Raw genomic sequence first — 57,671 nt, forward strand, 5'->3', positions numbered from 1 at the left:
ACGCCGGATTCGAGGTCGTCTACCAGGGCATCCGGCTGACCGCAGGGCAGATCGTCGCCGCCGCCGTCGAGGAGGACGTCGACCTGGTCGGGCTGTCCGTGCTCTCCGGTTCACACCTGGCCGCCGTGCCGGCGGTGCTCGACGGGTTGCGCGCCGCAGGCAGGGCGGACCTACCGGTGGTCGTGGGCGGCATCATCCCCGCCGGTGACGCGGACACGCTCCGGGCGGCCGGGGTGGCTCGGGTCTTCACCCCGAAGGACTTCGCCCTCACCAGCATCATCGACGACCTGGTGACGGTCATCCGGAGCGCCAACGACCTGCCCTGACCCCCGCTGTCTGTCGCTGCGTCAGCTGTTTGTGTGTCAGCGGCCGGAGTAGGTCATGCAGTCGGCCAGATCGTTGTCCGGGCCGACCTTGATTGACGACGCGTGGCACTCCAACTGCTCGTTGTGCCGGCAGTCGGAGCGCTGGCAGGCGCCCACCTGGGCGACCAGTCCGTCCACGCCACCCCGGACGGGCGACTCGACAAAGGTGTGGCAGTGCGCGTGATCCATGCTGCCGATCGTGATCGCGAAGGCGTGGCAGTCACCCGACTGGTTGTACGCGCACGCGGCGACAACACATTCCTGGACTCGGGGCATCTCCAACGCTGCAGTCATGCCAACCTCCTCTAGGCTTTTGACCCGATCCTAGGCTTCCCCCGCCCCCCAAATCCCCGCAATCCGCCCCGCAATCCGCCCCGCAATCCGCCCCGCGCCCCGCGTCCCGCGTCCCGCGTCCCGCGTCCCGCGTCCCCGCCGGCGTCCGTGCCCGCGTGCGCGCCGGCGTCTCCACCCCACCCGCGCTCCAGTCCCCCCGCGATCTTGCAGTTTCGGTTGCCGATTTGCGGCTTCTTGGGTGGTATAGGGCAGCACAAACCGCTAGATCGGCGAAGTGCTGCATCAGGCCGACGCCGGGGGAGGGGGTGTGAGCCGCATCCGCGACTGATCGACACGACGTCGGCGATGTTGCGGCATCACGTCACCGGGATACCCCAATGTCGGCGATCTGGAGTGGATCTTTCGGTTGGCAGGCCATCTGAGGGCTACCCATGTCGGGCGCTGGGCGGTTTGTCCGGTCTGAGGTTTTCGGGCCTCGCCGACCCGCGTCGTGTGCGTGGGTGGTTTGTCCGGTCTCGGGTGCTCTGGGCTGTGAGCGGCGGCATCCGTGGCCCGGAATCATGGCCGGGTCGGGGTCGTTACATACCCTGACGATCGCAGCACCACGGCCCGACCGCCCCGCGACCCGGGGTTGGAATGCCAGCCCCCGCCCGGTCGTTGCAGTCCCCGCGAACGACCACCCGGCTACCGCCTCCACGAGGGTGCCGATGGATGGGCCACCCCCGGAATGACCCCGGTCCCCGGGTCGTTACATACAGACCTGGCGCCACGAGCCTTGCGCCCGAAGCCGCCACCGGGAATGGCCCCGGCCCCCCGGGTCGCTACACCTGGACCCGGCGCCACAAGCCCCCGCTTGCAGGCCGCCGCCCCGGCGCCACGAGCCCCGCGCTTGTAGGCCGCCGATCCCCGCAGACTTTCCCCCTTGTATGTGCAGCGCCGGACGAGGTGCTCACACCCTGAACCGGCCCCCGTCGGTGCGGGTGTTTCCTACCCCCGAAGGAGCTACCCCCATGAACACGATCATGCGTAAGAGTGTGCTGTCTGTTGCTGGTCTCGCGTTCGCCGGTGGTGTCTTCGCCGGTCCGATCGCCGCGCACGCCAACCCGGTCGACGCCAAGCCCGTCGCGGTCGCCGTGCAGGCCGACAAGCCCGACACGGCCAAGCTGATCCCGCACGGCACCCAGGGCGACCAGTCCCGCATCACCCTCGACGACGAGCAGATCGGTAACGCCAAGGCGATCATCGCCGCCACGAAGAAGGCCGGCCTGCCCGAGCGCGCCGCGGTCATCTCCATCGCCACGAGCCTGCAGGAGTCGAAGCTGGAGAACCTGGGCCACCTCGGCGACATGAACGACCACGACTCGCTCGGCCTGTTCCAGCAGCGCCCGTCCAGTGGTTGGGGTACTCCGGAGCAGATCACCAACCCTGAGTACTCGACCACCGCGTTCCTCACGGGCCTGAAGCAGGTCGACGGGTGGCAGGACATGCCGCTGACCCAGGCCGCGCAGACCGTGCAGGTCTCGGCCTACCCCGACGCGTACGCCCAGTGGGAACAGCAGGCCGCTGACCTGGTTGGCCAGTACTGGAACAGCTGACCACCGCACCACCGCACAACCCGAACGGCAAGACAACCGCTGGCCGGCACCCCGAGAACGGGGGTGCCGGCCAGCGGCATGTCCAGGTGAGCCAGTGTGCGAGGGCCGTACCGTGGCGAACCGTCAGACGCGGAAGCCTGCGGCGCGTGCCGCTTCGCGTTCCCGGCGACGTTCGGAGCGTCGGCGGATGAACCAGTAGATGAAGACCACCAGGCCGAGCAGGACAACGAGCACCAACACCGGCAGGATGATCGCCACCAGGGAGACCACCACGCTGGTGGCGTCCTCGGCGGTGCTGGCGACCGGGGCACCGAACCCGGCGGTGGTTGCGTTGATGACAGGGCGCGCGGCGGACTTGAGCAGGTGCACGCCCAACGCCAGCAGTACGCCGGTGACGACCGGCACCCACTGGTGGGACGAGAAGAAACTCCCCGGGTCGCTGACCGTCACCGTCTCCGACGAGGACCCGGCGCCGAAGGCCAGGCCGCCGGCGGTGGGCCGGACCACGGTCTGCACCACGTCGTTGATGTGGTCGACCACGGGCACCTTGTCGGCCACCACCTCCACGGCGAGCAGCACGGCCAGGATGACGATGACCCAGCCGTTGCCGAGCCAGGTCCAGCCGCTGGGGAGGTCGATCAGGTCGCTGTAGCGGCCGAGGAGACCCAGAATGAGCAGGGGTATGTAGGCGTTCAGCCCCGCTGAAGCGGCGAGACCGGTGCCGGTGAGGACTTCGAACACGGTCTCAGCATTGCATCGACGCGCCAGTGCCGCTCGCTGGCGACTGGTGGGTGCTCGGCTACCCTCGTCGGGTGCGGTTGGTCATTGCGAAGTGCTCGGTGGACTATGTCGGACGGCTCTCGGCGCACCTGCCGCTGGCCACCCGGTTGCTGATGGTGAAGGCGGACGGGTCGGTGTCGATTCACGCCGACGACCGTGCGTACAAGCCGTTGAACTGGATGAGCCCGCCGTGTCGGCTGGAGGAGGCCCCCGGTGTGTGGCGGGTGGTCAACAAGGCTGGCGAGGAGCTACGGATCACCCTGGAGGAGATCTTCCAGGACACCTCGTACGAGTTGGGCGTGGATCCGGGCCTGCGCAAGGACGGGGTTGAGGCGCATCTGCAGGAGTTGTTGGCCGCCAACCCTGGAACGTTGGGCGAGGGGTTCACGCTGGTCCGCCGCGAGTACATGACGGCGATCGGCCCGGTCGACCTGCTGTGCCGGGACGCCAACTCCGGTGCGGTCGCCGTGGAGGTGAAGCGGCGTGGCGACATCGACGGGGTGGAGCAGTTGACCCGCTATCTCGAGTTGATGAACCGTGACCCGCTACTCAGCCCGGTTGCCGGGGTCTTCGCCGCTCAGGAGATCAAGCCACAGGCCCGGGTGCTCGCCAGCGACCGGGGCATTCGGTGTGTGGTCTTGGACTACGACAGGCTGCGGGGCATCGAGAAGGACGAGCTGACGCTCTTCTGAGCTCACCTCCCGTACATCATCTTGATGGCCTTGACGAGCCGGGCCACGTCGGTCGGGGTCCGTTCGAAGGTCATCGACGGCAGTAGTGACCGGGCCCGACGGCGGGTGATCGCCTTGGCGCGGCCGAACTCGCGAAGCCCGTCCTCCCCGTGGATGCGCCCGAAGCCGGAGTCGCCGACCCCGCCGAACGGCAGGGTGGACATGCCAGCGAAGGTCAGGGTCGAGTTGATCGAGGCCATTCCGGAGTGCAGCCGCCGCGCGATGGCCACCGCCCGCCGTCGGCCGAAGACCGAACCGCCCAAGCCGTACGGCAGAGCGTTGGCGCGGGTGATGGCCTCGTCGGCGTCGCGGACCCGGCTGATGGTCAGCGTGGGGCCGAAGGTTTCCTCGCGGACGGCGGCCGACTCCTCTGGGACGTCCACGAGAACGGTCGGATGGACGTACGGCGGTTGCACCGCACTCGGACCGCCGAGCACGACACGCCCGCCCGAGGTGATGGCAGCGTCGATGTGGCGGCGGATCACGTCGAGCTGTCTCGGCATGGTGATCGGGCCGATGTCGCTGCCCTCCGCCCCGACGGTCAGCTGACCGGCGCGGGCCACCACCTTGTCGACGAAGGCGTCGAAGACCGAGTCGACGGCGTACACCCGCTCGATGCCGATGCAGGTCTGGCCGGCGTTGGTCATGCCGCCCCAGACGCACGCCTCGGCGGCGGCGTCCAGGTCGGCGTCGCTGTCGACGATCATGGCGTCCTTGCCGCCGCCCTCGATCAGCACCGGGGTCAGGGTCTCGGCGCAGGCGGCCATGACCTTCCTGGCGGTGGCGGTCGAGCCGGTGAACGCCAACTTGTCGACCCCGGAGCGGCACAGCATGGCGCCCACGTCGCCCAGCCCGTGCACGGCGGTGAACACCGGCTGCTCTGGCACCACCTCGGCGAAGGTGTCCACCAGCCACTGACCGGCGGCGGGCGTGTACTCGCTCGGCTTGAGCACCACGCCGTTACCGGCGGCCAGCGCGTACGCGGCGGAACCGATCGGCGTGAAGACCGGGTAGTTCCACGGCCCGATCACGCCGACCACGCCGTGCGGCTGGTATTCGAGGTGCCCGGAGAACTCGGCGAGGATGAGCCGGGACCGCACCCGCCGTGGGCCGAGCACGCGGCCGGCGTTGCGGGCGGCCCAGTCGATGTGCTCGATCGCGGTGACGATCTCGACGATGGCGTCGGCGACCGGCTTGCCACCCTCGACGTGCACCAGCTCGGCCAACTGCTCGATCCGCTTGGCGAGCAGGGCGCGCCACTGCAGCATGCGTTCGCGGCGGCCCGTGAAGCCGAGCCCGGCCCACCACTCTCCGGCGGCGCGGGCGCGGTCGACGGCTCGTCGCACGTCGGCGTCGGTGGCGACCGGAAAGCGGCCGGCCTCAGCGCCGGTGGCCGGGCTGGTGGAGATCAGCCGACCCGCCTCGATGACCGGGAGACCCGGAACATGCACAGCCGTCATGGCGGAAGTCTAGACCCGAGGATTACTCGCCGGTAGGTCTCCGCCTCGGGGCGGCGGGACCGGCGTCGCACAGGCTCGCCAGATCGTTGATCAGTGCAGCTCAGGGCGTCGGTGACAGATGCGGGCCGCCCGAATCGTCGAACCGTAGGTGGTCAGGAGGCCACGAGGAGCTGACCGGCCGGTTGGTGCTGATAACTACGGTCTGGTGGCAGGCTGACGCGCGGAGTAACGGTGTGGGGTGGAGGGCAGACTGTCCATGGAGGAAAATCCGGAACTTTTGCCGTTGTTGACCGTCGCAGGCGGGCCGATGCGTGGGGCGAGTTTTCGCCTCCGGTTCGAGCCGCAGGTGATCGGTAGGGCACCGACCGGCCACGTTGTCATCGGCGACCCGCATCTGAGCCGTCGTCACGCGGAGGTGTGGCTGGCCCGGGAGGGCCCGTCGCTGCGGGACCTCGGTTCGACAAACGGCACCTGGCTCAACGACCGCCGAATCGCCGAGGTGGAACGTCTCTCCGACGGCGACGTGATCCGGCTCGGCCGCACTGAACTGCGACTGTTCGACCCGGGGGTGGCGCACACCGATCCGGTGGGGCTCAGCTTCGGCCCGTCCCGGCGGGACGTTCGACCGACACTTCCGCTGCCGTTGGCCACGCCTTACCGCGTCCGCGGCTGAGTGTTCGGAACGGCTCTCGTTGTCGCCCCCGCGACAACGAGGGCGCCTGCTCTCACAGGAACGCACGCCGACCCGGGTGCGGCCCACATCTGGGCCGCACTCGGGGTGGCTGTCCGGCACCTGGACCGGCGGAGGCGGGCGTGGCAGCATGCCGCGGATGGAGACCGAGCAGCGGACCGTGACCGCGAACGGCATCACCCAGGCGGTACGGGTGGCCGGCCCGCCAGACGGCACCCCGGTGCTGCTGATCCACGGCAACTGCTCGTCCGCGCTGTTCTGGGAGCCGCTGGTCCGGCGCCTGCCGCCGACGCTGCGGGTGGTCGCCCCCGATCTGCGGGGGTACGGCGACTCCGCGACGGCCCCGGTGGACGCCACCCGGGGCCTGCGGGACTTCGCCGACGACGTGGCCGCCCTGCTGGACGACCCGACACTCTTCGGCGCTCACGACGCCCGCCCAGTGGTGGTCGGGCACTCCCTCGGTGGCGGAGTGGCGATGCAACTGCTGATCGACCATCCGCACCGGGTGGGCGCGTTGCTGCTCGCGGCGCCGGTTTCCCCGTACGGCTTCGGTGGCACCCGCGACCTGGCCGGCACGCCGACCACCACCGACTTCGCCGGCACCGGCGCTGGCACGGCGAACCCGGACTTCGTCGCCCGGCTCGCCGCCGGCGATCGGAGCGCGGACGCCCCGGCCAGCCCGCGCGCAGTCCTGCGAGCCACCTATGTGGCCGATCCTGCCTCGCTGGGCGCCGACGAGGACCTGCTGCTGGACACTGTGCTCTCCACCGCCACCGGGGACGACAACTATCCAGGCACGGCGGTGCCCTCGGAGAACTGGCCGGGCACCGCACCGGGAGATCGCGGGGTGCTCAACGCGCTCGCGCCGACGCACTTCCGGCTCGCCGACGAGTTGGTGGCCGTCGCCGACAAGCCCCCGGTCACCTGGGTACGCGGCGACGCCGACGTCATCGTCTCGGACACCTCGCTGTTCGACCTGGCGTACCTGGGTTCGCTGGATCTCGTGCCGGGCTGGCCCGGCGAGGAAGCCTGTCCGCCGCAGCCGATGATCGGCCAGACCCGCGCTGTGCTGGAGCGGTACGCGGCGGCGGGCGGCGCGTACCAGGAGGTGGTGCTGCCCGGCTGCGGTCACAGCCCGCACCTGGAACGCCCGGGGGAGTTCGTCTCGGAGTTGCTGGCACTGGCCACCGTGACCGCCGCCTAGAGGCCCCGCGCCGCGGTCGGTGAAATTAGCCACGGCGTCTCGACAACCGAGCGTCACGTGGCAGACTCGCGCGCATAACCTTAGCGGCCGTTCAGGGGCCGTGCGGAGTGTCTGGGGAGGCCGGTCGTGGCGCGCGAGTTCAGCACCGTGGGTGTGGTGGGGCTGGGCACCATGGGTGCCGGCATCGTCGAGGTCTTCGCCCGCAACGGCATCGACGTGGTGGCGGTCGAGATCTCCGAGCCGGCGCTGGAGCGCGGTCGGGCCACCCTCACCCGCTCCACCGACCGGGCGGTCGCCAAGGGCAAGCTTGCCGCGGCGGACCGCGACGCCCTGCACGAGCGGGTGCACTTCGCGGCCGGGCTGGACGCGCTGCACTCCGTCGACCTGGTCATCGAGGCGGTGCCCGAGCACCTGGACCTCAAGCAGCGGATCTTCGCCGAGCTGGACCGGGTCTGCCGGCCGGAGACCATCCTCGCCACCAACACCTCGTCGCTGAGCGTCACCGAGATCTCGGTGGCCACCACCCGGCCCAACCAGGTGATCGGCATCCACTTCTTCAACCCGGCTCCCGTGATGAAGCTGGTCGAGGTGGTCCGCACGGTCGTCACCTCACCCGAGGTGGTCGCCGACGTCGAGGCGCTCTGCGCCCGGCTCGGCAAGGTCGACGTCACCATCAACGACCGGGCCGGCTTCATCGCCAACGCGTTGCTCTTCGGCTACCTCAACCACGCGGTCGGCATGTTCGAGTCGCACTACGCGACCCGGGAGGACATCGACGCCGCGATGAAGCTCGGCTGCGGCCTGCCGATGGGCCCGCTGGCACTGATGGATCTGATCGGCCTGGACACCGCGTACGAGATTCTGGACACCATGTACCGGCGCGGCGGGCGGGACCGCCGGCACGCCCCGGTGCCGCTGCTCAAGCAGATGGTGACCGCAGGGCTGCTCGGTCGGAAATCCGGTCGGGGCTTCTACACCTACGAGCGCCCCGGCTCGCCGGTGGTCGTACCGGATGAGGTGACGCCGCCGGCGACGGAGGCTGGGGTCGCCGACGGCGCGCGGGCGATTGCCAAGGTTGGCGTGGTGGGCTCCGGGACGATGGCCACTGGGATCATCGAGGTCTTCGCGAGGGCCGGCTACGAGGTCGTCTCGGTGACCCGTGGCATGGAGAAGTCCGCGACGGTCTGCGAGGCGGTGAAGACCTCGCTGAACAAGGGCGTGGTGCGTGGCAAGCTCGCCGAGGCCGACCGGGACGCCGCGCTCGGCCGGATCAGCTGGTCGGCCACTCTCGACCACCTCGCCGACGTCGACCTGGTGGTCGAGGCCGTGGTCGAGGAGTTGAGCGTGAAGAAGGCGCTCTTCGCCAGCCTCGACGAGATCTGCAAGCCGGGCGTGGTGTTGGCCACCACGACCTCCTCGCTGCCGGTGATCGACGTGGCGATGGCCACCCACCGCCCGGCCGACGTGGTGGGGCTGCACTTCTTCAACCCGGCGCCGGTCATGCCGCTGGTCGAGGTGGTCCGCACCATCCGCACCTCCCCGGAGGCCACCGCCACCGTCCGCGCGGTCTGCGCCGCGCTCGGCAAGACCGCCGTGGTCTGCAGTGACCGGTCCGGGTTCATCGTCAACGCGTTGCTCTTCCCCTACCTGAACGACGCGGTGAAGATGCTGGAGGCCAGCTACTCGACGGCCGACGACATCGACCACGCGATGAAGCTGGGCTGCGGCTACCCGATGGGCCCCTTCGAGCTGCTCGACGTGGTCGGGCTGGACGTCGCGCTGGCGATTCAGCGCGAGCTGTACCTGGAGTTGCGTGAGCCGGGCTTCGCGCCCGCGCCGCTGCTGGAGCACCTGGTCACCGCCGGCTACCTGGGCCGCAAGACCCACCGCGGTTTCCGCGACCACTCGCACCGCTGATCGGGTCAACGCCGGAGGGTTCCGGCCGCGTCTGCATGGTGTGACCTTCGAGGAGTACGTCGCCAGCCGCGGCCCGGCCCTGGTCCGGCTGGCGCGACTGTTGACCGGCGACGAGCACCGGGCCGAGGACCTCACCCAGGACACGCTGTCCCGGGCGTACGTGCACTGGCGCCGGATCGCCCGCGCCGACCGACCCGACGTGTACGTGCGCCGGATGCTCGTCAACGCCAACAACTCCTGGTGGCGCCGCCGGTCAAGCCGTGAGCTGGCCGTCGACACCGTCGTCGACCGCCCGCAGCGCGGCGACCTCGGTGGCGAGGTGGCCGACCGGGACGAGATGTGGCGGCTGATCCTCGGCCTGCCCGACCGCCAGCGGGCGGTGCTGGTGCTGCGCTACTACGAGGACCTCGACGACGCGACCATCGCCCAGATCCTGGGCTGCTCGCCGGTCACCGTCCGCACTCACGCGATGCGGGCGTTCGCCAACCTGCGGGAGCGCTACGGTGCCCCGGCCACGAACGGGAGCCGGCCGTGATCGACCTCGACGACCAGATTGTCCAAACCCTGCGGGACCGCGCCGAGGGCGCCGTGGACGCCGATCGGCTGTTGCGGGCTTCACGCGCCCGGGGCCGCCGCCGCCAACTCCATCGCCGGGTCGCCGCGGGGACCGCGTTGTCTCTGATCGGGGCGCTCGGCGTCGTGGGAGTGACCGGGACGGGCCTCGACGGGTTGTCCGACCGCCTGCCCTGGACCGCCACCACGTCGACCGGGGCCACGCCGGTGCCGCCCCGCGTCGACGGGGTGCCCGGGGCCGCTACCGACCCGGCACTGGTCGGCAGCGATCCGAACGTGCTGCACTTCGGCCTCGACCCGGCCAGGGCCCGCTATCTGGGCTGGTCGGTTGTTCGGGGCCACACCGAGTCGGTACGGCTCAGTGTGCGGGATGACCAACCGGTTTATGTCGAGGCAAGCAGTACGCCGGAACTGTCGATTAGCGTCTCATTCGGCGGCGTCGAGGTTGACGCGACCGCACCGGGCCCCCAGACCTTCGACGGCACGATCCACCCGGCGAGCGGCGGCGGAAGTGCAATGGTCAAGTCGTGGCACCCCGCGCCAGGTCTGTACGCCCGTGCCGTCATCCTGGGGGGGGACCGTGCCGGGCTGGAGCGGGCGGTCGAGGCACTGCGCTGGAACGAGGCCCGCTCGTGCGCCGTGCCGCTGCGGCTCGACGCCCTGCCCGAAGGCGCGCCGATCAACAACTGCTCGGTCGACGTCAGCTCGTACCCGAGGCTGGTCACCTCGAACTTCATCCTCGGGCGGGCGACGACCCAGGTCATGTTCGTGGACTACCGCTACGCGATCGGGGCTGGTACCCGTACCGCGGGGAATCGGGCTGTCGCTGGCCGGCCCGCGTATCTCTCTCCGGACGGGACGACCCTGGATCTGCTCGGCATCCCCAAGACGATGGTGAGTGCCAACTTCGACTGGCAGTGGGAGGGCCGGCGGCCGATCGGCGTCGAGCCGGGCGCGTCCAGCGGCTTCACCGAGGCGGACGCGACGACCGTGCTGGCGGGGGCGCGGGTCGTCGAGGACCCGACCCGCCCGGAGAGCTGGGAGTGATCTCAGCCGTCGGGCGGGCTGGCCGCGAGGTTGTCCCGTCCGACGGACCGTACGCTTGGTGACTGTGAGCCCCCGTCGCAATCGCCCTCGCCGGGACGAGAACGCCAACCTGGACGCCGACCGGGTCCGGCAGGGTGTCGCCTCGGTGCAGCAGTGGACCGACGGCGCCTGGCAGGTACGCGGGATCGGCGCGGGCGCGTCGGTCAAGACGTACCGCTGCCCCGGCTGTGACCAGGAGATCCGACCCGGGGTGGCGCACCTGGTGGCCTGGCCGGCGGACGGCCTGGGTGACCTGACCGACCGGCGGCACTGGCACAGCGGCTGCTGGCGTGCCCGGGACCGGCGTGGCCCGGCGGTGCAGCGCGGTCGAGGCGCCCCGCGCTACTGAGCGACTGCCCGAGGCGCTCCGCGCCTCGGCCGGGCGACCTGCCGGGCGACTCGACCGGGGCGTCTCACGCCGCGCCTTAGCGACCTGGATCACCCTCTTCGTGCCTGGGCGGGCGGCGGTGGTGACTTCGCGACAGACTTGTGCGGTGAGCACAGCGATCCGCGCGTCGTCGATCCTGCCCGGCCGCCGGGAGGACATCGAGCTGCACACCGCCGATGGTCTGCGGCTGGTCGGCGAGCTGGCCCTGCCGGCCGACCGGCCGCCGGTGGCCACCCTGATCTGCCTGCACCCGCTGCCCACCCACGGCGGGATGATGGACAGCCACGTCTTCCGTAAGGCGGCCTGGCGGCTGCCGGCGCTGGCCGACCTGGCCGTGCTGCGGTTCAACACCCGGGGCACCAGCAGCCTGCGCGGCACCAGCGAGGGCGCGTTCGACGGCGCGGTGGGGGAGCGGTACGACGTGGCTGCCGCCATCGAGTACGCGGAGTTCGCCGAGCTGCCCAACATCTGGCTCGTCGGCTGGTCGTTCGGCACCGACCTGGCCCTGAAATACGGCTGCGACCCGGCGATCGCCGGGGCGATCCTGCTCTCCCCGCCGCTGCGTTTCTCGTCACCTGCGGACCTCACCACCTGGGCCGCCTCCGGTCGACCGCTGGTGGCGTTGGTGCCGGAGTTCGACGACTACCTGCGTCCGACCGAGGCGCGGGAGCGGTTCGCCGCGGTGCCGCAGGCCGAGGTGGTCGGGGTGCCGGGCGCCAAACACCTGTGGGTGGGCGACGCGGAGACGGTGCTCGACGAGATCGTCCGGCGGGTCAACCCGGCCGTCGAGGTGCCGCTGCCGACGACCTGGGACGGCCCGATGGAGGCCGGCGACGTCAGCGCGTACGCCGACCGGACGGTGGCCTCGTTCGCAGACACGCCCGTCCCCGGCCCGTCCGCAGGCAAGGCCGACTGACCCGCAAAGCGCGGGTCAGCGGATCTCCTGGCGCGGCAGCACCACCTCGCGCAGGATCAGTTGCAGTGCGGCCACGGTGGGGATGGCGATCAGCGCGCCCACCACGCCGAGCAGCGCCACGCCGAGCAGCGCGGCCAGCAGGGCGGCCACCTCGTTGACCTCCACCGATCGCCGCATCACCTTCGGGTAGATCAGGTAGTTCTCCACCTGCTGGTAGATGAGGAAGAAGACCGCGCAGGCGATGCCGGTGGGCAGGTTGTCGGCGAAGCCGACCAGGCTCACGACCACCGCGCCCAGGGTGGCGCCGATCTGCGGGATCAGATCGGTCACCGCGACAACCACGGCCAGCGCGAACGGGTACGGCAGCCCGACGATCAGCGCGAAGACGAAGGTCGACGCGCCGGCCAGCACCGCGATGCTCAGCGCACCGACCATGTACGCGCCCACCTTGGCCAGGATCTCGTCGCCGATCAGCTGCACCCGCTCCCGGCGCGACCGGGGCACGAGCGAGTAGCCCAGGGAGCGCAGCCGGTTGAAGTACGCCAGGAAGTAGATGGTCAGCACCAGCACGGTCAGCGCCCGGAACACCGTACCGAAGATCAATTGGGCGCCGCCCAGCACGCCACCGAGCGCCCGGCCGATGGTGTCCGCGTTTGCCGCGTTCTGCACCCGCTCCACCACGTCGTAGCGCTCCACCAGGTCATTGACCGTCGGATTGCGGCGCAGCTCCTCGACATAGCTGGGCAACTGGTCGATGAACTCCCCTGACTGGGTGACGATCGGCGGGACCAGCGCCACCACCCCACCGCAGAGCAGCAGCACCACGGTCAACGCGACCGCCGCCACCGCCAGGCCGTGCGGTACGCCCCAGCGACGGAGCCGGACCACTGCCGGGTTGAGGCCGACCGCGAGGAAGAGCGCGATCACCACCAGAACCAGGATGCCGCCGGCATTGCGAATCCCCAGATAGAGGGTGTACGCCAGCAGCACGCCCAGCGCACCGGTGAAGCCGATCAGGAAGCTGCTGCGACGCAGCGGCCGTCCTGGCGTGCCGAACTTGCCGGACGGGACCGCTGGCGGCTCGTCCGGGTCGATGCCGGGAGCGGGGACCGGCACCGGAGGCGGCACCTCGGCCGGTGGTGTTGCGGGCCGGGCTGCCTCGGTCGGTGGCGTCTCAGCCGGTGGGGGATTGCGAGTCACGTCCGGGTCGTCGCCCGACGGGCCGTGCTGCGGCACCAGAACCTCCCGGGTCTGCTTCGGGTCGACCCCCGACCCATCCCCCGAAACCGGTTATACCTGTGAGTCATATTGATGACTCACAGGTATAACACTCGTCCGGTCGAGGTCGAGTGGTCGAAGGCCCGGCGGTCAGTCCTTCTCGATGGTGACCTTGCTGGGCTTGGCACTGCGCTCGTCGGTGGTCGGCTTGGTGGGGCGCTTGCCGTTCTCGCCGGTGCTAGTGATCTTGGTTGGCTTGGCGCCCCGGCCACCTTCGCCCGGAACCGCGGCCACGGTCGGCTCGCCGTCCACCCCGGCGCTTGCCGCCCCGCCATCCACTGTGGTCACCGGCTCGGCAACCGGCCGGGTCGTGGACTGCCCAGCCTCCTCGGTGCTGGCGTTCACCGGCTGCTTGGCGTCGACGGGCTCGGCCTTGCTGGGCGTGCTCTTGCTCACGCCGTCGCCGGCGGCTGGCGCGGTCGGGCCGTCGATCGGGCCGGCGACGCTCTGCAACCGCAGCTCGGCCATCTGCCGCTGGAGCTCGTCGGACTCCTGCCGGGACTTCCAGGTCTCCTGCCGCAGGTCTGCGAGCTGCTGCTGGGCCTGGGCGATCTCCAGCATCACCTGGGCGAGCTGCTGTCGGCCCGCCGCCGACTCCTGCTGGGTGGCCGCCAGGTGCTGCTGAGTGGTGGCCAGGTGCTGCTGGGTGGTGGCCGCGTACTCCTCGAACTGCCGGCGGGAGGCCGCGACATGCTCGTCGGCCTCGCGGCGCTTGTCGCCGGCCTCGGTCTCGGCCCGGCGCAGCAGCTCGGCGGCCTCCGTCTCGGACCGCTGGCGCAGAGCCGTCGCGTCCTGCTCGGCTGCCTGGCGAACCCCGGCCGCGCCCTGCTCGATCTCGTTCTTGCGCGTGGAGTATTCGGTCTCCAGCTCGTTCTTGCGGCCCGTGTACTCGGTTTCCAACTCGTCGCGGCGGGTGGTGAAACCCGTCTCCAACTCCTGCTGACGGCTGGTGAACCCGGTCTCCAGCTCCTCCTGGCGGGACTTGTACTGCTTTTCCAGCTCGTCGCGGCGCTTGGCGAACTCCTGCTCGGCCGTGGACCGCCGCTGCGCCAGCTCCCGGTCGGCCGCCTCCCGACGGGAGTTGACCTCCTGCTCCACCCCGGCCCGCCACGCACCCAGCTCCTGCTGGGTCTGCGCCCGGGTGTGCTGCACGTAAGACTCGGTCTCGGCGCGCATCCGCTGCACATACGCCTCGGTCTCGGCGCGGCTACGCTTGGCCGCCTCGGTGGCCTGCGTGGTCAGCCGCTCCGCCTCCTGCTGCGCCTTTGCGCGGGTGGCCCGCCCGGCCATCGACGCATCGTCGATGATCTGCTTGGCCTCCTGCTGCACCTTGGCGTGGGTGGCGCGGCCAGCCTCGGTCGCGGAATCGGTGAGCCGCTTGGCCTCCTGGAGCGCCTTGGCGTGCACCTCCTTGGCGGCCTCGCGCAGGTCGCTGGCCTCCTGCCGGGCGTTGGCCAACGTCTCGCGGGCCGTCTCACGCAGCTTGGTCGACTCCTGCTGGGCCCGGGCGTGGATCTCCTTGGCGGTGTCCCGCAGCTGGGTGGCCTCCTGCTGGGCCTTCGCCAACGCGTCCTGCGCAGCCTTGCGCAGCTGCGCCGACTCGTCCTTGGCCGACCGCAGAGTGGCGTCCGCCTCGGCCCGCCGGGCGGCGCTGTGCCGCTCCTCCTCCGAGCGCCGCGCGGCGAGGGCGAGCTCAAAGTCCTTCAGTGCCCGCGCGGCCTGCTCGCGGGCCTCCTCGATGATGTGATCGGCCGCGGCACGGCGCGCCTCGATCTCCACATTCGCATCGGACACGATCTGCTCGGCCAGCTCTTCGGCCTGAGTGACGATCGAGTCGACCAGCGGGCCGAGGTGCCGGAACGAGGCCCGGTCAACCACGTTCATCTGCTTGCGCACCTGAGTCAGGTCACGCTGGAGCACCTCGACCTGACCGGCGAGCTTGTGGATCTGCGTATACGCCTGTTCCCGTTCGGAGGCGAGGGTCGCGATCTCGTGCTCGGCACGCGCGACATATCGGTCGACCTGTTTCTTCTCGTACCCCCGCAGAGCGGACTCGAAGCTTGGCTCCGTCGTCACGTCCCCGCCGAGAGCGAACAGTTCCTCGCCGTGCGACATGCCCCCATCCTCACACGCAACAGGCCCTGCTGGGGCGATACGGACGGGCCTTGTGCGAGCTACTTCACTCGGTTTCGGGAAACGCATACGGCGCGAGGCGGCACCGGTTACCCGGTGTCACCTCGCGCCGCCGATGCCCCGACCTGACGCCGCGCGTCAGCCAGCGGTCTCCGCAGGCACCCGCTCCTGACCGCCATCGGTCTTCTTCGCCTCCGGCTTCGCCGCCGGAGCAGGCGACGCCGGCATTCCCGGAACGATGCCGGCGAGCCCGGAGAGCATCTGACCCAGCTGCGAGGTGACCGCATCCTTCTGCCGGGTGAGGTCCTCGACCTCGCGACGGGCCGCCTGCGTGGTCAGCTCCGCCTCGGTGCGGGCCTCGGTCAGCAGGCGCTGCGACTCAGCCTTTGCCTCGTTGAGCGTCTTCTCGGAGTGCGCCTTGGCCTTGTCCACCGTCTCGGCGGCGTTGCGCTCCGACTCGATCCGCCGAGCCTCGGCGCGCTGCTCGATCTCCTTGGCCCGCTCCTGCGCGGCCCGGGCACGCTGCTCGGCCTCGCTGACCATCTTCTGGGTCTGCGCGACCTGGGCGGCGTGCCGCTCGGACTCCTCGCGCTCGGACTTCTCACGCCGCTCGGCCAGCTGGAGCTCCAAGGCCTGAAGGTCCTTGTCGCGCTTGTCCCGCGCATCGGTCAGCAGCTTGGTCGCCTCGGCGCGCTTCTCCTCAGCCTCGCGGGCGGCCTTCGCCCGCTGCTGGGTGATCTCCCGCTCGGCAGTGGCCCGGAGGGTGGCAACCTCCCGCTCGACTGTCGACTTCAGCTCGGCCACCTCGTGCGCGGTGACGGTACGCAGCTGCTTGGTCTCGCGGTCGGCGTCCGCGCGCAGCGTGTCAGCCTCACGGCGGGCCTGCACCCGGACCTCGGCGGCCTCGCGCTCGGCAGCCGTGCGCAGGTTGCCCGCCTCGCGCTCGGCGCTGGCCTTCATGGCCGCGGCCTCGGCGCGTGCCTTGTCGGTGATCTCGCGGGCCTCGAGGCGGGCGGCGGAGAGGATGCCCTCCGACTCGCGCTTGGCCTCATTGCGGTGATCGTTGGCCTGCTCCTCGGCGAGCCGGAGGATCTGCTCGACGCGGGTGCCGAGCCCGGACAGAGTGGGCCGGCTGTTCTCTTCGAGCTGCTTGTTCGTGTCGGTGAGCTTCTGCTCCAGCGCACTCATGCGCTGTTCGGCTTGGCGGAGCCGACGCTGGGCGTCGTTCATCCGCTGCTCGGCCTCGGCACGGGCCTGCTCGGACTGGGTCAGCGCGGCGGTCATCCGGCCGAGGAAGTCATCGACCTGGTGAGTGTTGTAACCGCGCAGGCCGACGGTGAAGTCTGGCTGCGAGTTCGCGTTATCGAAGAACGCGAGAGGGGAGGACTGCTGCTGGGGCATTGGGACATACTGGCAGACGCCCCAGGGTGCTTCGCAAGAGCGGTGCGAAGCTTTCGTGCCCTCTTTACATGGTCAACTGCCGCGATCCGGGGGGCTGGACCAAACGGAGATCTTGGCAGGTCCCGGGCGGGTCGGACGCCACGCAGCGTGACGCAGAAAAGGGCCCCTGGGTAACCCCGAGGCCCTTTGTTCGATCCGGGTGGGTTTTCCGCTAATGGGGCGGAAGAACAATGTTCGATCACCGCATTGGCCACCGAGCGTTCGTCCGTCCGGCCGGCCACCGGGTCGGTGCCTTCGTGCCGGCGGTGCCGGTCAGTGCCCCCGTACCGGCGGTGCCGGTCAGTGCCCCCGTACCGGCGGTGCCGGTCAGTGACCCCGGAATCGGTTGATCGCGTCCTCGTGCCGGGCCCGCAACTCCCCGTCGCGTACGCCCAGTCCGTCGGTGGGTGCGAGGCAGCGCACCCCGACCTTGCCCTGGTGGGCGTTGCGGTGCACCTCGTACGCGGCCTGACCGGTCTGCTCCAGCGAGTAGGTGCGGGACACCGTGGGGTGCACCTTGCCGAGCGCGACCAGGCGGTTGGCCTGCCACGCCTCGTGATAGTTGGCGAAGTGGCTGCCGACGATCCGCTTGAGGTGCATCCAGAGGTAGCGGTTGTCGTACTGGTGCTGGAAGCCGCTCGTGGAGGCGCAGGTGACGATGGTCCCACCGCGCCGGGCCACGTAGACGCTGGCGCCGAACGTCTCCCGACCCGGGTGCTCGAAGACGATGTCCGGGTCCTCACCACCGGTCAGTTCGCGGATCCGCTCGCCGAAGCGCCGCCACTCGTCCGGGTCCTGGGTCTCCTCGTCCTTCCAGAAGCGGAAACCTTCGGCCGCCCGGTCGATGACCAGCTCCGCGCCCATCTTGCGGCACAGTTCGGCCTTCTCCGGCGAGGAGACGACGCAGACCGGGATCGCGCCGCCGCCCAGCGCCATCTGGGTGGCGTACCCGCCGAGGCCGCCGGTGGCGCCCCAGATCAGCACCACGTCGCCCTGCTTCATGTTGGCCCCGTGGTGCGAGACGAGCTGCCGGTACGCGGTGGAGTTGACAAGCCCCGGGCTGGCCGCCTCCTCCCAGCTCAGGTGCCGTGGCTTGGGCATCAGCTGGTTGGCCTTGACCACGGCCATCTCGGCCAGCCCACCGAAGTTGGTCTCGAAGCCCCAGATCCGTTGCTGCGGGTCGAGCATGGTGTCGTCGTGCCCGGCCGCGTCCTCCAACTCGACGGAGAGACAGTGCGCGACCACCTCGTCGCCGGGTGCCCACCGGGTCACCCCGGGGCCGGTGCGCAGCACCACACCCGCCGCGTCCGAGCCGACCACGTGGTACGGAAGGTCGTGTCGGCGGGTCAGCTCGGAGACCCGGCCGTAGCGCTGAAGGAACGTGAAGGTGGGCAGCGGCTCGAAGATGCTGGTCCACACCGTGTTGTAGTTGATCGCGCTCGCCATGACCGCGAGCAACGCCTCGCCCGGTGCCAACTCCGGCGTCGGCACCTCCTGCACGTGCAGCGCTTTGCGCGGATCCTTGTCCCGGGTGGCCATGCCGTCGAACATCCGGGCCTCTTCGGCGCGGACCACCACGCCCCGGTAGCTCTCCGGCACGGGCAGCCCGGCGACGCCGGCGAGCTCGCGGTCCGGATCGTCGGATTCCTCCGCCGCCATGATCGCTTCGAGGATGTCCTGCACGGTGACCTCCGGTTCATCCGCACCCGCACGGGCCCGGGTGCTGCCATCGTCGGCGCCGGTGGGCACGACCGCCATGTCGGCATTCGACACATCCGGCAGGGGTCGTGCTCCTGTGGGGCCGGACGTTACTGAACGGTAGCTAGGCCGGGAAGTCCTCTGTGAAAAACTGCATCGGCCGATGCGTGAAGGTGTCCGGCCGCCCCGCCAACCGCGCACTGACGTGCGTACGGGCCGGCTTTGGCGGCGGGCGACGTCTTTGATCCACGCCGTTTCGGCGATGTGGCGGCATCCGCCGGTGGGGACACCGCCACGTCGGCGATCTGGAGTCGATCACCGCCCGCTGGGCGTGCGGCCCGCTGGGCGGCGCCTCGGCGGGCGCACGGGCCGGCGGCGGGCGGGGTCTCGGCATGCGCGGCCGGGGCAAGGTGGCCGCCGGGGTTGATCCACTCCAGATCGCCGATGTGGCGGCATCCGCCGGTGGGGACACCGCCACGTCGGCGATCTGGAGTCGATCACCGCCCGCCGGGCGTGCGGCCCGCCGGCGGGCGTGCGGCCCGCCGGCGGGCGTGCGGCCCGCCGGCGGGCGTGCGGTCCGCCGGCGGGCGCGCGGCCTCGGCGGGCGCACGGCCCGGCGGCGGGCGGCCTCTCGGGGCGTGCGGCCCGCAGGGCGGCCTCTGGGGGTGCGCGACGGGGTCAGTGACCGAGCGGCGGGCGGCCTCTCGGCGCGCGCGGCAGGCGGTCAGTGGCCAGCGGCGGGCTCGACGAGTTCGACGAGGACACCGCCGGCGTCCTTCGGGTGCACGAAGTTGATTCGCGAGTCCGCGGTGCCGCGCCGCGGCGCGTCGTAGAGCAGCCGCATCCCCCGCGCGCGCAGCGCCGCGCACGCCGCGTCGATGTCCACCACCGTGTACGCGACCTGCTGCACGCCCGGCCCGTTGCGATCGAGGAACTTGGCGATCGTCGACTCCGGGGTGAGCGGTGCGAGCAGTTGCACGCAACCGCCCTCGGTGGTCGGCCCGACGGCCATCATCGCTTCCTGGACGCCCTGCTCGGCGTTGGTCTCGACGTGTACGCAGCGCATCCCGAACGTCCGCTGGTAGAAGTCGATGGCGGCGTCCAGGTCGGCCACGGCGATCCCGACGTGGTCGATCTTGCGAAGGCCGATGTCTGTGACGTAGTCCGCACCGGGCTCGGCGGGGGAGTTCTCAACCATGGCGCTAGTCTGACCGAACAATCGTTAAGGCGTACAGCTCGGCACCCCCTCGGAGGCAGGCATGGCTTCGGTGATCGTCAGCGGCGCGCGGACCCCGATGGGGCGCCTGCTGGGTAACCTCAAGGATCTCCCGGCCACGAAGCTCGGCGGGATCGCCATCAAGGCGGCGCTGGAGCGTGCCGGGGTCAGCCCGGATCAGGTCCAGTACGTGATCATGGGTCAGGTGCTGCAGGCTGGCACCGGTCAGATCCCGGCCCGGCAGGCGGCGGTCGAGGCCGGCGTGCCGATGTCCGTGCCGGCGTTGACCATCAACAAGGTCTGCCTCTCCGGTCTCGACGCGATCGCCTTGGCCGACCAGCTGATCCGCGCCGGCGAGTTCGACATCGTGGTGGCCGGCGGCATGGAGTCGATGACCAACGCCCCGCACCTGTTGATGGGTCAGCGCACCGGCTACAAGTACGGCGACGTGGTGGTCAAGGACCACATGGCGCACGATGGGCTCAGCGACGCCTGGGACTGCTGCTCGATGGGTGAGTCGACCGAGCGGCTCGGCACCAAGCACGGCATCTCCCGTGCGGAGCAGGACGCCTTCGCCGCAGCCAGCCACCAGCGGGCCGCCGCCGCGCAGAAGAACGGCCACTTCGCCGACGAGATCACCCCGGTGGTGATCCCGCAGCGCAAGGGTGACCCGCTGGTGATCAGCGAGGACGAGGGCATCCGCCCGGACACCACCGTCGAGTCGCTCGCCAAGCTGCGCCCCGCCTTCACCTCCGACGGCACCATCACCGCGGGCAGTTCATCGCCGATTTCCGACGGCGCCGCCGCGGTTCTCGTGATGAGCAAGGCCAAGGCCCGGGAGCTGGGGTTGACCTGGCTGGCTGAGATCGGCGCACACGGCAACGTGGCGGGCCCGGACAACTCCCTGCACTCGCAGCCGTCCAACGCGATCAACCACGCCCTGAAGAAGGGCGGCCTGAGCGTCGCGGATCTGGACCTCATCGAGATCAACGAGGCGTTCGCCCAGGTCGGCGTGCAGTCCACCCGTGACCTCGGCATCAGCCCGGACAAGGTCAACGTCAACGGCGGAGCAATCGCGCTGGGGCACCCGATCGGCATGTCCGGGGCGCGTCTCGTCCTCACCCTCGCCCTGGAGCTGAAGCGGCGCGGCGGCGGCACTGGCGCGGCGGCGCTCTGCGGTGGCGGTGGTCAGGGCGACGCGCTGATCATCCACGTTCCGGGCAAGGTCGAGAAGGCGCAGTGAGCGAAGCGGCTGAGCACGTCCCGACAGGGGGCGCCACGTCGGTGCGCCGCAGTCGGGACGTACCGCTGCTGGTTGAGCGGGCCCGCACGGGTGACCCCCGCGCGGTGGCCCGGCTGATCACGTTGGTGGAGAACGGCGACGCGCTGCTGCCGGCGATCGCCGCCGCGTTGGCGCCGTACGCCGGGCAGGCCCAGGTCGTGGGGCTGACCGGTTCGCCCGGGGTGGGCAAGTCGACCACCACCAACGAGCTGGTCCGGGCGCTGCGGGCGCAGGGGCATCGGGTCGGTGTGCTGGCGGTCGATCCGTCCAGCCCGTTCACCGGCGGTGCGATCCTCGGCGACCGGGTGCGGATGCAGGACCACGCCACCGATCCGGGCGTCTACATCCGGTCCATGTCCAGCCGGGGTCACCTTGGCGGGTTGGCTGCGGCTACGCCGCAGGCGGTCCGGGTGCTGGAAGGCGCCGGCTGTGACGTGGTGCTGGTGGAGACCGTCGGCGTCGGGCAGGCCGAGGTGGAGGTCGCCTCGCTGGCCGACACCACGCTCGTGTTGCTCGCCCCCGGCATGGGTGACGCGATCCAGGCGGTCAAGGCCGGCATCCTGGAGATCGCCGACGTGTTCGTGGTCAACAAGGCCGACCGGGACGGCGTCGACGCCACCGTCCGCGACATCCAGGGCATGATCGCCCTCGGCGAGCGCGGCCCGGGGCAGTGGCGACCGCAGGTGGTCCGTTCGGTCGCGGCGCGCGGCGAAGGCATCGACGACATCGCCGCCGCGATCGACAAGCACCGGGGCTGGCTGGTCGAGCACGGCGAACTGCGCCGCCGCCAGGAGGCGCGAGCCGCCGCCGAGATCGAGGCGATCGCGCTCGGCACCCTCCGCGCCCGGATCGGCTCACTGCGCGACGGTACGGAGTTGGCCACGCTCGCCACCAAGGTTGCCGAAGGCGCCCTCGACCCGTACACGGCGGCAGACGAGCTGCTCGCCCAACTCGCTCGCTAAGCGGTCAACGCTCGAAGTCCTCGGGGGGCTGACCAGGTAGTCGGACGTCCAGAAGACGCGTTTCGCGCTGGCGTAGGGCTCGGTGGCCATGACCTGGGTGACCAGGTCCATGAAGGGAACGATGCCGGTCTTCGGCTCGTGTCTGCGCGGCGATCCAGGCGTTGGAGCGACCCCGGGCCGCCAACAGCACGATGATTGCCCGCTGCCGGGCCTCGGCTGGCGGAACATTTGACGTCACATCATTCGAGCCGGAGGTGCTCGACGAAGGTCCGGGGGCCGCGTTTGGCCGGGTGCGGCTCACCAAGACCTTCCAGGGCGGCCTGGCCGGCATCAGTACGGTGAACATGCTGTCGGTGGCCGACATCGAGGGCAGCCCCGCTGCTTATGTCGCCGTGGAGCGATTCACGGGAGAACTCGACGGCCTCAAGGGCTCGTTCGTCCTCCAACACAGCGCACCCGGCAGCCACGGTGAGCAACTCGCGATCCGTGTCGTCCCGGGAACGGGCTCCGGTGACCTCACAGGGATCGTGGGAGCTCTCGAGATCATCCAGTCTGACGACGGCAGCCACTCCTATGTCTTGGAGTACACACTGGCCTGACGCATGCCGGCGTCGCCGTCCTCGCCATTCCCTCTCTCCTCGCGTCAACCCCGAAGGACGTCGAGCGTCGAACCACTAAGCGAAAGGACGTCCATTCCGGACGTAGTAACCCGATGCCGGCGCACGTTCGGAACCCGCCGCTCGTGCGGTCGATCGGCTGCGGCGTGACGCGCGCCCGGAAGCGAAGGTCGCTCCGGTTTTAGTAGGCTCGCGGCGCGTGGCCGGAAGCTGGCTGCCGCGCAGCGGGCTGACGAATCGGTCGGCCCACATGCTTCGGAACCAGGGGAGATGTGATCATGACGGACGCGGTGGAGAACGCCGGTGGAGTGCAGCCCGCGACAGGCGCGGCCCGGGGCGTCACGTCGGTTTCCGACGAGGTCGTGGAGAAGATCGCTGGAGCCGCCGCTCGTTCGGTGCCTGGTGTCGCCGATCTGGGTGGTGACGTGGCCCGGTTCTTCAACAGCCTCCTCGACAAGGTCGGGCTGGACGAGGCGGGCGACGCCCGTCGGGGCGTCTCGGCCGACGTGAAGGGCGGCTCAGCCGTCATCAACGTGGTCCTGGTGATCGATTCCGGGCACGTCGTGGCCGACGTGACCGAGGCGGTGCGGGCCGCAGTTATCGAGGCAGTGGAGAAGTACGGCCTGACGGTCACCCAGGTCAACGTCACAGTGGACGACATCGAGCTGAACCAGCCGGCGGCCGGAGCCTGAGCCGGAGCCTGAGGCGTCAGCGGCCCGAGCCCGAGCCTGAGCCTGAGGCGTCAGCGACCCGACGGTGCAAGGGCTGTCGGGCCGTCCGTTGGCCGTCAACCGGGGACTGCCCGGTGGCACGAGGAGTAGGGGAGTGACTGTGGACCACGAGGCGACGCAGGAGCTGACCACGGCGTCGGTGCCGGCTGGCGGGACGACGCACGTCGCGGACGAGGTGATCGAAAAGATCGCGGTCGCGGCGGCCCGAGCGGTGCCCGGAGTTGTCGAGTTGGGCGGGGACGTCGCCCGGTTCTTCAACGCGGTTCTCGACCGGGTTGGGCTGGATCAGGTGGGCGACGCCCGGCGGGGTTGCTCTGCCCACGTGACCGGGGACGCCGCCGTGGTCAACCTGGTGTTGGTGATCCAAGCCGGCCAGCCGGTGCCGGAGATCACCGGCCAGGTGCGTGCCCGGGTCACCGAGGCGGTCGAGGCGCACGGGTTGCGGGTCGACGAGGTCAACATCCGGGTCGACGACGTGGCGATGGGTGGGCCCGCGGTCCCCTCGGCCTGAGGGGCAGCCCCGCACCGGAGCTGCGGTGATCAATTGATGAGAAGTAGGTCGGGAAGGCTTCGGACGCCTACTTCTCATCAATTGATCATGGCGGTAGCGGTGGTCACGGGCCGACGGGACCCACGGTGGGTCAGCGACCGGCTCACGTTACCCACGGGTACGGCCTGACTTAGCGATCGTTCAGGTGTGGGCTCTACACTCGATGTGCAGTCGAGGACCCGAGGAGGAGCCCTGCTCATGGACGCCGACGAAATCGACGCCGGAAGGGCACGCTGGCAGGCCCGATACGACGCCGCACGCAAGCGGGACGCGGACTTCACCACGCTCTCCGGGATGCCGGTGGAGCCGGTCTACGGGCCACCGGAGGGCAGCGCGTACCCGGGGTTCGAGCGGATCGGTTGGCCGGGCGAGTATCCGTACACCCGGGGTTTGCATCCGACCGGCTACCGCGGGCGGACCTGGACCATCCGGCAGTTCGCCGGCTTCGGCAACGCCCAGCAGACCAACGAGCGCTACAAGATGATCCTCGGCGCCGGCGGCGGCGGTCTCTCGGTCGCGTTCGACATGCCGACGCTGATGGGCCGCGACTCGGACGACCCGCAGGCGCTCGGCGAGGTCGGCCACTGCGGCGTCGCCATCGACACCGCCACCGACATGCAGGCGCTCTTCGACGGCATCGACCTGGCCGACGTCACCACCTCGATGACCATCTCCGGCCCGGCCGTGCCGGTGTTCTGCATGTACCTGGTCGCCGCCGAGCGGCAGGGTGCCGACCTGTCCAAGCTGGACGGGACTCTGCAGACCGACATCTTCAAGGAGTACATCGCGCAGAAGGAGTGGCTCTTCGACCCCGAGCCGCACCTGCGCCTGATCGGCGACCTGATGGAATACTGCGCCGCCGAGATCCCGCGCTACAAGCCGCTGTCGGTCTCCGGCTACCACATCCGCGAGGCCGGCTCGACCGCCGCGCAGGAGTTGGCGTACACCCTGGCCGACGGATTCGGGTACGTGGAGTTGGGCCTCTCCCGCGGGCTGGACGTGAACGTCTTCGCGCCGGGGCTGAGCTTCTTCTTCGACTCGCACCTCGACTTCTTCGAGGAGATCGCCAAGTTCCGCGCTGCCCGCCGGATCTGGGCCCGCTGGCTGCGCGATGTCTACGGCGCAACCAGCGAAAAGGCCCTCTGGCTGCGGTTCCACACGCAGACCGCCGGGGTGTCGCTGACCGCCCAGCAGCCGGTCAACAACGTCGTACGCACCGCTGTCGAGGCCCTCGCGGCGGTGCTCGGCGGAACGAACTCGTTGCACACCAACGCATTGGACGAGACCCTGGCGCTGCCCACCGACGAGTCCGCCGAGATCGCCCTGCGTACGCAGCAGGTGCTGATGGAGGAGATCGGCGTGGTCAACGTGGCCGACCCGCTCGGCGGCTCCTGGTACGTCGAGGCGCTGACCGACAAGATCGAGGCCGAGGCGGAGGAGATCTTCGCCAGGATCCGGCAGCTCGGCGGGGAGGGGCCGCACCAGATCGGCCCGATGACCTCGGGCATCCTGCGCGGCATCGAGGACGGCTGGTTCACCGGGCACATCGCCGAGTCGGCCTTCGTCTACCAGCAGGCCCTCGAAAAGGGCGACAAGAAGATCGTTGGCGTCAACTGCCACGCCGGTACGGTCGCCAAGGAGTTGGAGATCCTACGCATCTCCCACGAGGTGGAGCTGGAGCAGCGCCGGGTGCTCGCCGAGCGCAAGGGCGCCCGGGACGAGGCCGCAGTCCGCGCGGCGGTGACCCGGATGGTCGAGGCCAGCCGCACCGACGAGAACATGATCCCCGCGATGCTCGACGCCGTCCGCGCCGAAGCCACCCTCGGTGAGATCTGCGACGCCCTCCGCGCCGAGTGGGGCACCTACCGCGAACCAGCCCGCTTCTAACCCCCCACCCCACCCCACCCCCGCGATCTTGCACTTACTGTCCCGACAGACGGCGCGAATGTCGCGTTTCGACGGCAGAAAGTGCAAGATCGCGGAGGGCTGGGATGGGGACGACGGCCGGTCTGGGATGGCGGGGTGAGAGTTGCAACGTCGGGGTTGCGGGTGAGCTGAGATCGTCGGCTCACGTGCGAGACTAGGTAACCATGAGCGACCCACGGATCACCTCGTCGATCTTCACCCGCGGCGCGGTCGACCTCAGCACGCTGCGTGGCCCCGCACCAGCCAGTGCCCGCCCCGGCACACCCCCGCAGGGCGGCCCGTCCAACGGCACCCCCGGCGCGCCCACCGCCGGCGGTAACACCGCCATCGTCGACGTCACCGAGGCGACTATCCAGTCCGAGGTGCTCGAACGGTCGATGGCCATGCCCGTCATCGTCTTCTTCGGCGCGGCCGGCTTCCCGGAGAGCGACGAGTTCGCCCCGGTCCTGGAGCAGCTGAACGCCGAGGGTGGCGGCACCTGGGTGCTGGCACGTGTCGACGTGCAGGAAAATCCGCGAATCGCCCAGATGTTCCGGGTCCAGGGCATCCCCATGGTCTACGCGGTCGTCGGCGGTCAGCCAGTCGACGCCTTCTCCGGAGTGGTGCCCGAGGCGCAGCTGCGGCAATGGATTCAGGCTGTGCTCAAGGCCGGCGGTGTGGCCGTCGCCGAGCCGGAGGATCCCCGCCTCGACGAGGCCGACGACGCGCTGATGAGCGGCGATCTGGATGCCGCCGAGCAGGCGTACCGCAAGATTCTGGCCGACGCCCCGGCGGACGCCGCGGCCACGGCGGGGCTTGCCCAGGTCGGGGTGGCCCGCCGGGTGGCCGGCGCAGACCCGGCCACCGCGCTGGCCGCCGCCGAGAGCGCCCCCGACGACGTGGCCGCGCAGTTGCTGGCCGCCGACATCGAGGTGCTCAGCGGCCTGGCCGAGCAGGCGTACGCCCGACTCGTCGGTCTGGTCCGGCGCACCGCCGGAGAGGACCGCGAGACGGTCCGCCAGCACCTGGTTTCACTCTTCTCCATCGCCGGCCCGGATGATCCGGCGGTCGCCTCGGCGCGTCGGGCCCTGGCCAGCGCCCTGTTCTGAGTTCGTAGCACGCCAGCGCGGGCCGGCGTTCCGGCCGGCCCGCCCGACCATCGAGGACGGGAGCTCATGATGCGCCGGATCGCCGTCCTCGACGCGCCGACAAATCTCGGTCTGCGGCCGCCGACGTCCACGTCGGTCCCCGGTTGCGCCAAGGCGCCCGGCGCGCTGCGCGACCACGACCTGCTAGCCCGGCTGCGCGCCCGCGACGCAGGCTGCGTCACCCCAGCCCGGTACGACCCCGGCGACTGGCGTCCTGGCGACGGGGTGTGCCACGCCCGGGAGATCGCCGACTACTCGCTGGCCCTCGCCGAACGGATCGGCTCGATCATCGACCGGGGTGAGTTCCCGGTGGTGCTGGGCGGCGACTGCTCCGTGCTGCTCGGCTCGGCGTTGGCCATGCACCGCCTCGGTGAGGCCGTCGGCGGGCGGATCGGGTTGGTCTTCGTCGACGGGCATTCCGACTTCCGGCACCCCGGCAACGCCTCCTACGTTGGCGCGGCCGCCGGTGAGGACCTGGCCCTCGTCACCGGGCGGGGGCAGGCCGACCTGGCCGCGCTGGAGGGGCGCCGCCCCTACTTCCGCGACATCGACGTGGTGGTGCTCGGCATCCGCGCGCAGGACGAGTACCGGCTCGACCTGCAGGCCGCCGGGATCACCACTCGGCCGGTGCCGGCGCTGCGTGCCGAAGGCGCTGCCCGGACGGCCCAATGGGCGCATGAGCAGCTCGCCGACTGCGCGGGCTACTGGGTGCACATCGACGTGGACGTGCTCGACCCCGCGGTGATGCCCGCCGTGGACGCCCCCGACCCGGGTGGGATCGCGTTCGCCGAGCTGGAGATCCTGCTCGCCGGCTTGGTCGACACGCCGCACTGCCTCGGCGTGGAGCTGACCGTCTTCGATCCCGACTACGATCCGGACGGCTCGTACGCGGCCGAGATCGTCAACACCGTGGTCGCCGGCCTGGCCCCGGTCACCGCCCCGGAAGCGGTGCCGCCCCGACTGCTGTCGGCCCGGCCGACCCCCGGCCCCCGACGCGGTAACGGCCGGACCACGGCCCCCACCAGCAGCCCGCGCCCAACCCCCGACGACAGATCGCAGTACGCCCCAGCCGACCTCCCCGTCGACACCGGCCCGCCCGCCAACGCCGAGCTTGCCAGCCTGCGCCCGGTTGAGCCTGGCGGCCTGCGCTCGGTTGAGCCTTCGGGGGTGCGGTCGGTTGAGCCTGGCGGCCTGCGTCCGGTCGAGCCTGCCGGGGCGCGCCTGGTCGAGCAGCTCGGTGGGCCGACGGCGGATCCGTCTGGTCTGCGATCGGCGGAGCCGACCGGCGACGTCGACGTGGCGGACCGGCTTTCTCCTGGCGGCCTCGCCCCCGCGAAATCGGACCCGCTCGGCATCCTCGGCCCGGTTCATTCGGGGGCGGCCGGCGTCACGGCTGCTGTCGAGCGCGAGCCGGTGGGCCCACCGGCGTCGGCCGGCCCCGGCCTGCTGCGGAGGCCGCCGCCGACCGCGCCCGACGCTGACCACCCCAACGCCGACACGGCCTGATCCCTCTCAGACCCACCCCACCTCGCGAACCCGCTTGATCGACACCAAGTCGGCGATGTGGGGGCGTCTGGTGGCTTGGATGCCGCCAGGTCGGCGATCTGGAGTGGATCACCGACCCGGCCGGCGCTGACAGCGGCAGGTGGTCGGCCCCCGCGCCCTCGTGGCGCGCGGGCTTCAGGTCGGTCAGGTGGTTGGGAGGGCGCGGAGGAAGCGCTCGGCGATCGGGACGGCTGAGGCCGTGCTGGCGCCGCCCTTCTCCACGAATACGGCGAACGCCACGTCACCCCGCCAGCCGACGAACCAGGCGTGGGTGTGGGCCGGGTTGTCGTCGTACTCGGCGGTGCCGGTCTTGCCGTACACCTCGCCTGGCACATCCTTGAGCGCGCTGCCGGTGCCGGTGGTGACCACCTCGCGCATCATCGCGCGCAGCGCCGCGACCGATTCCGGCTTGAGTTGCTCGCCCGCCGGGGCCGGCTTGGCCGGCGCCGGGTCGGTCAGCAGCTTCGGCTGCTCGAACCGGCCTCGGGCGACGGCGGCGGTGGCGCCGGCCATGGCGAGCGGGCTGACCAGCGTGGTGCCCTGCCCGAATGAGGCCGCGGCCTGCTCGGCCTGGCTGCCGCCCGTCGACACCTTGCCGGTGAAGGCGTCGATGCCGAGATCCCACTGACCCTCCAGGCCCAGTGCCCGACCGGAGGCGGCCAGCCCGTCGCCGCCCAGCTTCGGTGCCAGCGAGGCGAACGCGGTGTTGCAGGACTTGGCGAAGTCGGTGCGGAACGGCACCGAGCCGAGCTCGAAGTTGTCCGAGTTCTTGAAGGACCGGCCGTCAACGGTGAACGTTTTCGGGCACGCCACCGGCCCGTCCAGAGTGATCGCCCCTCGGTCCAGCAGGCCCAGTGTGCTGACCATCTTGAACGTGGAGCCCGGCGGCACCTGGGCGGTGAAGGCCAGATTCTCCCCGGCTGGCCCGGGGCCGTTCGCCGCGGCGAGCACCGCGCTGTCGCTGATCCGTACGGCAACCAGCGCGGCTCGGCGCGGCTCGGCGCGTAGTGCCCCGTCGGCCGCGTTCTGGACCGCGACGTCCAACGTGGTCTTCAACGCCTGCCCGGGCTGTGGTTCCCGACGGAACAACTCGGTGCCGGTGGGCTCCAGCTTGCCGCCCTCGGTGGGACGCTCGACCACCACGGTCAGCCCGGTGCCGCCGCGCAGGCGCTCGTCGTAGCGGCCCTGCAACCCGCCGTGCCCGACCAGGTCGCCGGCGACGTAGCGGTCGGGGTGCGCGGCAATGTCGTCGGCCTGCGCCTGGTCGACCGTGCCGAGCACCGCCCGGGCGAACTCGCGGGTCGGCGCCAGGTCGATCTTGTCGGACTGGAACTTGGTGCCGGGCAGATCGTAGATCCGGGGCTTGATCTGCAGGTACGCCTCCTCGCGGAGCGACACCACCTCGACGAAAGCGCCAGGCTCGGCCTTGGTGACCCGCTCCGGCAGGTCGGCCAGGTCGACGGCGGGGACCAGCGCCGGGCGGATCGCCTTGAACGCCGCGTCGAGGTCCTTGACCAGCTTCTTCAGATCGGCGACCCCGTTCGGCTGCACGCCCACCCGGACCACCGGCCGGGGGGTCACGAGCGGTTGCCCGGCAGCATCCAGCACCCCGGCCCGGGTGCCGGCGTCGCGGCGCAGCGCCAAATGGTCACCCTTGGTGAGCTGCTCGTGCATCACCCGGGGCTCCCAGATCACCTGCCACTGATCGTCGTCGCCCTGGGCGAGTCGCACCTCCCGGTCGTACGCCCAGCGGGTCTGACCGGGCAGGTTCCACTCCACCCGGACAGGCGCGGTCGCGATGTCCGCGGTGACCTTCGGCTCGCCGCGACGCGTCAGCGTGGGCGGGGTGGCCGCCAACTCACCGGAGAGTTCCTTGATCTCGCGAGTCACCTCGGCCGACGGCAGCTTGGCGCCGGTCGGGTCGATCATGCCGACCGCCTGGAGATCGCCGCTGCGCCAGCCGGCGAGAAAGGCGTCGACGGTGCTCTGCGGCCCGTCGTCACCCGAGCAGGCAGCCAGAACGCCGGCCGTGAGCAGCACCGCGGTGAGCGCGGCGACCACACGGCGGACGGGGTTCGGCCGGTGGGGCCGGGGGTACGACAAGGGCATGGAGCTGGTCCTTCCGATCTCGGAGCGCTCTCGCACGGTAGTACGTGAACGCCGTCCTGAACGTCCCCCAGGTGGGCGAGCGCGTCCAAAGCCAGTCCGCGCCAGTGTGATGAACATCGCGTGGCGGGGTATCCCGCAGCCGGCCAACCTCGGACCCGCAACGGGTGAAAGGACAAAGTCCCGATCCGGACGTCTGGCCAGTGGTCCGCCGACGAAGGCGCAATACGGTAGGGCCTAGGCTGAGCGGCAGAGTGACCCACAATGCGGTGGGTCGAGGGGAGTGGCACCGATGGACCGGCGTCCGGCGATCAAACCGGAACCCGACCTCCGGCCGGATGACTCCGGCCGGGACGACGACAGCTTCGATTCGGCGACCGACGGAGACGGCTACGGCCGACTCGACACGGGAGTCACCGGGCTGACCGGGTCGAGCATCGACACCATCTACGATCTGGGTCTGCCCACCGAGGCATTGGCCGACGACGTGGAGGACGCCGAGCTCGACGAACCCGTCCCCAACGCGGAGCGCCTGGTGGCCCAGGCCGTCGCGCTCGCCAGGGACGACCACGACGCGGCGACACTTGTCGGCCGTTTCTGGCGGTTCGCCCCGGACGAGGAGCTGGTCGGCTTCACGGCGGAGGAAATGCTCGACGCGGCCCGGGCGCACCGGGACCTCGCCCAGCAGCGAGTGCCTGGCGAGTTGAAACTGCGGATCCACGAGCCGCACGCCGACCAGCACCACACGGTCGTCGAGATCGTCACCGACGACATGCCGTTCCTGGTCGACTCGGTGACCGCCCTGCTCAACTCGTACCACCTGGACGTGCACCTGCTGGTGCACCCGCTGGTGGTGGTCCGGCGTGAGCCGTTGGGTCGTCTCACCGAGGTCTCCGCAGACGTGGAGCCGGACGACGCGATCGCCGGCGACATCATCGAGAGCTGGATGCGGATCGAGATCGACCCGGTCCGGGACGCGGCCGAGCGGGAGCGGTTGCGCCGCGAGTTGCAGCGGGTGCTCACCGATGTGCGGGAGGCGGTGGAGGACTGGCCGAAGATGCGTCAGCGTTCCCTCGCGCTCGCCGACGAACTGGCCTCGGCCCGCACCTCCGACAACCGCCCACCGGTGCCGGAGAAGGACATCACCGACTCGGTGGAGCTGCTGCGCTGGCTCGCCCACGACCACTTCACCTTCCTCGGCTACCGCGAGTACCGGCTGGTGGACGCCCCGGGCGGCGACGCCACCGACCCGGTCGACGGCAAGGCGTTGGAGGCGGTGCTCGGCACCGGTCTGGGCATTCTGCGCTCGGATGCGCCGGATGCCCGGCCGCTGGCGTCGATGACGCCCGAGGCGCACGAGAAGGTGCTGGAGAAGCGCCTGCTCATCATCACCAAGGCCAACTCGCGGGCCACCGTGCACCGCTCGGCGTACCTGGACTACATCGGCTTCAAGATTTTCAACGAGCTCGGTGAGGTGATCGGCGAGCGGCGTTTCCTGGGCCTGTTCTCCACGGCCGCCTACCGGACCAGCGTCCGCGAGCTGCCGGTGGTGCGCCGCAAGGTGGCTGAGGTGCTGGATCGCTCCGGCCTGAGCCGGCGCAGTCACTCCGGTAAGGATCTGATCCAGATCCTGGAGACCTACCCGCGCGACGAACTGTTCCAGATCAAGACCGACGATCTCTACCACGCGGTGATCGGCGTGCTGCGGATGGCCGGCCGTCGGCAGTTGCGGGTCTTCCTGCGGCGGGACGCGTACGGGCGCTTCATCTCCTGCCTGATCTACCTGCCCCGGGACCGGTTCACCACGCAGAACCGGCTCCGCATGCAGGACATCCTGCTGCGTGAGCTGAACGGTGTCGGGGTGGACTACACCACCCGCGTCACCGAGTCGATGCTGGCTCGGGTGCACTTCATCGTCCGTACCGACCCGAGCCGGCCGCCGGGTGAGATCGACGCCGACCTGTTGGCCGAGGAACTGGCCGACGCGACCCGACTCTGGGACGACGACTACCGGCTGGTGCTGGAGCGCAAGCTCGGCGACGAGCAGGCCAAGCACCTGTTCACCCGGTACGCCGACGCGTTCCCGGAGGGCTACAAGGACGGGCACACGCCGTACGAGGCGATGAAGGACCTGGCGAAACTGGAGCTGCTCGAGGAGCCCGGTCAGCTGGAAATGCACCTGTTCCGCAAGCAGCTCGCACCACGGCCCGGCACCCGCGTGCCCGGTGCCGACCTGGCCGAGGCGATGGACGTCCGGTTCAAGGTCTACCGGTACGGCGAACCGATGATGCTCTCCGCCGTGCTGCCGGTGCTGCACTCGCTGGGCGTCCGAGTGGTCGATGAGCACCCGTACGAGGTGGACCGGATCGACGGTCGGGTCTACCTGTACGACTTCGGCCTCATGCTGCCCGAGGGGCACCACGAGTTGGCCGAGGTGCGCCCGCACGTGGAGAACGCCTTCGCGGCGGCCTGGCGCGGCGAGGCCGAGGTGGACCGGTTCAACGAGCTGGTGCTGCGCGGCGGGCTGACCTGGCGGCAGGTGGTGGTGCTGCGGGCGTACGCGAAGTACCTGCGGCAGGCCGGCACGGTCTTCTCGCAGGACTACATGGAGCAGACCTTCGTCGCCTATCCGAAGCTCGCCGCGTTGCTGGTGGAGCTGTTCGAGATCCGGTTCGCACCGGGTGAGCTCAGCGCCGAGCAGCGTAAGCAGCGCAGCGGTGAGCTGGTGGAGACGATCCGGGGTGCGCTGGACGACGTGGCCAGCCTCGATCAGGATCGGATCCTGCGCTCGTACCTGACGCTGATCGAGGCGACCCTACGGACCAGCTTCTACCAGAAGCGCTCCGACGGGCGGCCGAAGGCGTACGTGGCGTTCAAGCTCGACCCGCAGGCCATCCCGGACCTGCCCGCGCCCCGGCCGAAGTTCGAGATCTTCGTCTACTCGCCCCGGTTCGAGGGTGTGCACCTGCGGTTCGGGCCGGTGGCCCGAGGCGGGTTGCGCTGGTCCGACCGTCGGGAGGACTTCCGTACCGAGGTGCTCGGCCTGGTCAAGGCGCAGATGGTGAAGAACACCGTGATCGTGCCGGTCGGTGCCAAGGGTGGCTTCGTGCTGAAGCAGAAGCCGGGTGACCGGGACGAGGCGGTCACCTGCTACCAGGAGTTCGTCGGCGCAATGCTGGACGTCACCGACAACATCGTCAGTGGGCAGATCGTGCCGCCCGTGGACGTGGTCCGGCACGACGGCGACGACCCGTACCTGGTGGTGGCGGCCGACAAGGGCACCGCGACGTTCTCCGACATCGCCAACGAGATCTCCACGGCGCACAACTTCTGGCTGGGTGACGCGTTCGCCTCCGGCGGTTCCGCCGGCTACGACCACAAGAAGATGGGCATTACCGCCCGGGGTGCCTGGGAGTCGGTCAAGCGGCACTTCCGGGAGTTGGGCCTGGACACACAGACCCAGGACTTCACGGTGGTCGGCGTCGGCGACATGTCCGGCGACGTGTTCGGCAACGGAATGCTGCTGTCCGAGCACATCCGGCTGGTGGCCGCCTTCGACCACCGGCACATCTTCCTCGACCCGGAGCCAGAAGCGGCGACCTCGTACGCGGAGCGTCGGCGGCTGTTCGACATGCCCCGTTCCTCCTGGGAGGACTACAACCCGGAGCTGATCTCGGCCGGCGGTGGCATCTTCCCGCGTACCGCGAAGTCCATCCCGATCACGCCGCAGGTCCGGGCGGCGATCGGCCTGGACGACGACGTCACGCACCTGTCGCCGCAGGAGTTGATGAAGGCGATCGTCACCGCCCCGGTGGACCTGTTCTGGAACGGCGGCATCGGTACCTACGTCAAGGCGTCCACCCAGACCAACGCCGAGGTGGGCGACAAGTCCAACGACGCGATCCGGGTGGACGGGCGCAACCTGCGTTGCCGGGTGGCGGGCGAGGGCGGCAACCTGGGCTGGACCCAGCTCGGCCGGATCGAGTACGCGCTGACCGGTGGCCGGATCTTCTCCGACTTCATCGACAACGCGGCCGGGGTGGACACCTCCGACCACGAGGTGAACATCAAGATCCTGCTGAACACCGCGGTGGCCGACGGGGAGTTGACCACGGCCGACCGGGACGAGCTGCTGGCCGGGATGACCGACGAGGTCGCCGAGCTGGTGCTGCGGGACAACTACGACCAGGCTCGGGCGATCAACAACGCTCAGGCCCAGGCTGCCTCGCTGCTCCCGGTGCACCGCCGGATGATCAACGAGCTGGAGCGCTCAGGCGCGTTGGACCGGTCGCTGGAGGCGCTGCCGCCGGACGAGGAGTTGGCGGTCCGCAGCGAATCCGGCCTGACCGCGCCGGAATTCGCGGTGCTGCTCGCGTACGTGAAGATCGTCCTGGAACGGGAGATCCTCACCGAAGGGTTGGCGGACGAGGAGTGGACGACCGAGGTCCTGGTCAACTACTTCCCGACGCCGATGCGTGAGCGGTTCGCCGACCGGATGGGCCGGCACCGCCTGCGCCGGGACATCGTCACCACGGTGCTGGTCAACGAGGCGATCAACCGGGGTGGCATCTCGTTCATCTTCCGGGTCGTCGAGGAGACCGCCGCCAGTGCCGCGGACGTGATCCGGGCCTACGTGGTGGTCAGCGAGGTGTTCGGGCTGCGCGAGCTGTGGGACGCGGTCGAGGCGCTGGACAACAAGGTCGCACCCGAGGTGCAGACCAGCGTCTACCTGGACACCCGCCGGCTGCTCGATCGGGCGGTGCGGTGGCTGGTCTCCAACCGGCGCTCGCCGATCGACGTACCGGCCGAGATCGCCCGACTGCGCGACGGGGTCACCCGGCTGTTGCCGGGGCTGGAAGACCTGTTCTACGGCAACGAGCGGCAGGGCATCGCGGCGCACATCGACTCGATGACCGATCGCGGGCTGCCCCGTGACCTGGCGGAGCAGGCGACCCGGCTGATGTACAGCTTCGGCCTGATGGACGTGGTGGAGACCGCGAACAGCAGCGGGCGGGACGTCAGCGAGGTGGCCTCGGTCTACTTCGTGCTGTCCGACCTGTTCCGGGTGGACTCGCTGCTGTCGAAGATCTCCCTGCTGCCTCGGGAGGACCGCTGGCAGACGCTGGCCCGGATGGCGCTGCGCTACGACCTGTACGCCGCGCTGGCCGCGCTCACCGCCGAGGTGCTCGGCTCCACCCCGGAGGACCTGCCGCCACACGAGCGGGTGCAGCAGTGGGAGCAGTCGAACGCGACCTCGATCCACCGCGCCCGACGGGCGATGGGGGAGTTCGACGAGTCGCGGGCGGATCTCGCCGCCCTGTCGGTGCTGCTGCGCCAGATCCGCACCCTGGTGCGGACCTCCGCCGCGGCCGCCTGAGTCAGGTACGCCGGACGCGGTCCGGCCGGTCGGGTCACCCCGACCGGCCGGACCGCGTTTCGTTAGTCGCGAGTCACCCCACCAGGCTGGCGAAGACGACCACGTTGTCCTGGTAGCTCTTGGCGGTCTCGTCGAACTGACCACCGCAGGTGACAACCCGCAGGCTGGGCCGATCGCTGGGCCCGTACACCAACTCGGTGGGGAAGGCCGTCTTCGGGTACGACTTCACCGAGTCGACCTTGAAGGTGGCCGCCAGGCCGTCGGCCCGACGCACGGTGACGGTGTCGCCGGGGGTGAGCGCGCCGAGGTCGAAGAAGACGGCCGGGCCGAGCTTCGCCGAGTCCACGTGCCCGACGATGACCGCGTTGCCCGTCTCGCCGGGGCTCGCACCCGGCTCGTACCAACCAGCCTGGTCGGCCTGATCGAGCGGGGGGACCTGGACGGTGCCGTCCGGATTGGTGCCCAACGACATGATCGTCGCATCGACACCGATTCGGGGGATCTCGATGCTGGTCGGTGCGGAGCGCGCCAGCCCGGCCGGCGCACTTTCCTGGCCGACCGGCTGCCCGTCGACCGGCGGGAGGTCGGTGGCGGTGGCCGGCGGCACGGTGACCTCGGGGCCGGCCTGGGCCAGCGGCTGCGGCGGTCGGGGAGCGGGCGTGTCCTTCAGAGCGGCGCCGATCATGCCGGCACCGATCATGGCCATGGTGACGACGACGGCCGCGCCGGCGGCACGCCACGGTCTCCCGTGACGGCCGCCGGCCCGTGTCGTCGTCACGTCAGACGAGCGAACCATCGGTCCGCCGACGACGCATCAGCACGATCCCGCCGAGCGCGGCAGCGCCGAGCAGGCCCGCCCCGCTGGTGGCCAGGCCACGGTCGGTGCCGGTGCTGGCGCCACCGTCACCGCCGTCGACACCGCCGTGCGGCAGCACGACGAGCTCGCCCTCGCCGCACGAGCCCTTGAGCTCGTAGCGACCCGGCTTGGCGTCCTTGTCGACCTTGGCCTCGCCGTAGTAGACGAACTCCCGCTCCTCTTCCCAGCGGTCCTCGTCGGAGCCGTACTTGTCCTCGTCCTTGGACTCGCGGCCCTCGGAGCCGTATTCGTCGGAGCCGTGGCCCTTGGACTCCCAGCCCTTGTCCGAGCCGTACTCGTCCGAGCCGTACTTGTCCTCGTCCTTGGACTCGCGGCCCTCGGAGCCGTACTCGTCCGAGCCGTGGCCCTTGGACTCCCAGCCCTTGTCGGAGCCGTACTCGTCCTCGTGCTTCGAGCCCTTGTCGGAGCCGTACTTGTCTTCGTCCTTGGACTCCCAGTCCTTCTTGTCTTCGTCCTTGGACTCCCACTCCTTCTTGTCTTCGTCCTTGGACTCCCAGTCCTTCTTGTCTTCGTCCTTGGACTCCCAGTCCTTCTTGTCTTCGTCCTTGGACTCCCAGTCCTTCTTGTCCTCGTCCTTGGACTCCGACTCCTTCTTGTCGCGGTTGTCCTCCGCGTCCTGGGCGTGCTCCTCGCCCTTCCAGTCCTTGCTGTCCTCGTCGTCGTAGGCGTCGGCAGCGGCGCCGCCACCCTGACCGCCGTCGGCGTAGGGCTGCGAGTCGTCCTTGCCTTCTTCGCCCTTGCCCTCGTCGTCCTTGCCTTCTTCGTCCTTGCCCTTGTCGTCCTTGCCGTGCTCGTCCTTGCCCTCTTCGCCCTTGCCCCCTTCGCCCTTGCCCTCGTGGTCCTTGCCCTCTTCGCCCTTGCCCTCTTCGCCCTTGCCCTCGTCGTCCTTGCCGTGCTCGTCCTTGCCGTTCTCGTCCTTGCCCTTGTCGTGGTTGGCGGAGTCCTCCTCCTCGCCCCACTTGCGGTCCTCACCCCGGTCTTCTTCCGCCGGCTTGAGCTCGACCTTGCCGGTGACCTTGGACCACACGTATGCGTGCTCCTGCCGATCCGGGCAGATCTCGAGGAGCTTGACCTCGTCGCCGGCCTTGACCACGTGGGGCTTGGCGTAGACCTTGCCGTCGTGGTCCTTGCCGTCGTCGTGGCCGTTGGCGTAGGCGATCCCCGGTGCGAACACCAGGAGCGACGCGCCGCCGAGCGCGGCGCCCGCAACGACCTTCCCGAGCATCTTCTTAGCCATGACCTGCGTCACTCCATCCCTGTTGTCCTGAGCCCGGCGACAACCGAGCTAAGACCGACGTTAGACCGTTTCATGACTTATGAAGTGAAAGATTCGCGTTTTGACCTTTGATCCAAATAAGAGATGAAGAGGTGCTACGCGGCTTTCGGGGCACCGAGCGCCGTCTCTGGCACCGCAGGCCGCTTGCGGATGCCGCACGGTGTTCTGCGTTCGGCGTGCCCGGCGACCCCCGCTCATCCGGTAGTGGCGGCGGCGGTCTCGTTACGTGCCGCTCGGGCGCGGTCGGAGGTATCGTCCGAAACGGATCCGGGGGGGACCCCCGCCGCAACGCATCGAGCCATTGCCATGGAAGCGCTCCCATGCGAGAATCGGCGAACGCGGTTCGGGGAGCCACACCGCGCAGGCAGGCAGTCGAGGGCACCCGGTTTACCGGGGCGACAACCCGCCGCCAGAGGGCCGGCAATCACGCCGGTTGTGCACCACCACCACCACCATCGCCCGTCCGGGTCGGGCGCCCCCCAAAAAAATCCCGTGGCGCCGGCGGCCGTCCGTGCAGGACGCCCACCGGGCCGTCTCGCCGGGCCGTACGCGAGCCCGGTCTCGCCCAAGGAGATCAGTGGCATGAATGTGTGGAGAAGGCTATCCGGCCCACGCCGGGGCCTCGCGCTCGCCGGCGCGGGCGTCCTGGTCGCCGGCGGGTTGGTGACGATCCCGGTTACCGCGGCGCAGGCCGCGACGCAGTGCGACGTCGCCTACTCGACCAACGACTGGCCCGGCGGCTTCACCGCGAACGTCACCATCAAGAACCTCGGTGACCCGATCAACGGTTGGACGTTGGGCTGGACCTTCCCCAACTCCAGCCAGCGGGTGCAGCAGGGCTGGTCGGCCGAGTTCAGTCAGTCCGGCAGCCAGGTGACCGCGCGCAGCCTGTCGTACAACGGCAACCTCGCCACCGGCGCGTCGACGAGCATTGGCTTCAACGGCGCCTGGAGCGGCAGCAACCCGAAGCCGACCTCGTTCACCCTTAACGGCGTCGTCTGCAACGGCGGTACCACCAACCCGACCACGGTGCCGCCGACCACGGTGCCGCCGACCACGGTGCCGCCGACCACCGTGCCGCCGACCACCGTGCCCCCGACCACCGTGCCGCCGACCACCACGCCGCCGGGACAGAAGGTCGACAACCCGTACGCCGGGGTGCCGGGTTACGTGAACCCGGAGTGGAAGGCCAAGGCGAACGCCGAGCCGGGTGGAAGCCGGGTGTCCAACAACCCCACCGCCGTCTGGCTGGACCGGATCGCCGCCATCAACGGCACTCCGAACAGCAGTTCGAACGGCGCGTTCGGGGTGCGGGAGCACCTGGACGAGGCGCTGCGCCAGGGCGCCGGCTACATCCAGTTCGTGATCTACAACCTGCCCGGCCGGGACTGCTCCGCGCTCTCCTCCAACGGTGAGCTGGGCCCGAACGAGCTTCCCAAGTACAAGGCCGAGTACATCGACCCGATCGCGGCGATCCAGGCCGACTCGAAGTACCGGAACCTCCGGATCATCAACGTCATCGAGATCGACTCGCTGCCGAACATCGTGACCAACACCTCGGGTCAGCCGGGCGGCACGGTCATGTGCGACACGGTCAAGGCCAACGGCGCGTATGTCAACGGTGTCGGCTACGCCCTGGCCAAGCTGGGCGCGATCGGCAACGTCTACAACTACATCGACGCCGGCCACCACGGCTGGCTCGGCTGGGACTCGAACTTCGGCCCGACCGCCGACATCCTGAAGACCGCCGCGGTCGCCTCCGGCAGCACTGTCAACAACGTGCACGGGTTCATCACCAACACCGCGAACTACTCGGCGCTCACGGAGCCGTACTTCAAGGTCACCGACAACGTGAACGGCCAGACGGTGCGGCAGTCCAAGTGGATCGACTGGAACTTCTACGTCGACGAGTTGTCCTTCGCCCAGGCGTTCCGTACCAAGCTGATCTCGGTCGGCTTCAACTCCAACATCGGCATGCTGATCGACACGTCCCGCAACGGCTGGGGCGGCTCCGCCCGGCCCACCGGCCCGGGTGCGACCACCAGCGTGGACACCTACGTCAACGGTGGTCGGATCGACCGCCGGGCCCACGCCGGCAACTGGTGCAACCAGGCCGGTGCCGGTCTCGGTGAGCGGCCGCGGGCGAACCCGGCGACGGGCATCGACGCCTACGTCTGGGTGAAGCCTCCGGGTGAGTCGGACGGCTCCAGCAAGGAGATCCCGAACAACGAGGGCAAGGGCTTCGACCGGATGTGTGACCCGACGTACGGCGGTAACGCCCGTAACGGCAACAACCCATCGGGTGCGCTGCCGGACGCGCCGATCTCCGGTGCGTGGTTCTCCGCCCAGTTCCAGGAGCTCATGCGTAACGCGTACCCGGCGCTCTGACCGGATCGCCTCCGCACCCACCTGCCGCCGGCAGTAGGTGAGGCACTGCCGGCGGCAGGTTCCCCCGGGTCCCCGGCCCGACCGTCACAGGTCGGGTCGGGGACCCCCCATGGCCCGGTCAGGGCACGGTGCGCTCGATCGCCGCCCGGCCCTGCTCGGCCAGGTCACGGCGGGCCTTGTCCAGATTCTCCGGGGTGAGGTCCTGCCCGCGGGCCATCACCAGGTCCTCCGGCTCCCAGGGTTGCTCCGCTCCGGTGCGGATGTTGTCCCCGCCCGCGCCGGTGCCCGTCCCGGTCGCCCCGGTGCCGGCGGCGTACGGGTCGCCGATCAGGTCGTCGGTGTCCGGCGCGAGGTCGTCCGGTCGGGTGCGGGGCTCGGAGAAGGCCGGGGTGTCCTGGTCGGGGCCACCGCCGGTCCGTAGCTGCGTCACGGTGATGTCATCATCCACCGCTGAGGCCACCTCCGGGCTGTCCTCCAGCGGCGGTTGGCGATCGCGATCGGTCATGGTGTTGCCTCCTGCGTCCGACACGGTGCCTGATGCCCCTCGCGTACCCCCTCGTGCCGTGCTCATGCAGCAGGGGTCACCGGTCAGGTGCCGGGTTGCTGCTCATTGGGGGCCGGCGGCTCCGCCGGGCGCCGCCACTGCCAGAGCAGCATGAGCAGGCCGAAGACGAGCATCACCAACCCTGCCCAGAGGTTGATCCGGACACCCTGGGCCTTGTCGATCTCGGCCCCACTGTCGAAGATGCCGATCAACGTCACGATGATCCCGTACGCCACGAAGAGGCCACCGATCACCCGACGGATGTCGAACAACCGGGCGGCGGCGGAGCGGCGCTGCTCCGCCTGCGTCTCGTCGATCAGCGGGTCCTGTGCCGGCTGGTCGTCGTTGCTCATCTGCCGAGCCCCTTTCCTAGAAGACCGGGATGTAGAAGAGGGCGGCCAGCGCGACCGCGATCACGCCGAGCAGCACGGGGGAGCGGTACCAGACGGCGTCCCCGGCGAGCACGTCGCCCTTCAGGTCGACGCCGCCCATGCCGTAGACCAGCCCGCGCAGCTCCTCGTCGCGCTTGGGAGCGGTGAGAGGGGTCAGGATCGCGGCGACGATCGCCACCGTGACGAACGCGATGCCGGCACCCCAGAAGCTCTCCTCCAGGTCGGAGTTGAAGCCGATCACACCGCCCTTGTAGAGCAGGTACGTCGCCAGCGACGCCAGGGTGCCCAACAGCAGCGACCAGAAGCCGGCCAGGGCGCTCATCCGCTTCCAGAACATGCCGATGATGAACGTGGCGAACAGCGGCGCGTTGAAGAGCGAGAAGAGCGCCTGGATGTAGTTCATGATGTTGCTGAACCCGGCCGCGATGAACGCGGTGCCGATCCCGACCACCACGGCCGCGACCGTCGCCCACCGGCCGATCCGGAGGTAGTAATCGTCCGGCCGGCCGGGTCGGATGTATGCCTGCCAGATGTCGTAGGTGAAGACGGTGTTGAAGCCGCTCACGTTGGCTGCCATACCGGCCATGAACGAGGCGAGCAGACCGGTGACCGCCACCCCGAGCACGCCGTTGGGGAGCAGGTCGCGCATGAGCAGCGGGATCGCGTTGTTGTACTGCAGGTCGCCGCTCTGGGCGCCCAGACCTTTCACCGTGACCAGGGCGACCAGGCCGGGAATGACCGTGACCAGGGGAATGAACAGCTTCGGGTACGCGGCGATGATCGGCGTACGCCGGGCGGCGCTCATGTTCTTCGCCGACAGCGCCCGCTGCACCTCGGCGAAGTTCGTCGTCCAGTAGCCGAAGGAGAGCACGAAACCGAGGCCGAAGACGATGCCGATCCACTGCGCGCCCAGCGGGTTGGCGGTGCTGCCCGTGTCCTGCCAGGCGTGCAGGCCCGCCTCGCCGAGTTTGGAGTCGCGTACCGCGTCCATCAGGCCGTTCACCCCGCCGACCTTGACCAGGCCGATCACGGTGACCGGGATGAGGCCGGCCAGGATGACGAAGAACTGGAGCACCTCGTTGTAGATCGCCCCGGACAGACCACCGATGGTGATGTACGCCAGCACGATCGCCGCGCCGACCACGACCGCGGTCCAGAGCGGCCAGCCGAGCAGCGCCTGCATCACCAGGGCCAGCGCATAGAGGTTGACGCCGGCGATGAGCACCTGGGCGACGGCGAAGCTGAGCGCGTTCAGCAGGTGGGTTGGGCGGTTGAACCGCAACCGCAGGTACTCCGGCACGCTGCGGACCTTCGAGCCGTAGTAGAAGGGCATCATCACGATGCCCAGGAAGACCATCGCCGGCACCGCGCCGATCCAGTAGTAGTGGACCGTCATGACGCCGTACTGGGCACCGTTCGCGGCCATGCCGATGATCTCCAACGCGCCCAGGTTCGCCGAGACGAAGGCGAGACCGGTCACCCAGGCCGGCAGGGATCGGCCGGAGAGGAAGAAGTCGACGCTGGTCCGGATCGCCCGGCGCGCGGCGATGCCGACCCCGAGGACCGTGACGAAGTACAGCGCAAGAATCAGATAGTCCAGGCCGTTCATGTTGAGCCGAAGACCGCCGCCGTCCATCTCCGTCACCCCTCGTCCCGACGTCCGCACTGGTTTGACGCGCGCCCTATTACCCCTGTGCGGACGGTTTCACGCCTCGATGCGGGTTGGGCTGTTTCGGGTGGATTCGGACGGTATGGCGGGTTCGGTTGATCGCTCGCAGCCCAGCAGCGCGTCGGTCGGGGGTCGCGTCGCTCAGGGGCCACTGATCTCCCAGCGCAGGAACGCCCCGGCCGACTGGCCGGGGCGCCCTCGGGGTGCGTCGCTCAGCGACCCAGTACGCGGTCCAGGAAGTCCCGGTACCGGCGTACCGCCACGCGCAGTTGCTCGGTGTCCGTCGAGCCGGCGTCCTGCCACCCGCCCAGCGTGTTCTTCTGCGCGGCCAACGCCGAGGCGAGCGCCTGGATCGCCTCCTCCACCAGCGACTGCGCCTCGCCGGCGGCGGCATTCGGATCGTCGACGAAGCGCAACTGCACGTCCCGCCAGCGGTCCCGGAAACCCTGCGCCGTGTCCGCATCCAGCAGCGTGGCCGGCTCGGCCGCGACAGTTGACCCGGCGGGGCGTGACGTTCCGGCGGCTCCCAGCGACGTGCCGTCGCCCTCGGCGGTGACCGGCTCGCCGTCCGCGTCCGGATCGACCATCTCCGGTGTCGCGCTGCCGTAACCGGTCGCGCCCGCGGCCTCCGCGTCCGGGTCGGTCCCGGGGGCGGCATCCCGACGGTGCAACTCGGCCGTGGGGTCGGCCCGCAGACCTTCGCGCTCGCCGTCCTCGGCACCGTCGCCCGGCCGGGCCGTCCGCTCGGCCCTGGGGTCCGGCTGATCCTGCGGGCGCGGGCTGGCCAGCGCGGAGGCGGCCACCGCGTCGCCCACCGTGGTAGCGCCGAACGCTGTCGGGAGTGGGCCTGGCTCGTTGAAACCGCCCTCGTCGGTGGACCGGTCGTCCCGCCGATGGCGCGGGTCGGAGTCGTCGGCGCGCTCGTCGTCGGCCGGGTCGTACCCGGCATCCCGTTCGGTGTTGTTGGTCCGCTCTTCTGCGATGGTCTGGTCGTCGAAGGTGCCTCGGTCCTCCAGGGCATCCTCAGGAAGGTCCGAGCGGCCGGTCCGGTCGCCGGCGGGCGTTACCGGGACGGGCGCGGACCGGACGGCCTCCGGATGGTCGTTGCTCACCTGCTGCTCTTCCTGGCGCATCGGTGGCCTCCTCAGCGGCTCGTGGCGTCGTGGTCCGGGTGGTGGCGCTGTTCGGGCGTACGGTGGTCGACCGGCTCCTCGCCGAGCAGGTCGGCGAAGAGCGCCCGGTAGTGCACGACCGCCTGCCGCAGCTCCTCGGTGCTGGCCTCGCCCCGGGAGTTGCGCAGGTGGATGTCGTGCGCGTCGCGGTAGTTGGTCAGCGTGCGGGCGTGCTCGACGGAGAGGTGGGCGAGCTGGTCGGAGAAGTCCCCGGTCGGGTAGCCCTGCTCCTCGATGAGCCGGGTGACCAGAACGTCGGCGTCGCCCACCGTCTCGCCGGGCGAGTCGATGAAGCGGACCTGGAGTTCCTCCCAGGCGGCGCTGTAACGGGCCCGGGACTCCGGGCTGAGCGGGGTGAGCGTGAGCTCGGCGTGCCGGCGTTCCCGGTCGCGCAGTTCGCGCTCCGCGGCGGACCGGCTGTCCTGCTCCGCCACCATCCGGTCGTACTCCGGCCCGAACCGGTTGCGCAGCGCGCGACGGCGGCTGAGCGACCGGGCGGCCACGGCCAGCACCGCGACGATCACGAGCACGACGAGCACGATGACGATTACCTGCGTGGGCGACATGGGCTCCTCCTTCGTTACCTGGTATTCCCTCCGCGCACTGATCGCCAATCCCGATCCGGGGTACTTTCCTTGCCGCCGGCTAAAACTGGACTCATTCCAGAAACATCGGATCCGTCCCGCCGCACGGCGAATGCCCACCGGCCCGCCAGCGGAGCGTTCACGGCACATCTCGGAGCGTCGATGTCGGCGCGACAGGCGGTAGTGCAACCGCCCTTGATTACGTATCCTGCCCAAGGCGCCCGCGCCGGTGCCCGGCGTTACGCCGGGCGCCCAGCCGGCCGGCGCGTTGCCCGGCGGTGCCGGCGCCCCTCCTGCCACCCCTGTACGGGCGAGGTCTGATGAAAACCCGCGACTGGCCGATCCGCTCGAAGCTGACCGCGTTGGTCGTCGCGCCGGTGACCGCGCTCCTGGCGCTGTGGATCTTCGCGACCACGCTGACCTTCGGCCCCGCCCTGAACCTGCTCTCCGGCCGCACCCTGCTGTACGACCTGGGTCGCCCCGGCGAGGTCGTGGTCACCGAGTTGCAACGCGAACGTCGGCTCTCGGTGGTGCAGCTCGCGGGCACCGCCGAGCTGCCCGCCCTGACCGAGCAACGCGAGCGCACCGATCGGGCGGTCACCGAGCTGCGCCGCCGGGTCGACGGGGAAGCCCTGCGCGACGCCGCGGACGACCTGCTGGAAACCCGGGTCGACCACCTGGTCACCGCCCTGGCGGCACTGCCGGCCGGCCGGGAATTCATCGACGACCGCAAGGTGGACCGGGCCGGCGCGATCGGCCTGTACAGCGGCATGGTCTCCGCGGCCTTCCAAGCGTTCGCCGGCATGGCGACCCTGGCCGACCCGGACCTCAACCGGCAGGCACTGGCGCTCACCACGTTGGGCCGCTCCCGGGAACTGCTCGGCCAGAGCGACGCGCTGCTGGCCGGAGCGCTCACCTCCGGCCGGTTCGCCGAGGGGGAGCACACCCAGCTCGTGCAGGCCATCGGCAACCAACGGTGGCTCACCGAGAGCGCCGTGGCCGACCTGCCCGAGGCCGGCCGAGTCGCGTACCAACGGTTGACCGAGGGCGAAGCGTTCACCCGGCTGCGCACGATGCAGGACGCGCTGGTCGCGGCCAACCGGACCGGCCGGCCGCCGGTCGACGCGGCGGCCTGGCAGGCCAGCCATGACGCGGTGCAACAGCAGTTACGCGAATTCGAGCTGGCCGAGGCCGACGGACTCACCGACCGGTCAGTGCCGATGGCGGTCCGCATCCTGGTGCGGCTGGCCGCCGCCGGCGTGCTCGGGCTCGTCGCCGTGGTGGTCTCGGTGCTGGTGGCGCTGCGGGTCGGCCGCACACTCGTCCGGCGGCTCAGCGGCGTCCGCACCGCCGCGCTTGAGCTGGCCGAACACCGCCTGCCGGACGTGGTGACCCGGCTGCGTCGCGGCGAACAGGTCGACGTCGCCCGCGAAGCACCCCCGCTGGAGTACGGCAACGACGAGATCGGCGAGGTCGGGCGTGCCTTCAGCGAGGTGCAACGCACCGCCGTCCAGGCCGCGGTGGACGAGGTCACCCTGCGTCGCGGGCTCAACGAGGTCTTCCTCAACATCGCCCGACGGAGTCAGAGCCTGGTGCACCGTCAGCTACACCTGCTGGACCGGATGGAGCGGCGAGCCGAGGACCCGGACGAACTGGCCGAGCTTTTCCAGGTCGACCACCTGGCAACCCGGCTCCGCCGGCACGCCGAGGACCTGGTCATCCTCGCCGGCTCCGCGCCCGGCCGCGGTTGGCGAAACCCGGTCGCGATGGTCGACCTGATCCGCGGGGCGATCTCCGAGGTCGAGGCGTACGACCGGGTGGACATCACTGCCGCCCAGCCGGCCGGCGTGCTGGGCCGGGCAGTCGGCGATGTCATCCACCTGCTCGCCGAGCTGGTCGAGAACGCCACCGCCTTCTCCCCGCCGGACACCCGGGTCACCGTCACCGGCGCGCAGGTGGCCAACGGGTACGCCCTTGAGATCACCGATCAGGGGCTGGGCATGTCCGACGCGGCGCTGGAGGCGGCCAACACCCGGCTGGCCAGCTCGCCCGAGTTCGATCCGGTCCAGAGCGCCCGACTCGGCCTGTTCGTGGTGGCCCGGCTGGCGGCCCGGCACGGCGTACGGGTGCGGTTGCGCCCCTCCGGGGAGGGCGGGGTGACCGCCGTGGTGCTGATCCCCACCGACCTGGTCACCGCCGAGCCGCCGGCCGGCCCCGACCCTGCCACGCTGCCTGCCGCGTCGGCCGACCCGGGCCGGCGGTTGGCCCGGACGGCTCGCCGGGGCACCGTGCCCCGCCCCCGCACCCGCCCGCCCACAGCCCCGCCCGCCGTCGCAGCACCGCCTGCCCCGCCCAGCGGCGCAGGGACCTCGGGCACGTCGCCGGTCATCGAACTCAGCGATGCGGCGTCCTTCGAGGAGCCGGCCGACGAGTTGGACGGCCTGCCCCGCCGGGTGCGACGCCACGCCCCCGCAGCTCAGCCCCGGTCGACCGTCGGCGACACCCCGACGCCCCGATCTCCTGAGGAGGTGCGTCGGGTGATGGCCGCTCTGCAGGCCGGCACGGCTCGCGGACGCGCCACCGTCATCGTGCCAACGGCTCCGGCCGGGCAAACTGGTCCGACCGTCCCAACGGTCCCCGCGGCACCGGCCGCTCCGGCGAAACCGGCCGCACCTGCGGCGCAAACCGATCCGGCGGTCCCGGCGGCCCCTACCAACCCGGCGACGACCCCCGAAAACCCCGACCGCAACTGAGAGGGACGCCTAGTGCGGCATTCGACGAAGCAGAGCGCCGGCCTCGACTGGTTGCTCGACGAGCTGGTGCAACGGGTGCCGGCCGCCCGGGAGGCCGTGGTGCTGTCCGCGGACGGCCTGCTGCTCGGCTGCTCGGCCGAGTTGGAGCGCTCCGACGCAGAGCACCTCTGTGCGCTCGCCGCCGGCTTCTCCAGCCTGGCGCGGGGCGCCAGTCGGCACGTGGACGGCGGCCCGGTCCGGCAGACCGTGGTGGAAATGGAGGCGGCGTACCTCTTCGTCACCGCCGCCGGACAGGGTGCCTGCCTGGCGGTGGTGAGCGACGCGGACGCGGACATCGGGTTGGTCGCGTACGAGATGGCGATGCTGGTCATCCGGGTGGGGGAGAGCCTTGCCGCGCCGGCCCGGCAGTCGGTGGGACCCGGTGCTGCGGACTGAGCCGCCCGGGCCGCAGCACGAGTGGCTGGACGGCGACGCCGGCCCGGTAGTGCGCCCGTACACCCTCACCGGAGGCCGGGTACGCTCCGCCGTCGACGGTTTCAACCTGGTCGCGTTCGTGCTGGCCGGTTCGGACGTCGACGCGGCGAGCCATCCGCACCTGCTCCCGGAGCACCGACGGCTGGTCGCGTTGGCCCTCCGGCCGGTGTCGGTGGCCGAGTTGGCGGCCGAGCTGGACCTCGCGGTCGGTGTGGTCCGGGTGCTGCTCGGTGATCTCCTGGCTGAGGGCCTGGTCGCGGTGCACGAGCCGCCGGCCGCCGGCATCCTTCCCGACGACGACATCCTCAAGGCGGTGGTCAGTGGACTCCGTGCGCTATGACCAGGTGAGCACCAGCACCACGATCCCGCTGGCACTGAAAATCCTCATCGCGGGAGGCTTCGGGGCTGGCAAGACGACGTTGGTGAGCGCCCTGAGCGAGGTCCGTCCGTTGCAGACCGAGGAGGTGTTGACCGGCGCTGGGATCGACACCGACGACATCTCCGGGGTGGAGGGGAAGTCGACCACCACGGTGGCGATGGACTTCGGCCGGATCACCATCAACGACGACCTGCAGGTCTACCTGTTCGGCACCCCGGGTCAGGATCGGTTCTGGTTCCTCTGGGACGAGTTGGCCTTCGGCGCACTCGGCGCGGTGGTGCTCGCCGACACCCGTCGGCTGGCCGACTGTTTCCCCTCCATCGACTATTTCGAGCAGCGTGGCATCCCGTTCGTGGTGGGCGTGAACTGCTTCGACGACTCCCGCCGTTTCAACCTGGAGACCGTACGCCGGGCGCTCGACCTCGACCCGGACGTGCCGATGGTGCTCTGTGACGCCCGGGACCGGCAGTCCGGAAAGATGGTGCTGATCTCCTTGGTCGAGCACGTTGCCCGGCAGCGCGGGGAGGCGGTGCCGGCGGCCTGACATCCCGGGCGCAAAGCCGGTTAACGGGCCGGCAATGCGGGCAGCCTCTGGTTGGATCAGCGGAGGATGCCGGCGGAGGAGTTGGACGTGAGTGGTCAGGGTGAGGTCGTCCACATCGGGGGTTACACCGCGCAGAGTGGTGGGCGGGGCAGCGGCATCGTCGCCGCGCGTCGGGACCCGACGACCGGGGCGCTGACCCCGCTCGGCACGGTGGCGGTCACTCCGTCCCCCTCCTTCCTGGCGCGGCACCCCACCCAGCCGGTGCTCTACGCGGTCAACGAGCTGACGGACGGGGAGATCAGCGCCTGGCGGGTCGGGCCGGACGGCGAGCTGGATCCGCTCGGTCGACGATCGACCGGCGGTGCGGAGCCCTGCCACCTGGCGGTGCTGCCTGACGGCGGCCACCTGGTGGCGGCCAACTACGGCAGCGGCAGCGTCGCGGTCTTCCCGCTCGACCAGCAGGGAGTGCCCGGAGAGCGCACCGACCTGGTGGTGCACGAGGGGCACGGCCCTGACCCGGAGCGGCAGGACCAGGCGCACGCCCACATGGTCAACCCGGGAGTGGGTCGGGGGCCGCTCTTCGCGGTGGACCTCGGCACCGACTCGGTCTACCGGTACGACCTGGACGACGCGACCGGGCGACTGGTGCCCCGTGCGCCGCGGATCCGCACGACGCCCGGCACCGGGCCCCGGCACCTGGCCCGCCACCCGGACGGACGGCGCTGTTACCTCGTCGGCGAGTTGGACGCCTCGGTCACCGCGTACGAGCTGACCGACGACGGCGCGTTGCACCAGCGCGGTCGGGTCGAGGCGAGCGAGCGATCCGGTCATGTCCAGCCCTCGGAGGTCGCGGTCGGCCCGGACGGCCGGTTCCTCTATGTCGCCAACCGTGGGGTGGGGACCCTGGCGGTCTTCACCCTGGCCGGGGAGCTGCCCGAACTGGTGGCCGAAGTGGACACCGATGGCGGGTGGCCACGGCACTTCGCGCTCATCGGGGAGCACATCTACGTCGCCGATGAGCGGGCGGACATGGTGCGGGTCTTCCGGCGCGACGCAGACACGGGCGTCCCCGAGGCGGTCGGAGAGCCGGTGCCGGTGCCGAGCCCGACGTGTGTGCTGGCGTGAACCCCGGAGTCGAGACGCGAGGACAGCGCTGAATTCGCAACACCATGAGGCTGCTGTATCACTCCGCGTTGCCAAATAGTGATCAACTGTTTCTCCTGCGTAACTTTCGGCCGAATGGATGTGGCAGAGGTGGCACCTTGTACGCAAGATGGTCACCGTGTCAGCTGGCCGCCATCGCATGCGTTCGAAACTCCACCTAGTAGCCGCCGCCGCGACGGCGACGGTGCTCGTCGTCACGACCGGTGTGTGGTTCGGCTATCGGGAGTTGATCCAGCCCAGCTGCTCCGGGGAGATCCGGCTCGATGTTGCGGTCGCCGCCGAGCTTGCGCCCGCGGTCGACGCGGCCGCGTCCCAGTGGGTCAAGGACGGCGCTGCGGTAGGCCCCACCTGCATCCGGGTCGACGTTTCCGCGTCCGACCCGGTCGACGTGGCCGCCGTGGTGGCGGCCAAGCACGGCGCTGTCCTGGCTGGCGTGGGGCAGGCCAGTGGCACCGCCGTCAGCCCCGACGTCTGGGTGCCCGACTCCTCGACCTGGCTGCTGCGGTTGAAGAAGGACGCCACCGCGTTCGCTCCGACCAACGGCGCGTCCATCGCGCGTAGCCCCATCGTCGTCGCGATGCCCGAGCCGACCGCCACCCGCTTGGGCTGGCCGGACAAGAAGTTCACCTGGACCGGCCTGCTCAATCAGGTCAACAACCCGAGCGCGCCTCTGCGCACCGGGATCGTCGAGCCGACCCGTGACGCGGCCGGGCTGTCCGGCCTGCTCTCGTTGACCTCGGCAGCCAGCGCCGCCGGCGGCAACACCCAGCGCAACACCGTTGGTGCGCTCCGGGCACTGGCCACCGGGCGTTCCTCGCTGCGCAACGACCTGCTGGCCCGCTTCCCGACCTCCAAGGACGCGACGTCCATCGCCAGCGGTCTCGGCGCGGCGGCGCTGTCCGAAGAAGACGTGATCGCGTACAACAGCAAGGAACCGCCGGTGCCGCTCGCCGCGCTCTACATGGAGCCGGCACCGATGCCGTTGGATTACCCGTACGCGGTGCTGCCCGGCATCGAGCCGAGCAAGGCGTCGGCGGCCCGGGTGCTGTTCGAGCTGCTCACCGGCCCCACCTTCCGCGACCGGCTCGCTGCGCAGTCGCTGCGTGCACCGGACGGCAACTGGGGCGACGGCTTCAAGGCGCCGCAGGGTGCCCCGAGCCCGTCGGGTGGCGCACCGACCGCACCGGCGACCGGCGGCGCCGCCGCGGGTGGCCTCGACCCGGCTGCCATCCAGCGGGTCGTCTCCAGCTGGTCGATCGCCACCCAGCCCGGTCGGATGCTGGCCGTCGTTGACGTCTCCGGCTCGATGAAGGAAAAGGTTCCCAGCGCCAACAATCGCAGCCGGGAGGAGGTCACCGTGGAAGCGGCCCGCCGTGGCCTCGGCCTCTTCGACGACTCCTGGTCGATCGGCCTGTGGACCTTCTCCACCAAGCTGGTCGGCAACCTCGACTACAAACAGCTGGTCGGCATCGGGCCGCTCTCCGGCCAACGGGCCCAACTGGAGGCGGCGCTCGACACCGTCACGCCCTCCAGTGGCGACACCGGCCTCTACGACACCGTGCTGGCCGCGTACCAGGCGGTGCAGGAGGATTGGCAACCCGGCCGGGTCAACTCGATTGTGCTGTTCACCGATGGTGAGAACGAGGACGACAGCGGCCTCAACCAGCAGCAGTTGCTCGCCAAGCTCAAGCAGATCGCCGACCCGGATCGGCCGGTCCAGGTCATCATGATCGGCATCGGCGAGGGCGTCAGCAAGGCCGAGCTGGAGTCGATCACGAAGGCGACCGGTGGCGACGTCTTCGTCACCAAGGACCCGAGCGAGATCGGCAGCATCTTCCTCAGTGCCATCGCACGGCGTCCGCCAGCACCTCGCTGAGTCGACGCTCAGACGTCAAGGGCCTGCCGTACCGGCGATCCGGTACGGCAGGCCCTTTTTGGCGGCCAGGTCGAAGAAAAACTGACGGCAATACGTCCGAAGCAATCGGCTGCCATGGTTGTCGGGGCAGGATGTCGACTGTGCCGGCATAGTCGGTCCGCCTCCGGTCCGACCCGTTGACCGGGGCCATCCTGTAAAGAGTGGGAGGGCCGGTGACCGCGGCGACACTGTTGACCCCCGCCACGTCGACGGAGCCGACCGGCCGCCGTGCCGGGCTGGTGGAGCGCGCCGACGAACGATCATACGTTCGGGTTCTGGTGGTGCTGGACACCACCATTCTCATCATCGCGCTGCTGATCGGATACGTCGCCCGCTTCGGTGACGGCGAGCCGACCGCCTCGGAGATCCCGTACGTGCTGATGGCCCCCGCGTTGGCGCTGGCCTGGCTGATCTCGCTCAAGGCGCTCGGCTGTTACAACGACCGGGTGATCGGCTATGGGGCGGACGAGTACCGGCGGGTCAGCTCCGCAAGCCTGCGCCTGGCCGGTGCGGTAGCCATCATCGGCTACGTCGCCGACCTCGGCGTGTCCCGGGGCTTCCTGGGCGTCTCCTTCGCGGTGGGCACCGTCGGGCTGGAGATGGTGCGGTTCGCCGCCCGCAAGCGCCTGCATCGAGCCCGGCGGCTGGGTGGCGGCTGGTCCCGCCGGGTGCTGGTGGTCGGCGACAACGCTCACGTGTTGGAGTTGGTGCAGACGCTGCGCCGCGAGCCGTACGCCGGTTACCAGGTCGTTGGCGCGTGCATCCCGGACGCGCTGCTCGCGCCGGTGGCGCAGCGGCTGGGCGACGTTCCGGTGGTGGGGTCGTTCCGGGGCATCCCGGAGGCCGCCACCGCGATCGGCGCGGACACTGTCGCGGTGACCGCCTCCGGCGAGCTGACCGCGACCCGGCTGCGTCGTCTCGGCTGGCAGTTGGAGGGGACCGGCGTCGACCTGGTCGTGGCACCCGCGCTGACCGACGTTGCCGGCCCACGGATCCACACCCGCCCGGTTGCCGGCCTGCCGCTGATCCACGTCGAGGCACCCGAGTTCCGCGGCGCGCGCAAGCTGGTGAAAGGGCTCGTGGACAGGTCCGCCTCGTCGCTGGCGCTGGCGCTGCTGCTGCCGCTGATCGCGTTGATCGCCCTGGCCATCAAACTGGACAGCCGGGGCCCGGTGCTGTTCCGACAGGTCCGCGTCGGCCGGGGCGGTGAGGAGTTCGGCGTGTTCAAGTTCCGCACCATGGTGGTAAACGCCGACGCGCTGCTCGCCGAGCTGACCGTGCGCAACGAGACCGACGGTCTGATGTTCAAGATGCGCCAGGACCCCCGGGTCACTCGCGTCGGCCGGCTGCTGCGCAAGTGGTCGCTGGACGAGCTGCCGCAGCTGGTCAACGTGCTGTTGGGTCAGATGAGCCTGGTCGGGCCCCGCCCGCCGCTGCCCTCGGAAGTGGCCCGCTACGACGGCGACGTGGCCCGGCGGCTGCTGGTCAAGCCTGGCATGACCGGCCTGTGGCAGGTCAGTGGCCGCTCCGACCTGAGTTGGGAGGACGGCATCCGGCTCGATCTCTACTACGTGGAAAACTGGTCCCTCGCCGCCGACCTCTCCATCCTCTGGAAAACCTTCGGTGCGGTCCTGAACGGCCGCGGAGCCTACTGACTACCGACCACTGCCGGTCACGGTTGTGGGCCGGTCCAGTCCAGGCAGACGACCACCGCGTCGTTGACCAGGTCGCCGGCCACGAATGCACGCAGATCACCGATCAGGGACCGGACGGCGTCCAGTGGCGCCATCGGTCCGGTTCGCCGCAGGAACCGGTCCAGTGCCGTTTCGCCGTAGCGCGTGTGCTGCCCGGTGGCCTCCAACACCCCGTCACTGACGACGAAGATCCGGTCGCCGCGCTCCAGGGGGAACTTCTGCTCGTGGTAGTCGGTTGCCTCGAACATGCCGAGCGGGAACTGCGCCTCCAGGGGCTGCTCGATGACGTCCCCGCCGCGCAGCAGGACCAGCCGGGGTGAGCCGGCGTCGACCACGGTCATCACCCCGGAACGCAGGTCCAGCTCCATCAGCAACGCGGGGAGGTGCTGCTCGCCCCGGTACAGGTCGTAGAGGGCCTGGTCGGCAAGGGCGGTCTGGTCGGCCAGGCTCAGCCCGGCCCGGCGGGCGTTGCGCAGCGCGTGGGTGGCCAACGAGGTGAGCAGGGAGGCGGCGACACCCTCACCGGTGCCGTTGATGGTGGACAGCCAGAGTCGCTGCCCGTCGTCGGACCAGTCGAAGCTGCCGCCGCGTACCGCGTACGCCGGCTCCAACTGCCCGGCCAGGCTGAACGAGGGTCGGATCCGGCTGCGGCCGGGGAGCAGGTCCCACTGCATCTCCGCGGCCAGAGTGAGGCGCTGGGCGCGCCGTGCGGCCCGGTAGACGTCGGTGCCGGCGGAGACCGCCGCCAACTCGTGGGCAAGCGCGGTGGCGATCTCGGCCAACGCGACGAGGACCTCCCGGTCGTCCGGCACGGGCGACAGGCACAGCACGCCTCGCCGCTCGCCACGCATGGTGACCGGGAACCAGGCGGTGCCGTCGGCGAGTATCGGCGACTGGTGGTCGAAGGCGCGCCAGGCAGGGTGCCCGGGGCTCGTGATCGGATCACCCTCGGTGAGCGGCAGGAGCTCCGAGAGCCGGTAGTCGACCTGGTACAGCTCGACGTCGTTGATTCCGTACGACCGGACGAGCACATCCCCGACACCGCCGACGAGCCGGTCGGCTGGTGTCTCGTTCAGGGCACGTCGTGCCTGATTGACCGGTTCGCTCATCGTCACTCCCTTGCTCAAAGCTCGCCGACCAGTGGGTTCGGAGTAGTCTCGGGCCACCATGACCGAACTGAACGGTCCGACGGACCCCGAGACGAGTATGGCTGCCGTGCTGGATCAGGCGGCCGCTGCCCTGTTGGGCATCTGGGAATCCGCCCGAGAGGGGACCGCCAACCGCGTTTCCGGTGCTCAGCTACGGGCGGTAATGGTGGTGGAGCAGCACGACGGGATCAACCTGCGTCGGCTCGCCACCCGGCTCGACATGCTGCTCAGCTCCGCCAGCCGCCTCTGCGACCGGTTGGTCGCCGCCGGCATGCTGGAGCGCGAGCCGGGCCGCTTCGACCGGCGGGAGATCTCGCTGCACCTCACCCCGGAGGCCCGCCGACTCCTCGCTGAGCTGCGGGCCGACCGTCAGGCGCAGCTCGCCACCGTGCTGGCCGCGATGAGCCCGGAGGGCCGCGACGCGTTGCTGAGCGGAATGCGGGAATTCGACGAGATCGCTCGCCGACAGCAGGCACAGAGCGCGCCGGCGACGGGCGAGTCGACGGGGCACGAGGGGGACCGGCCGGACGACCCGGACCGGCCCACTGGGCGTTCGGAGGACTGGCCGCTCGATTCAGACCGGCAGACCCGCACAGTGTGGGGCGGCCCGGAACGATCGATCGGCACCACCCGGGAGTGGCCGGCTGGCGACCCGCCGGTGGCACGGACCGCCTGATCGGAGCGTTCGGGCCGACACTCCGGCCCGGTCGTGTGATCACACCGGCACCGACGCAGCGAGCGCGGGTCGTCGATCAGCCGGATCGGGCCAGCCAGCCGGCGGGCTGGGCGACGATCCGGCGGGCCACCGAACCGGCAGCACCCACCGCGGCGGCCTCCGCGCCGAGCGTCGACGGCCGGACCGTGACCGGCGACCAGGCGGCGGTGAGCACCCGGCCGGCGATCTCGGCCAGCACCGGCGGGCACAGCCAGGGTGCCAGCGCTGCGTAACCGCCACCGAGCACCACGGTGTCCAAATCGAGCAGGTTGACGACGCTGGCCACCGCGACACCGAGCGCCGTCCCAGCGTCGTGCAGCGCCCGCAACGCGTCCGCGTCGCCGGCCTCGGCCAACTCGGCCAGTCTTGCCGTCGCGGTGTCTGCGGGAAGCTCCGCCTGGGCCAGCCCGGCAGCGGCCACGATCGCCTCCTGGCCGGCGTACTGCTCCAGGCAGCCCTGCCCGCCGCAGCGGCACGGACGGCCTTCGGGGTGGACCGGGAGGTGCCCGATCTCGCCGCTCCAACCGCGGACGCCGCGAAACAGGGCCCCATCCAGCACGATGCCGGCACCGATGCCCACTTCTCCGGAGATGTGCAGGAAGCTGGACGGGCCGGGCGGCCGAGAGTGCAGTTCGCCAAGTGCGGCGAAGTTGGCCTCGTTGTCCACCATCAGTGCCGGGACGCCGGGCACCTGCGCGATCAGCGGAGGATGCTCGGCGAGCAGCGCGGGCACCGGCACGTCGCGCCAGCCGAGGTTCGGCGCGAGCCGGACCATCCCGGCGTCATCCACCAGGCCGGGCACCGCGAGCGCGGCCCCGACCAGGGTGAGGCCCTGCTCGGCAGCGTCGTCGCGGGCCGCCCCGGCCATCTCGACCAGCTGGGCGAGGGCGTCTGCGGGGGCCACCGGTCGCAGGTCGGCGCGGTGCACCGTGCGGTGCCGGACCTGGCCGGCGAGGTCCACCACGCAGACCGTCAGGTAGTCGACGTTGACCTCCAGGCCGAGCCCGGCCGGCCCCTGGTCGGCCAGGACCAGCCCCCGTGCCGGGCGGCCGGCACCGGCGCGGGGTGCCGGGTCGGACTCGCTGACCAACCGGCCGGCGAGCAGGTCCTCGACCACCGCGGAGACCGTGGCTCTGGTCAGGCCGGTCGCGGTCGCGAGGTCAGCCCGGGACGGAGGTCGGTCGGCCGCGGCGATCCGGCCGAGCACCAGGGCGAGGTTGAGCTCGCGCAGACTGCCCTGACGGACGGCGCCGGCCGGGGCGTGGGTGAGGCTCACCCCTTGACAGTGCCATACGGCGGGCAAATAATTCAATGGCTGAACAAATAGCGGACAACACCACCCCGGAGGTCGCTCATGGCACCCCGTCCCACTCCCGCCGACAAGTTCTCCTTCGGGCTCTGGACCGTCGGCTGGCAGGCCCGCGACCCGTTCGGTGACGCGACCCGTCCCGAGCTCGACGCGGTCGAGGCAGTGCACCGGCTCGCCGAGCTGGGCGCGTACGGCATCACCTTCCACGACGACGACCTGATCCCGTTCGGGGCCGACGCCGCCACCCGCGACCAGCACATCGCCCGGTTCCGCAAGGCCCTCGACGAGACCGGCCTGGTGGTGCCGATGGTCACCACCAACCTCTTCACCCACCCCATCTTCAAGGACGGCGGCTTCACCAGCAACGACCGCGACGTCCGCCGGTACGCGCTGCGCAAGGTGCTGCGCCAGGTCGACCTGGCCGCCGAGCTGGGTGCCAGCACGTTCGTGATGTGGGGCGGCCGCGAGGGCTCCGAGTACGACGTCGCCAAGGACGTCCGTGCCGCGCTGGACCGCTACCGCGAGGCGGTGGACCTGCTCACCCAGTACTCCATCGACAAGGGCTACGGCCTGCGGTTCGCCCTGGAGCCCAAGCCCAACGAGCCGCGCGGCGACATCCTGCTGCCGACCATCGGGCACGCGCTCGGTTTCATCTCCCAGCTGGCCCACCCGGAGCTGGTCGGCCT

Annotated in this window: 47 protein-coding genes (2 of these 47 only partly in view); 29 read left to right on the forward strand and 18 right to left on the reverse strand. The window is 70.5% G+C overall.

Features of this window, described 5'->3' with window-relative positions; all coding sequences use genetic code 11:
- Nucleotides 1–326 carry the 3' end of a protein meaA gene (locus ACLQ28_RS02710; RefSeq protein ID WP_425684576.1) on the forward strand. 1,681 nt of this gene lie to the left of the window's left edge, so only the last 326 of its 2,007 coding nucleotides appear in the window; its start codon lies beyond the left edge, outside the window; its stop codon occupies nucleotides 324–326.
- A 36-nt stretch (nucleotides 327–362) separates the two neighbouring features.
- Here the strand turns inward: ACLQ28_RS02710 and ACLQ28_RS02715 are convergent, their stop codons facing one another.
- Nucleotides 363–659 (reverse strand): DUF1540 domain-containing protein, encoded by a 297-nt coding sequence (locus ACLQ28_RS02715; protein ID WP_110561607.1) that lies wholly within the window; start codon nucleotides 657–659, stop codon nucleotides 363–365.
- A 1,010-nt stretch (nucleotides 660–1,669) separates the two neighbouring features.
- Between ACLQ28_RS02715 and ACLQ28_RS02720 the strand changes: the two genes are divergently transcribed.
- Nucleotides 1,670–2,254 (forward strand): hypothetical protein, encoded by a 585-nt coding sequence (locus ACLQ28_RS02720; protein WP_425684577.1) that lies wholly within the window; start codon nucleotides 1,670–1,672, stop codon nucleotides 2,252–2,254.
- Between the two features lie 123 nt (nucleotides 2,255–2,377).
- On the opposite strand, the gene ACLQ28_RS02725 is transcribed toward ACLQ28_RS02720, so the two are convergent.
- On the reverse strand, nucleotides 2,378–2,995 hold the full coding sequence (locus tag ACLQ28_RS02725) for a DUF4126 domain-containing protein (protein ID WP_425684578.1): 618 nt from the start codon (nucleotides 2,993–2,995) through the stop codon (nucleotides 2,378–2,380).
- Between the two features lie 71 nt (nucleotides 2,996–3,066).
- Here ACLQ28_RS02725 and nucS point away from each other — a divergent pair, with 71 nt between their 5' ends.
- On the forward strand, nucleotides 3,067–3,726 hold the full coding sequence (gene nucS, locus ACLQ28_RS02730) for an endonuclease NucS (RefSeq protein WP_425684579.1): 660 nt from the start codon (nucleotides 3,067–3,069) through the stop codon (nucleotides 3,724–3,726).
- Nucleotides 3,727–3,728: 2 nt separating this feature from the next.
- Here nucS and ACLQ28_RS02735 read toward each other — a convergent pair whose 3' ends face one another.
- Complete coding sequence (locus tag ACLQ28_RS02735; protein WP_425684580.1) at nucleotides 3,729–5,225, reverse strand: aldehyde dehydrogenase family protein; 1,497 nt, start codon at nucleotides 5,223–5,225, stop codon at nucleotides 3,729–3,731.
- 238 nt (nucleotides 5,226–5,463) lie between these two features.
- Here ACLQ28_RS02735 and ACLQ28_RS02740 point away from each other — a divergent pair, with 238 nt between their 5' ends.
- From ACLQ28_RS02740 to ACLQ28_RS02770, 7 genes are all read left to right on the forward strand, one after another.
- Nucleotides 5,464–5,898, forward strand: coding sequence for an FHA domain-containing protein (locus ACLQ28_RS02740; protein WP_425684581.1), 435 nt, complete (start codon nucleotides 5,464–5,466; stop codon nucleotides 5,896–5,898).
- A gap of 148 nt (nucleotides 5,899–6,046) precedes the next feature.
- Entirely contained in the window at nucleotides 6,047–7,120 is a 1,074-nt protein-coding gene (locus ACLQ28_RS02745; protein WP_425684582.1) for an alpha/beta fold hydrolase, read from the forward strand.
- Nucleotides 7,121–7,246: 126 nt separating this feature from the next.
- Nucleotides 7,247–9,037 (forward strand): 3-hydroxyacyl-CoA dehydrogenase family protein, encoded by a 1,791-nt coding sequence (locus tag ACLQ28_RS02750; protein WP_425684583.1) that lies wholly within the window; start codon nucleotides 7,247–7,249, stop codon nucleotides 9,035–9,037.
- 40 nt (nucleotides 9,038–9,077) lie between these two features.
- Nucleotides 9,078–9,572, forward strand: coding sequence for a SigE family RNA polymerase sigma factor (locus ACLQ28_RS02755; protein WP_425684584.1), 495 nt, complete (start codon nucleotides 9,078–9,080; stop codon nucleotides 9,570–9,572).
- A complete protein-coding gene (locus ACLQ28_RS02760; protein WP_425684585.1) occupies nucleotides 9,569–10,657 on the forward strand; it encodes a hypothetical protein in 1,089 nt (362 codons plus the stop codon). Before ACLQ28_RS02755 ends, ACLQ28_RS02760 begins: the two co-directional genes overlap by 4 nt.
- A 58-nt stretch (nucleotides 10,658–10,715) precedes the next feature.
- Entirely contained in the window at nucleotides 10,716–11,045 is a 330-nt protein-coding gene (locus tag ACLQ28_RS02765) for a hypothetical protein (protein ID WP_278141388.1), read from the forward strand.
- 145 nt (nucleotides 11,046–11,190) lie between these two features.
- Nucleotides 11,191–12,000, forward strand: coding sequence for an alpha/beta hydrolase (locus ACLQ28_RS02770; RefSeq protein WP_425684586.1), 810 nt, complete (start codon nucleotides 11,191–11,193; stop codon nucleotides 11,998–12,000).
- A gap of 15 nt (nucleotides 12,001–12,015) precedes the next feature.
- Here the strand turns inward: ACLQ28_RS02770 and ACLQ28_RS02775 are convergent, their stop codons facing one another.
- The 5 genes from ACLQ28_RS02775 to mce all read right to left on the reverse strand — a co-directional run bounded on the left by ACLQ28_RS02775 (nucleotide 12,016) and on the right by mce (nucleotide 19,747).
- The gene (locus ACLQ28_RS02775) at nucleotides 12,016–13,236 is read right to left on the reverse strand and encodes an AI-2E family transporter (protein ID WP_425684587.1); all 1,221 of its coding nucleotides are present in this window, start codon (nucleotides 13,234–13,236) and stop codon (nucleotides 12,016–12,018) included.
- Between the two features lie 132 nt (nucleotides 13,237–13,368).
- Nucleotides 13,369–15,393, reverse strand: a complete 2,025-nt coding sequence (locus tag ACLQ28_RS02780; protein WP_425684588.1) for a hypothetical protein — start codon at nucleotides 15,391–15,393, stop codon at nucleotides 13,369–13,371.
- 156 nt (nucleotides 15,394–15,549) lie between these two features.
- Nucleotides 15,550–16,812 carry a DivIVA domain-containing protein gene (locus ACLQ28_RS02785; RefSeq protein ID WP_425684589.1) on the reverse strand — a complete coding sequence of 421 codons (1,263 nt, stop codon included), beginning with the start codon at nucleotides 16,810–16,812 and terminating at the stop codon, nucleotides 15,550–15,552.
- 366 nt (nucleotides 16,813–17,178) lie between these two features.
- On the reverse strand, nucleotides 17,179–18,534 hold the full coding sequence (gene ccrA / locus ACLQ28_RS02790) for a crotonyl-CoA carboxylase/reductase (RefSeq protein ID WP_425684766.1): 1,356 nt from the start codon (nucleotides 18,532–18,534) through the stop codon (nucleotides 17,179–17,181).
- A 739-nt stretch (nucleotides 18,535–19,273) separates the two neighbouring features.
- Complete coding sequence (gene mce / locus ACLQ28_RS02795) at nucleotides 19,274–19,747, reverse strand: methylmalonyl-CoA epimerase (protein WP_425684590.1); 474 nt, start codon at nucleotides 19,745–19,747, stop codon at nucleotides 19,274–19,276.
- Nucleotides 19,748–19,808: 61 nt separating this feature from the next.
- On the opposite strand from mce, the gene ACLQ28_RS02800 reads away from it, so the two are divergent.
- The 8 genes from ACLQ28_RS02800 (at nucleotide 19,809) to ACLQ28_RS02835 (ending at nucleotide 28,466) form a co-directional block, all read left to right on the forward strand.
- Entirely contained in the window at nucleotides 19,809–21,008 is a 1,200-nt protein-coding gene (locus tag ACLQ28_RS02800) for an acetyl-CoA C-acetyltransferase (protein ID WP_425684591.1), read from the forward strand.
- The gene (meaB, locus tag ACLQ28_RS02805; RefSeq protein WP_425684592.1) at nucleotides 21,005–22,009 is read left to right on the forward strand and encodes a methylmalonyl Co-A mutase-associated GTPase MeaB; all 1,005 of its coding nucleotides are present in this window, start codon (nucleotides 21,005–21,007) and stop codon (nucleotides 22,007–22,009) included. Before ACLQ28_RS02800 ends, meaB begins: the two co-directional genes overlap by 4 nt.
- Before the next feature lie 191 nt (nucleotides 22,010–22,200).
- Nucleotides 22,201–22,608, forward strand: a complete 408-nt coding sequence (locus ACLQ28_RS02810) for a DUF3224 domain-containing protein (RefSeq protein WP_425684767.1) — start codon at nucleotides 22,201–22,203, stop codon at nucleotides 22,606–22,608.
- 296 nt (nucleotides 22,609–22,904) lie between these two features.
- Nucleotides 22,905–23,318, forward strand: coding sequence for an Asp23/Gls24 family envelope stress response protein (locus tag ACLQ28_RS02815; RefSeq protein WP_425684593.1), 414 nt, complete (start codon nucleotides 22,905–22,907; stop codon nucleotides 23,316–23,318).
- 139 nt (nucleotides 23,319–23,457) lie between these two features.
- The gene (locus tag ACLQ28_RS02820; RefSeq protein ID WP_110561593.1) at nucleotides 23,458–23,868 is read left to right on the forward strand and encodes an Asp23/Gls24 family envelope stress response protein; all 411 of its coding nucleotides are present in this window, start codon (nucleotides 23,458–23,460) and stop codon (nucleotides 23,866–23,868) included.
- A gap of 237 nt (nucleotides 23,869–24,105) precedes the next feature.
- On the forward strand, nucleotides 24,106–25,794 hold the full coding sequence (locus ACLQ28_RS02825; RefSeq protein ID WP_425684594.1) for an acyl-CoA mutase large subunit family protein: 1,689 nt from the start codon (nucleotides 24,106–24,108) through the stop codon (nucleotides 25,792–25,794).
- Nucleotides 25,795–25,997: 203 nt separating this feature from the next.
- Entirely contained in the window at nucleotides 25,998–26,921 is a 924-nt protein-coding gene (locus ACLQ28_RS02830; RefSeq protein ID WP_425684595.1) for a tetratricopeptide repeat protein, read from the forward strand.
- Between the two features lie 66 nt (nucleotides 26,922–26,987).
- Nucleotides 26,988–28,466 carry an arginase family protein gene (locus tag ACLQ28_RS02835; protein WP_425684596.1) on the forward strand — a complete coding sequence of 493 codons (1,479 nt, stop codon included), beginning with the start codon at nucleotides 26,988–26,990 and terminating at the stop codon, nucleotides 28,464–28,466.
- A 183-nt stretch (nucleotides 28,467–28,649) separates the two neighbouring features.
- Here ACLQ28_RS02835 and ACLQ28_RS02840 read toward each other — a convergent pair whose 3' ends face one another.
- On the reverse strand, nucleotides 28,650–30,614 hold the full coding sequence (locus ACLQ28_RS02840; protein WP_425684597.1) for a penicillin-binding transpeptidase domain-containing protein: 1,965 nt from the start codon (nucleotides 30,612–30,614) through the stop codon (nucleotides 28,650–28,652).
- Nucleotides 30,615–30,903: 289 nt separating this feature from the next.
- On the opposite strand from ACLQ28_RS02840, the gene ACLQ28_RS02845 reads away from it, so the two are divergent.
- Complete coding sequence (locus tag ACLQ28_RS02845) at nucleotides 30,904–35,988, forward strand: NAD-glutamate dehydrogenase (protein ID WP_425684598.1); 5,085 nt, start codon at nucleotides 30,904–30,906, stop codon at nucleotides 35,986–35,988.
- 73 nt (nucleotides 35,989–36,061) lie between these two features.
- Here ACLQ28_RS02845 and ACLQ28_RS02850 read toward each other — a convergent pair whose 3' ends face one another.
- Both ACLQ28_RS02850 and ACLQ28_RS02855 read right to left on the reverse strand, forming a co-directional pair.
- The gene (locus ACLQ28_RS02850) at nucleotides 36,062–36,766 is read right to left on the reverse strand and encodes a class F sortase (RefSeq protein ID WP_425684599.1); all 705 of its coding nucleotides are present in this window, start codon (nucleotides 36,764–36,766) and stop codon (nucleotides 36,062–36,064) included.
- A 1-nt stretch (nucleotide 36,767) separates the two neighbouring features.
- Nucleotides 36,768–38,102, reverse strand: a complete 1,335-nt coding sequence (locus ACLQ28_RS02855; protein WP_425684600.1) for a hypothetical protein — start codon at nucleotides 38,100–38,102, stop codon at nucleotides 36,768–36,770.
- 621 nt (nucleotides 38,103–38,723) lie between these two features.
- Between ACLQ28_RS02855 and ACLQ28_RS02860 the strand changes: the two genes are divergently transcribed.
- Nucleotides 38,724–40,529, forward strand: a complete 1,806-nt coding sequence (locus tag ACLQ28_RS02860) for a glycoside hydrolase family 6 protein (RefSeq protein ID WP_425684601.1) — start codon at nucleotides 38,724–38,726, stop codon at nucleotides 40,527–40,529.
- Between the two features lie 118 nt (nucleotides 40,530–40,647).
- Here ACLQ28_RS02860 and ACLQ28_RS02865 read toward each other — a convergent pair whose 3' ends face one another.
- From ACLQ28_RS02865 to ACLQ28_RS02885, 5 genes are all read right to left on the reverse strand, one after another.
- Nucleotides 40,648–41,034: a hypothetical protein gene (locus ACLQ28_RS02865; protein WP_110561586.1), complete on the reverse strand. Its 387-nt coding sequence runs from the start codon at nucleotides 41,032–41,034 to the stop codon at nucleotides 40,648–40,650.
- Nucleotides 41,035–41,117: 83 nt separating this feature from the next.
- Nucleotides 41,118–41,426, reverse strand: coding sequence for a hypothetical protein (locus tag ACLQ28_RS02870; protein ID WP_425684602.1), 309 nt, complete (start codon nucleotides 41,424–41,426; stop codon nucleotides 41,118–41,120).
- A gap of 16 nt (nucleotides 41,427–41,442) precedes the next feature.
- Entirely contained in the window at nucleotides 41,443–43,101 is a 1,659-nt protein-coding gene (locus ACLQ28_RS02875) for a sodium:solute symporter family protein (RefSeq protein ID WP_425684768.1), read from the reverse strand.
- Nucleotides 43,102–43,346: 245 nt separating this feature from the next.
- Nucleotides 43,347–44,267: a hypothetical protein gene (locus tag ACLQ28_RS02880; protein WP_425684603.1), complete on the reverse strand. Its 921-nt coding sequence runs from the start codon at nucleotides 44,265–44,267 to the stop codon at nucleotides 43,347–43,349.
- An 11-nt stretch (nucleotides 44,268–44,278) separates the two neighbouring features.
- A complete protein-coding gene (locus tag ACLQ28_RS02885; RefSeq protein WP_425684604.1) occupies nucleotides 44,279–44,872 on the reverse strand; it encodes a hypothetical protein in 594 nt (197 codons plus the stop codon).
- 338 nt (nucleotides 44,873–45,210) lie between these two features.
- Between ACLQ28_RS02885 and ACLQ28_RS02890 the strand changes: the two genes are divergently transcribed.
- From ACLQ28_RS02890 to ACLQ28_RS02920, 7 genes are all read left to right on the forward strand, one after another.
- Nucleotides 45,211–47,643, forward strand: coding sequence for a sensor histidine kinase (locus ACLQ28_RS02890; RefSeq protein WP_425684605.1), 2,433 nt, complete (start codon nucleotides 45,211–45,213; stop codon nucleotides 47,641–47,643).
- 12 nt (nucleotides 47,644–47,655) lie between these two features.
- Entirely contained in the window at nucleotides 47,656–48,078 is a 423-nt protein-coding gene (locus ACLQ28_RS02895) for a roadblock/LC7 domain-containing protein (RefSeq protein WP_425684606.1), read from the forward strand.
- On the forward strand, nucleotides 48,068–48,457 hold the full coding sequence (locus tag ACLQ28_RS02900; protein WP_425684769.1) for a DUF742 domain-containing protein: 390 nt from the start codon (nucleotides 48,068–48,070) through the stop codon (nucleotides 48,455–48,457). The genes ACLQ28_RS02895 and ACLQ28_RS02900 overlap by 11 nt, the downstream gene beginning before the upstream one ends.
- Nucleotides 48,438–49,040, forward strand: a complete 603-nt coding sequence (locus ACLQ28_RS02905; protein WP_425684607.1) for a GTP-binding protein — start codon at nucleotides 48,438–48,440, stop codon at nucleotides 49,038–49,040. Before ACLQ28_RS02900 ends, ACLQ28_RS02905 begins: the two co-directional genes overlap by 20 nt.
- Before the next feature lie 87 nt (nucleotides 49,041–49,127).
- Nucleotides 49,128–50,165 (forward strand): lactonase family protein, encoded by a 1,038-nt coding sequence (locus ACLQ28_RS02910; protein WP_425684608.1) that lies wholly within the window; start codon nucleotides 49,128–49,130, stop codon nucleotides 50,163–50,165.
- Between the two features lie 157 nt (nucleotides 50,166–50,322).
- Nucleotides 50,323–52,080: a substrate-binding domain-containing protein gene (locus tag ACLQ28_RS02915; protein WP_425684609.1), complete on the forward strand. Its 1,758-nt coding sequence runs from the start codon at nucleotides 50,323–50,325 to the stop codon at nucleotides 52,078–52,080.
- A 212-nt stretch (nucleotides 52,081–52,292) separates the two neighbouring features.
- Nucleotides 52,293–53,774 (forward strand): sugar transferase, encoded by a 1,482-nt coding sequence (locus tag ACLQ28_RS02920; protein ID WP_425684610.1) that lies wholly within the window; start codon nucleotides 52,293–52,295, stop codon nucleotides 53,772–53,774.
- 17 nt (nucleotides 53,775–53,791) lie between these two features.
- Here ACLQ28_RS02920 and ACLQ28_RS02925 read toward each other — a convergent pair whose 3' ends face one another.
- The gene (locus tag ACLQ28_RS02925; protein ID WP_425684611.1) at nucleotides 53,792–54,922 is read right to left on the reverse strand and encodes a PP2C family protein-serine/threonine phosphatase; all 1,131 of its coding nucleotides are present in this window, start codon (nucleotides 54,920–54,922) and stop codon (nucleotides 53,792–53,794) included.
- Nucleotides 54,923–54,980: 58 nt separating this feature from the next.
- On the opposite strand from ACLQ28_RS02925, the gene ACLQ28_RS02930 reads away from it, so the two are divergent.
- On the forward strand, nucleotides 54,981–55,637 hold the full coding sequence (locus tag ACLQ28_RS02930; protein WP_425684612.1) for a MarR family winged helix-turn-helix transcriptional regulator: 657 nt from the start codon (nucleotides 54,981–54,983) through the stop codon (nucleotides 55,635–55,637).
- Between the two features lie 76 nt (nucleotides 55,638–55,713).
- Here ACLQ28_RS02930 and ACLQ28_RS02935 read toward each other — a convergent pair whose 3' ends face one another.
- A complete protein-coding gene (locus tag ACLQ28_RS02935; protein ID WP_425684613.1) occupies nucleotides 55,714–56,952 on the reverse strand; it encodes an ROK family transcriptional regulator in 1,239 nt (412 codons plus the stop codon).
- A 78-nt stretch (nucleotides 56,953–57,030) separates the two neighbouring features.
- Here ACLQ28_RS02935 and xylA point away from each other — a divergent pair, with 78 nt between their 5' ends.
- Nucleotides 57,031–57,671 carry the 5' portion of a xylose isomerase gene (gene xylA / locus ACLQ28_RS02940; RefSeq protein WP_425684614.1) on the forward strand. Its footprint extends 547 nt past the window's final position, so only the first 641 of its 1,188 coding nucleotides appear in the window; the start codon lies at nucleotides 57,031–57,033; its stop codon lies off the right edge, out of view.

Origin of the sequence: Micromonospora sp. DT201, assembly GCF_049841575.1 — a bacterium.
Lineage (GTDB): Bacteria > Actinomycetota > Actinomycetes > Mycobacteriales > Micromonosporaceae > Micromonospora.

Bases quoted from the DNA above. Each gene is read 5' to 3' on its own strand.
- ACLQ28_RS02715 (WP_110561607.1), bottom strand. From the start codon at position 659: ATGACTGCAGCGTTGGAGATGCCCCGAGTCCAGGAATGTGTTGTCGCC.
- ACLQ28_RS02720 (WP_425684577.1), top strand. From the start codon at position 1,670: ATGAACACGATCATGCGTAAGAGTGTGCTGTCTGTTGCTGGTCTCGCG.
- ACLQ28_RS02735 (WP_425684580.1), bottom strand. From the start codon at position 5,225: ATGACGGCTGTGCATGTTCCGGGTCTCCCGGTCATCGAGGCGGGTCGG.
- ACLQ28_RS02745 (WP_425684582.1), top strand. From the start codon at position 6,047: ATGCCGCGGATGGAGACCGAGCAGCGGACCGTGACCGCGAACGGCATC.
- ACLQ28_RS02780 (WP_425684588.1), bottom strand. From the start codon at position 15,393: ATGTCGCACGGCGAGGAACTGTTCGCTCTCGGCGGGGACGTGACGACG.
- ACLQ28_RS02785 (WP_425684589.1), bottom strand. From the start codon at position 16,812: ATGCCCCAGCAGCAGTCCTCCCCTCTCGCGTTCTTCGATAACGCGAAC.
- mce (WP_425684590.1), bottom strand. From the start codon at position 19,747: ATGGTTGAGAACTCCCCCGCCGAGCCCGGTGCGGACTACGTCACAGAC.
- ACLQ28_RS02800 (WP_425684591.1), top strand. From the start codon at position 19,809: ATGGCTTCGGTGATCGTCAGCGGCGCGCGGACCCCGATGGGGCGCCTG.
- ACLQ28_RS02810 (WP_425684767.1), top strand. From the start codon at position 22,201: ATGATTGCCCGCTGCCGGGCCTCGGCTGGCGGAACATTTGACGTCACA.
- ACLQ28_RS02815 (WP_425684593.1), top strand. From the start codon at position 22,905: ATGACGGACGCGGTGGAGAACGCCGGTGGAGTGCAGCCCGCGACAGGC.
- ACLQ28_RS02825 (WP_425684594.1), top strand. From the start codon at position 24,106: ATGGACGCCGACGAAATCGACGCCGGAAGGGCACGCTGGCAGGCCCGA.
- ACLQ28_RS02830 (WP_425684595.1), top strand. From the start codon at position 25,998: ATGAGCGACCCACGGATCACCTCGTCGATCTTCACCCGCGGCGCGGTC.
- ACLQ28_RS02835 (WP_425684596.1), top strand. From the start codon at position 26,988: ATGATGCGCCGGATCGCCGTCCTCGACGCGCCGACAAATCTCGGTCTG.
- ACLQ28_RS02840 (WP_425684597.1), bottom strand. From the start codon at position 30,614: ATGCCCTTGTCGTACCCCCGGCCCCACCGGCCGAACCCCGTCCGCCGT.
- ACLQ28_RS02845 (WP_425684598.1), top strand. From the start codon at position 30,904: ATGGACCGGCGTCCGGCGATCAAACCGGAACCCGACCTCCGGCCGGAT.
- ACLQ28_RS02855 (WP_425684600.1), bottom strand. From the start codon at position 38,102: ATGGCTAAGAAGATGCTCGGGAAGGTCGTTGCGGGCGCCGCGCTCGGC.
- ACLQ28_RS02860 (WP_425684601.1), top strand. From the start codon at position 38,724: ATGAATGTGTGGAGAAGGCTATCCGGCCCACGCCGGGGCCTCGCGCTC.
- ACLQ28_RS02865 (WP_110561586.1), bottom strand. From the start codon at position 41,034: ATGACCGATCGCGATCGCCAACCGCCGCTGGAGGACAGCCCGGAGGTG.
- ACLQ28_RS02870 (WP_425684602.1), bottom strand. From the start codon at position 41,426: ATGAGCAACGACGACCAGCCGGCACAGGACCCGCTGATCGACGAGACG.
- ACLQ28_RS02875 (WP_425684768.1), bottom strand. From the start codon at position 43,101: ATGGACGGCGGCGGTCTTCGGCTCAACATGAACGGCCTGGACTATCTG.
- ACLQ28_RS02880 (WP_425684603.1), bottom strand. From the start codon at position 44,267: ATGCGCCAGGAAGAGCAGCAGGTGAGCAACGACCATCCGGAGGCCGTC.
- ACLQ28_RS02885 (WP_425684604.1), bottom strand. From the start codon at position 44,872: ATGTCGCCCACGCAGGTAATCGTCATCGTGCTCGTCGTGCTCGTGATC.
- ACLQ28_RS02890 (WP_425684605.1), top strand. From the start codon at position 45,211: ATGAAAACCCGCGACTGGCCGATCCGCTCGAAGCTGACCGCGTTGGTC.
- ACLQ28_RS02925 (WP_425684611.1), bottom strand. From the start codon at position 54,922: ATGAGCGAACCGGTCAATCAGGCACGACGTGCCCTGAACGAGACACCA.
- ACLQ28_RS02930 (WP_425684612.1), top strand. From the start codon at position 54,981: ATGACCGAACTGAACGGTCCGACGGACCCCGAGACGAGTATGGCTGCC.